Source organism: Neisseria macacae ATCC 33926 (assembly GCF_022749495.1).
GTDB lineage: Bacteria > Pseudomonadota > Gammaproteobacteria > Burkholderiales > Neisseriaceae > Neisseria > Neisseria macacae.
In genome coordinates, this window is the sequence record NZ_CP094241.1 from 634,138 (window position 1) to 691,808 (window position 57,671).

Here is a 57,671-nt window from a genome sequence, read left to right on the forward strand (position 1 = left end):
TTAGTTTAAAAGTTTGATGAGTTTGGTCTGGTAGATTTTCACAAATGACGCATATCACGATTTAAATCAAATTTCTTACATTTAGCAGATTATTTTGTAACTAAATTACAATTTTTATATTATAATAGCCTACATCTAAATATAGTGGATTAACTTTAAATCAGGACAAGGCGACGAAGCCGCAGACAGTACAGATAGTACGGCAAGGCGAGGCAACGCTGTAATGGTTTAAAGTTAATCCACTATAGTGAGGCTTTCAGACGACCCCTTGTAAGGTTTGAAAGGTCGTCTGAAACGCTGAACGCCCCACACCCAATACAATAAATCAGAAACGCGCAAACAAAAATCCCATACCACCCCTTCCGACAGGAGACCGAACATGAATCCCACTCCTATCCACCCCAAGCTCGCCGAAATCACCGAGCGCATCATCGAACGCAGCCGTCCGACCCGCGAAAAATATCTGGCGAAAATCCGCAGCGCCAAACAAATGGGACGGCTGGAACGCAACCAGCTCGGTTGCAGCAACTTGGCGCACGGCTACGCCTCCATGCCCAAAAGCATCAAAATCGAAATGCTTCAGGACACCGTCCCCAACTTAGGCATCATCACCGCCTACAACGACATGGTTTCCGCACACCAGCCGTTTAAAGACTTCCCCGACCAAATTAAAGACGAAGCGCAGAAAAACGGCGCAACCGCCCAAGTTGCCGGTGGTACGCCCGCCATGTGTGACGGCATCACGCAGGGCTACGCCGGTATGGAATTGTCGCTGTTCTCCCGCGACGTGATTGCCATGAGTACCGCCATCGGCCTGTCGCACCAAATGTTCGACGGCAGCCTGTTTATGGGCGTGTGCGACAAAATCGTACCGGGTTTGATGATTGGCGCTTTGTCTTTCGGCCATATTCCTGGCATCTTCGTTCCGGCAGGCCCGATGTCCAGCGGTATCGGTAATAAAGAAAAAGCCCGTACCCGCCAGCTTTTCGCCGAAGGCAAAGTCGGCCGCGACGCATTGCTCGAAAGCGAAATGGGTTCCTACCACAGCCCCGGCACCTGCACTTTCTACGGCACGGCAAACTCCAACCAAATGATGATGGAAATGATGGGCGTACACCTGCCTGCCGCCGCCTTCGTCCATCCCTATACCGACCTGCGCGAAGCCCTGACCCGCTACGCCGCCGGACACCTCGCGCGCGGCATCAAAAACGGCACCATCAAACCCTTGGGCGAAATGTTGACCGAAAAATCCTTCATCAACGCCCTGATCGGTTTGATGGCGACCGGCGGCTCGACCAACCACACCATGCACCTCGTTGCCATGGCACGTGCCGCCGGCGTGATTTTGAACTGGGACGACTTTGACGAAATTTCCTCCATCATCCCGCTGCTCATCCGCGTGTACCCCAACGGTAAAGCCGACGTGAACCACTTTACCGCAGCAGGCGGCCTGCCTTTCGTCATTCGCGAATTGCTGGACGCAGGTTTGTTGCACGACGATGTCGATACCGTCGTCGGACACGGCATGCGCCACTACACCAAAGAACCTTTCCTCATCGACGGCAAACTCGAATGGCGCGAAGCCCCCGAAACCAGCGGCAACGACGACATCCTACGCAAAGCCGACAACCCGTTCTCCCCAGACGGCGGTCTGCGCCTGATGAAAGGCAATATCGGACGCGGCGTAATTAAAGTGTCCGCCGTGCGCGAAGGCTGCCGCATCATCGAAGCGCCCGCCATCGTGTTCAACGACCAACGCGAAGTGTTGGCTGCGTTTGAACGCGGCGAGTTGGAACGCGATTTTGTGTGTGTTGTCCGCTACCAAGGCCCGCGCGCCAACGGTATGCCCGAGTTGCACAAACTGACCCCGCCTTTGGGCATCCTGCAAGACCGCGGCTTCAAAGTGGCGCTACTGACCGACGGCCGTATGTCCGGCGCATCCGGCAAAGTGCCCGCGTCCATCCACATGACGCCCGAAGCCCTGATGGGCGGCAACATCGCCAAAATCCGTACCGGCGACCTGATCCGCTTCGACTCCGTTACCGGCGAACTCAACGTCCTGATTAACGAGGCCGAATGGAACGCCCGCGAAGTCGAACACATCGATTTGAGCGCGAACCAACAAGGCTGCGGCCGCGAACTCTTCGCCAACTTCCGCAGCATGACCAGCAGCGCAGAAACCGGCGCCATGAGCTTCGGCGGCGAATTTGCCTGATGCACGTTTCAGACGACCTTTGTGAACGGAAGGTCGTCTGAAAAATTATTGAAGCCGTTTAAATAGACGTAGGTCGGATTCTTGAAATCCGACACAGCCGCCCAAGATGTCGGATTCAAGAATCCGACCTACAGCCCCAAAGGTCGTCTGAAAACTTAAACCCCCATCCCGTTTGACCTCAACAAAAACGACAACCCCATCCCACCTGGAGAATCGAAATGTCCAAACTGACCCCACGCGAAATCCTGACTGCCGGCGCAGTCGTGCCTGTGATGGCGATTGACGACTTGAGCACCGCTGTCGATTTGTCCCACGCCCTTGTCGAAGGCGGCATCCCCACCCTCGAAATCACCCTACGCACCCCCGTCGGCCTCGACGCCATCCGCCTGATTGCCAAAGAAGTGCCCAACGCCATCGTCGGCGCGGGTACGGTTACCAACCCCGAGCAGCTTAAAGCCGTTGAAGACGCAGGCGCGGTTTTCGCCATCAGCCCGGGTTTGCACGAATCCCTCGCCAAAGCCAGCCACAACAGCGGCATCCCCCTGATTCCGGGCGTAGCCACTCCGGGCGAAGTCCAACTGGCTTTGGAACACGGCATCGATACCCTCAAACTCTTCCCTGCCGAAGTCGTCGGCGGCAAAGCCATGCTCAAAGCACTCTACGGTCCTTATGCCGACGTGCGTTTCTGCCCGACCGGCGGCATCAGCCTCGCCACCGCGCCCGATTACTTGGCACTGCCCAACGTCTTGTGCGTCGGCGGCTCATGGCTGACACCGAAAGAAGCCGTTAAAAACAAAGACTGGGATACTATCACCCGCCTCGCCAAAGAAGCGGCGGCATTGAAACCCAAAGCCTGATTTTCTAAAAGGTAAGCCATACCTAGAATCCATCTTGTCCGCCTGCTAAGGTGGTTCAAGTAAGGCAAAGGTCGTCTGAAAATCCGATTTTGGGTTTTCAGACGACCTTTTCCATGCATCCAAATAAAAAATGCCATGCCGCAATTTTGTTATGTATAGTGGATTAAATTTAAATCAGGACAAGGCAACGCCGCAGGGCTTAAAACCGATCTGCCACATTCCCTGCCTTAATCTGCCAAACTGAAGAGGTCGTCTGAAAATCCTTGTTTCGGTTTTTCAGACGACCTCTTCAATTCAAGATGCCCTTGTTTCAAATTTCAAAACTGTCCGCTTGGTCAGCCTTGCGTATCATGCCTGCTGCGACGGTGTGGTTGGTGGCTTCGTCTATCAGGATGAACGCGCCGAGGGCGTGGTTTTCTTCGTAGGGCGCGGCGGCAATCGGCTGCTGGGTTTTGAGGCTGACGCTGCCGATGTCGTTGAGTTTGAGCGTGTCGGCGGATTCGACGCGGCTGAGGGTGTTCACGTCCCAAACGTAGGAAATCGCGCTGATTTTGACGGGGGTGGTTTGGGTGGTGTGTTTCAGCAGGTATTTGCGGCGCAGGTTGAGCGGGATGTCGTCGAACCAGCACAGCGCGGCTTGGAACTGCTGTTCGGGCGCGACGGGGCTGTCGGCGGCGGCGATGCTGTTGCCGCGCGAGATGTCGAGGTCGGTGTCGAGCGCGACGGTCAGCACTTCGCCCGCTTCGGCGGATTCGGTTTTGCCGTTTGGATTGTAGATTTCGGCGATTTTGGCGGTATGTCCGCTAGGCAGGACTTTGATTTCGTCGCCGGTTTTCAGACGGCCTGCCTCCAGTCTGCCTTGATAGCCGCGGAAGTCGTCACTGCTGCTGCCGTCTTGCCGTGCGACGCGCTGTACGGGGAAATGGGCGGCTTGGTCGGCGGCGTTTTGGCGGTTGACGGGCAGGCTTTCGAGCAGGGGTAACAGCGGTAAACCTTGATACCACGGGGTTTGGCTGCTGGCGTTGACGATGTTGTCGCCTTTTAACGCGCTGATGGGCAGGAAGTGGATTTGGGCTTGGAGGCCGATTTGTTCCGCCAGCTTGCGGTAGGCTGCGGTAATGGCCTGATATTTGGTTTCGTCGAAGTCGAGCAGGTCGAGTTTGTTGACGGCGACGATGATGTTAGGGCAGCCCAAGAGTTTCAGAATCGCGCTGTGGCGTTTGGTCTGCGGCAGGAGGACGGGTTCGCCGCCGGAAAAATCGACGCGCGTTGCGTCTATCAAGACGATGGCGGCATCGGCGGTTGATGCGCCCGTTACCATGTTGCGGGTGTATTGTTCGTGTCCGGGCGTGTCGGCGATGATGAATTTGCGCTTGGGCGTGGCGAAATAGCGGTAAGCGACATCGATGGTGATGCCTTGTTCGCGTTCGGCGGCAAGGCCGTCGGTGAGGCTGGCGAAGTCGGGCGTTTCGCCGTTTTCGGCGGCGCGGTTGAGTTTGTCGAGCTGGTCGGTCAGCAGGGTTTTGCTGTCGTAGAGCAGGCGGCCGATGAGGGTGGATTTGCCGTCGTCGACGCTGCCGGCAGTGATGAAGCGCAAAAGCGGGGCGGTGGTTGCGGTCATGGTTCTTTCCTTAATTCTCGGATTGCACGTTACTTTAATGAGGTCGTCTGAAAATGGGAAAGAATGCTTGGTTTTAAAAAAAGATGATTTCGTTATATTCGGGCAGTTTCTTTCGGACGGGGTCGGCTTCCCGCGTTTGCCAGAAAACCCGCTTAAAGGTAAAATCCCGTATTCCAACATGGGTACTGCATCATGACTAAATTTATTTTCGTAACCGGCGGCGTCGTATCTTCACTCGGAAAAGGTATCGCCGCCGCTTCTATTGCCACTATCCTCGAATCGCGCGGTTTGAACGTGACCATGCTCAAGCTCGACCCTTATATCAACGTCGACCCCGGCACCATGAGCCCGTTCCAGCACGGCGAAGTGTTCGTCACCGACGACGGCGCGGAAACCGACCTCGACTTGGGACACTACGAACGTTTCATCAACGCCACCATGACCCGCCGCAACAGCTTCAGCACGGGGCAGGTGTACGAAAACGTCATCGCCAAAGAACGCCGCGGCGACTACCTCGGCGGTACGGTTCAAGTCATCCCGCACATTACCGACGAAATCAAACGCCGCATCCACGAAGGCGCGGCGGGTTACGATGTCGCCATCGTCGAAATCGGCGGTACGGTCGGCGACATCGAATCGCTGCCGTTTTTGGAAGCCATCCGTCAGATGCGCAGCCAGTTGGGACGCAACAACACCTTGTTCGCCCACCTGAGCTACGTTCCCTACATTGCCGCCGCCGGAGAAATCAAAACCAAGCCGACCCAGCATACCGTTAAAGAAATGTTGAGCATCGGTTTGCAGCCCGACATCCTGATTTGCCGCATGGACAGAACCATGCCCGCGGACGAACGCCGCAAAATCGCCCTGTTCTGCAACGTGGAAGAACGAGCGATTGTCGGCAGCTATGACGTGGACAGCATCTACGAATGCCCCGAAATGCTGCACGATCAAGGCATCGACAACATCATTACCGAGCAGTTGCAGCTGAACGTACAGCAGGCGGATTTGACCGCGTGGAAAAAAATCGTCCATGCCATCAAAAACCCGAAACACACCGTCAAAATCGCCATGGTCGGCAAATACGTCGATTTGACCGAATCCTACAAATCGCTGATCGAAGCCTTGAAACACGCGGGTATCCACACCGAAACCGACGTGCAAATCACCTTCGTTGACAGCGAAAACATCGAGAAAAACAACGGCGACGTTTCCATGCTCAAAGACATGGACGCCATCCTCGTCCCCGGCGGCTTCGGTTCGCGCGGCGTGGAAGGCAAAATCGCCGCCGTGCGCTACGCCCGTGAAAACAACGTGCCATACTTGGGCATCTGCCTCGGTATGCAGATTGCGCTGATCGAATACGCCCGCGACGTCGCAGGCTTGAAAGGCGCAAACTCCACCGAGTTCGACCTCAAATGCGCCGCGCCCGTCGTTGCTCTGATTGACGAATGGCAAACCGCCGACGGCAGCGTCGAAACCCGTGACGAATCCGCCGATTTGGGCGGCACCATGCGTTTGGGAGCGCAAGAGGTTGAATTGAAAGCAGGCAGCCTCGCCGCCAAAATCTACGGCAGCGAACACATCCGCGAGCGCCACCGCCACCGCTACGAAGTCAACAACAACTACGTTCCTACGCTGGAACAGGCAGGCTTGGTCATCGGCGGCGTATCCGCAGGACGTGAACGCTTGGTCGAAACCATCGAACTGCCGAACCATCCTTGGTTCTTCGCCTGCCAGTTCCACCCTGAGTTCACGTCCAACCCGCGCAGAGGCCATCCTTTGTTTACCGCGTTTGTCAAAGCCGCGTTGAACAATAAAAAAGGCTGATGCCCGGCAAAAGGTCGTCTGAAAAGAGAAAAAGCACCTCGATTGGGGTGCTTTTTTGTGTTGGTATGGCGATGTTTTGAGAAACCGGGCATCAGCCGCCTTTTCAGACGACCCGCAAGGAATGTTCAATCCTGTACGTCTTCAGGTTTCCAGCCGGGTTCCGGTTTCCAGTCGGGCGAGAGCGGTGCGCCTGCGGGCTGTTTGTAGCGGTTGTACATAAACAGATACTGGGTCGGGAAGCGGCGTATCCAGTATTCGGTGTTTTCATTGATAATCTGCGCGTCGTGCTGTTTGTCGCCGTTCAGTTCGCCGCGCATAGGCTCGATGTGCAGCACAAATCCTTTGCCGTTCGGCAAACGCTCGCCGCAGAAAAACAGCGCCTTCACGCCCTTGACTTGCGCCAGTTTGCCCACCAGCGTCATGGTGTAGGCGTATTTCCCGAAAAACGGCACCCAGACGCCGTCGCCGCCTTCTTCGGGGGAGGGGGCATGGTCGGGCAAGACAATCGTGGCTTCGCCGGAACGCAAAGCCTTAATGACTTGTTTGACCCCTTGAATATTGGTGGGGGCGGTTTTTCCTTTGCCGCGAACGCGCCCCGCCTGCATGACGGAATCCAAGGCTTTGATTTTGGGTGGTTTGTACATGGCAGTCAGCGGGAACGGAAGCTGTTGGCTGATATAGCGTCCGGCGAGGTCGTAGCTGCCGATGTGCGGGGTAATAAACAACAGTCCTTCTCCGGCGTCCAAAGCTGATTGGACATGCTCCCAACCATGCACTTCTTTAAACAGCGTTTCAATGCTTTCAGGTCGTCTGAAAAAGGCTACGGGCAATTCCAGCCCGCCTTTCGCCGTTTCACGGAAAACGGCTTTGACCGACGAAGGCGCGGGATTCAATCCGGCAAGCCTCATATTGTCGAACACACGCTGCCGGTCGCTTTTGAGCAGATAATAGCCCAAGCCGCCTGCCGCATTCCCCAGCGCGTGTAGAAGCGGCAAAGGCAGCGCCGCAAAGCATTTAAACAAAAAAGTGAGCAGGATTTGCATAATAGATTGATGAGATGGAACGGGGGGATTGTAAATGAAAACGGCAGGTCTGGATATTGAGTTTCATCTGGATGTAACGGATTGCCGCAATGTTTAAAATATCGGATGCGTTCATTCGGTTCGCCAAACGGCATAACGTAAAAAGGTCGTCTGAAAACGGTTTCCATTTTTTGAAACGGTATTTTCAGACGACCTTTGCGTTTGGCTAAACGGATAGCGTGTTACGCCAGCCCGTTTTGTTGCGCGTCTTGCAGGCGGGCTTCGAAGTTGCTCAGATTGACGCCTGCTTGTTGTGCGGCAGCGACGACTTCGGCGACGCTTGCAACGTTTTGCACCTGATGATAGCCCCAGAGCAGGGAACAGCGGGTGCCGGTGCGGCAGTAGGCGAGGACGGGTTGGGGAACGCTTTTGAGCAGGTTTTGGAAGGCGGCGACATCGGCGGCGTTGATGGCGGGCGCGACGACGGGCTGATGATGGTGTTCGCGGATGCCTGCGGCTTCAAGCCAGCTTTTGACTTGTTTGAACGTAACTTGGTTTTCTTCTTCGCCGTCGGGACGGTTGCAGATGACGGTTTGGATGCCGAGTTTGGCGGCTTCTTGAACGTCGGCTTCGGTCAGTTGCGGGGCGATATAGAGGTTGTCGGCAAGTTTTTGGATAGACATGGGTTTTCCTTTTCTAGGTTTGATGATGGATTTTAGTTGCCTTGAGGGGCCAACAGGGCTTGTTCCAATCGTTTTTTATTGGCTTCGGATTGTTTTTGTATGTATTTGCGGACAATCTCGTCAATCGCTGTATCTTGTTGCATATTGGATCGGATTGACCAAATGGCAGCGGAAAGTGTGAGGTCTACATGGTTAGGGCGTTGGGCTGCAGCCGTTTGGGCTTTGATGATGTAGTCAACGATACGTTCGACCGCTTTCGGATTGCCGGTGGCAAAATAAGTTACCCAATGAAAATCCAGTGATGCAGGGGAGATGATGGGTTCTTGAAGCGGATGGAAGCTTTTGTTTTCCTTGAGATTGTTTTTAAGCTCGGTATTTAATGTCAGGCTGTCGAGACAGGTTTGGGCTTGAGACGTGCCTGTCAGGGCGAGGGTGTAGGCGGAAAAGGTTAAGGCGTCGCCTTGGTAAGTTCGGATATTGTCACACCAAATAGTGCTGCCTTGGGGGTATTTTTGCAGAGCTTGCGTGCCCCATACAAGGGTGGTATTGCGCATGAGATTGGCTTTGACAATCTGGTCCATTAGAGAAGCAGCACGTTCGGCAGAGGGATTTTTGTAGAAGACGGCGATATCCTTTCCTACTTTATATGCCGAATCTGATTGGGGGGCGGCTGTGGCGTGCAAACTGAGTAACAGGACGGTGATGCTGACAAGGATTTTTTTCATGGTTGTTTCTTTCAGAGTTGATGTTTCAGACGACCTCGATCCAGCACTTGAGGTCGTCTGAAAATTAGGCTCGGTCATTATAAAGCCAGTTTTCAAATAATTCGCGGTCGGTGATGTAGAGGACGGCGGTGTCGGCTTCGGCGGCTTGGACGGTGATGTCGGCGACGTACAGGATGCCGGTGCGAAAGTAGTGGAGGCGGGCGGTGGCGCCGATGGGGAGTTGCGCCCACTGTGCGGCAAGGTCGGTGCAGGCGTAGCCGTCGATGGCGATGATTTTATCCTGCGGGCAGAGGGCGGCGTTTTCTGCGCTGCCGCCGTTGAAGACGTGGGTCAGGGTGGCGTGGTCGCTGTTTTGTTTGAACCTTGCGCCGAAATCGGGCGCGGGGGCGGGCGTTTCGGTTGGAGGTTCGGGCAGGAATGCGCCGCCGTGGCTGCGCGGCTGTGCCTGCCATTGCAGTCCGATGCCTATGGTGGCGAGGAGTTCGGCGAGGGGCAGGTCGGCGGTGGTGTAGAGGGTCGTCTGAAAAAAGTCTTCGAGGTCTAGGCCGGTAAACGTTTGGCAACGGGCTTGCCATTGTTTTTCGGGGATGCCTTGCCGGGTCTCCAGCCAATCGCGGTAGTGTTGCTGCATGACGCTGTCGAGGGTGTGTCGCCCACTGCTTTTGCTGCGGATGGCGAGGTCGAGGCAGAGGGCGGCGAGTGCGCCTTTTTGGTAGTAGCTGACGATGGCGTTGGGGCTGTTTTCGTCTTGTTTGTAGAATTTGTTCCAAGCGGTGAAGCTGGATTCGGCAAGGCTTTGTTTCAGACGACCTTTGGTTTGCTGCACGCGGGTGATGCTTTGGGCGAGCAGGCGCAGGTAGGCTTCGGGGGCGATGGTGCGGCTTCGGGCGAGGAAGAGGTCATCGTAGTATGAGGTGATGCCTTCAAATGCCCAGAGCTGCTCGGTGTAGTTTTCGCGGTCGAGGTCATAGGGGGCGAAGGCGGCGGGTTTGATGGATTTGACGTTCCAGGCGTGGAAGTATTCGTGTGAGAACAGTCCGAGCAGTTGGGTGTAGGCATCGTTGGCGTCGATCATGCCGTGCGGCGGCAGGCTGTGGCGGTCGGCGAGCAGGGCGGTGCTGCTGATGTGTTCCAGTCCGCCGTAGATGTTGTCGCCGACGTGGAGCAGGAAGAGGTAATGGGTGAACGGGGCAGGGGAGGGGAACATGGCCAGTTCGGTTTCGCAGATTGTGCGGATGTCTGACACGAGGCGGTCGCGGTCGAAATCGGGGTAGTGGCCGCTCAAGGCGATGCGGTGCGGGATGCCGCCGGCTTCGAAATCGAGAAATTCGATGTTGCCCAGTTCGACAGGGTGGTCGATTAAATCGTGGTAGGAGGTCGTCTGAAAGCTGTGGACGTCGGTTTGGGGCAGGGTGGTGGCAATCCGCCATGTTTTCGGCAGGATGGGAAATTCGATTTGGTGCGCGCTGTTTTCTTGTCCGTTTACCTGCAAAAACAGGCACGCGCCGTCAAAAAACCCGCGTTCGGCAGTCAGAAACGAGCCGCGGACGGACAGGTCGTAGGCGTAAACGGTGTAGTAAATTTCCCACTCGCCGGACTGCGGGGCGGTGCGCCATCGGTTTTTTTTGACTTGGGTCAGATGGGCATATTCTCCGTTGCAAAAGGCGCGGATGGTGGTGATGTGGCGGGAGAAGTCGCGTATCAGATAGCTGCCGGGAACCCAGTTCGGCAGGCTGATTTCTGTTTCCAAATCATGTTCTTGTCGGAAGGTTAGGCGGATGTGCCACTCGTGGGCGAGCGGGTTGGGGGTGATTTTGTAATTAATCATGACTATTAATGTATTTGTTAAATTTTATGAATAAAAAGGTCGAATTATGCAGTTTGATTTATATCGATAAAGTCCCCTTCAAAAGGGAGGCTTGAAAAAATAAAGTGGCGCTGCCAGGGAGGTTGTTAAATAATAATATGATTATAAAGTAAAAAATATAAAAAATCGATAAAGCCGCCAGATGGAGTGAAATGTAATTCCGCTTGGCTAGGCTTGTCTTATATGTTAAATTTAGAAAAATTTAAACCTAGCCCTTATTGCGTTTGTTCAAAACGCATACGGCAAAGTGAGATAAAAAATTTTTATTCCCATAATTCATGGAGACTCTCATGGACACACAAACTTATAACTACAAAGTGGTGCGCCAGTTCGCCATCATGACCGTAGTTTGGGGTATTGTGGGCATGTTGGTCGGTGTCATCGTTGCCGCCCAATTGTTTGCCCCGTCCCTTGATTTATCAGATGTCGGCCCTTGGTTCCACTTCGGCCGCCTGCGTCCGTTGCACACCAATGCGGTGATTTTTGCGTTCGGCGGTTGCGGTCTGATGGGTACATCATACTACGTTGTTCAACGTACCTGTAATGCACGCCTGTTCGGCGGTTGGCTGCCGGCATTTACCTTCTGGGGCTGGCAGGCAGTTATCGTTGCGGCAATCGTCAGCCTGCCTTTGGGTTATACCCAAGCTAAAGAGTATGCTGAATTGGAATGGCCTATCGACATCCTGATCGCTTTGGTTTGGATTGCTTACGCCATCGTATTCTTCGGTACGATTGCCAAACGTAAAATCAAACATATCTACGTTGCCAACTGGTTCTACGGCGGTTTCATTTTGGCCGTCGCTCTGTTGCACATCGTCAATAACCTGAGCATTCCTGCGGGCTTCATGAAATCCTATCCGGTTTATGCGGGCGCAATCGATGCCATGGTTCAATGGTGGTATGGCCACAATGCCGTAGGTTTCTTCCTGACCGCAGGCTTCTTGGGCATGATGTACTACTTCGTGCCGAAACAGGCAGGTCGTCCGGTTTACTCTTACCGCCTGTCCGTCGTCCACTTCTGGGCTTTGATTTTTACTTACATGTGGGCAGGTTCCCACCACTTGCACTATACCGCGCTGCCTGACTGGACTCAGTCCTTGGGTATGGTGTTGTCCCTGATTCTGTTCGCACCTTCTTGGGGTGGTATGATTAACGGTATCATGACCTTGTCCGGCGCATGGGACAAACTGCGTACCGACCCTATCTTGAAATTCTTGATCGTCTCCCTCTCCTTCTACGGTATGTCCACCTTCGAAGGTCCGATGATGTCCATCAAATCCGTCAACGCTTTGAGCCACTACACCGACTGGACCGTTGCACACGTTCATGCCGGCGCATTGGGCTGGGTGGGCTTCGTGACCATTGGTTCCGTGTACTACATGATTCCCCGCCTGTTCGGTAAAAATGAAATGTACAGCACCAAATTGGTGGAAGCGCATTTCTGGATTGCGACCATCGGCGTGGTTCTGTATATCGCCTCCATGTGGATTGCAGGGGTATTGCAAGGTATGATGTGGGGTTCTCTGAATGCGGACGGTACTTTGACCTACTCGTTTGTAGAGTCAGTTAAACGCACCATGCCTTTCTACATGATTCGTTTCACCGGCGGCCTGCTGTACCTGAGCGGTATGTGTATCATGGCATACAACGTTTACCGTACGGCCATCAGTGGCAAAGCGGTTGATGCCGAGATTCCCGCGGTGTCTCAAACCCAGCACCACTAAAAACATAAGAAAAGGCTACCAAAATGAAATTACAACAATTAGCTGAAGAAAAAGTCGGCGTCCTGATTGTATTTACCCTGCTTGTGGTCAGCGTAGGCCTGTTGATTGAAGCCGTGCCGCTGTTCTTTACTAAAGCTGTCACCAAGCCTATAGAAGGTGTGAAACCTTATAATGCTTTGCAAGTGGCTGGTCGCGACATCTATATCCGTGAGGGTTGTTACAACTGTCACTCTCAAATGATCCGTCCGTTCCGTGCGGAAACCGAACGTTACGGCCACTACTCCGTTGCCGGCGAGTCTGTTTATGACCATCCGTTCCAATGGGGTTCCAAACGTACCGGTCCGGACTTGGCACGTGTCGGCGGCCGCTATTCCGACGAATGGCACCGCATCCACCTGCTGAATCCGCGCGACGTTGTGCCGGAGTCCAATATGCCCGCTTTCCCATGGCTTGCCCGCAACAAAGTCGATGCCGAAGCAACCGTGGCGCATATGAAAGCCCTGCGTAAAGTCGGTACGCCTTACAGCGACGAAGAGATTGCCAAAGCGCCTGAAGCCTTGGAAAACAAATCGGAGCTGGATGCGGTGATTGCATACCTGCAAGGCTTAGGCTTGGCATTGAAAAACGTAAGGTAACATCATGGACGTAAACTGGGCCCGCTCGCTCTTTACTGTTTGGGTTTTTATCAGCTTTATCTTAGTGCTTTATATCGTTTTCAATCGACGAAATAAAAAGAACTATGATGACGCCGCCAACAGTATTTTCGAAAATGATGAGGATAAAGAGTCGTCTGAAAAAGACGGGCGATAACAGTTTAGTCCGTGATCACGGAGCAAAATAATGAACACAGCACCCCAATTTACCAGTAATTTCTGGAATATATACATTGCAGTCATCGTCGTGCTCAGCTTTATCGGCTTGGCATGGCTGCTGCTTTCCCAAAACGTTGTGAAGCGTCCTAAAAAGGGCGAAGAGGTCAAAACGACAGGCCATCAATGGGACGGTATCGAAGAATACAACAACCCGTTGCCACGCTGGTGGTTTTGGCTGTATGTCTTTGTCTGGCTGTTCGGTATCGGTTATCTGGTCATGTACCCGGGTTTGGGCGATTATGAAGGCCAGTGGAAATGGAGCAGCCATGGACAATATGATCAAGAAATGGCTAAAGCAGATCAGAAGTACGGCAAAGTTTATGCCAAGTTTGCCAATATGCCGATTGAGCAAGTGGCAAAAAATCCTGAAGCACGCGCCATCGGTCAAAACCTCTTCAATACCTACTGTATCCAATGTCACGGTTCTGATGCCAAAGGTTCCAAAGGCTTCCCGAATTTGACCGACAACGATTGGTTGTGGGGCGGCGAACCTGAGAAAATCCATGAGACCATTGAAAAAGGCCGTACGGCGACGATGGCAGCATGGGGTCCTGCGTTGGGTGAAGAGCGGGTAAAAGATGTGGCAAACTATGTCATGTCCTTATCCAAATCCAAAGACCAATACGATGAAGAACGTGCCGCACGCGGTAAAGTATTGTTCAGTGGTCCACCGGCAAACTGCTTTACCTGTCACGGCGACAAAGGTCAAGGTATCCAAGGACTGGGTCCGAACCTGACCGATAACGTATGGTTGTGGGGCGGTACTCAAAAATCGATTATCGAAACCATCACCAACGGCCGACACAGTCAAATGCCGGCTTGGGGTCGTTTCTTGGATAAAGACAAACTCCACATCATGACTGCGTATGTATGGGGTCTGTCCAACAAAGACGGCAAAGCGCCCGTGAAAAAAGCCGAACCTGCTCCCGCACCGGCACCTGCTTCTGCTGCCGCATCATCCGCTGACGCTTCATCTGCGTCCGCACCTGCACAAGCTGAAAAAGCAGCTTCAGCAGCTGATGCAAAAGTGGCCGCTCCTGCCGAAGCCAAGCCGGTAGAAAAAGCAGATGCTTCTTCTGCCAAAGTGGACGGTAAAGCCGTTTTTGAAGCCAACTGTAAAATGTGTCACGGCGGTACCATCCCCGGTGCTCCAGGCATAGGTAAGAAAGACGAGTGGGCCCCGCGTATCAAACAAGGTAAAGATACCCTGCACAAACACGCGCTCGAAGGCTTTAACTCCATGCCTGCCAAAGGCGGTAACACAAGCCTGAGTGATGACGAAGTCAAAGCAGCGGTTGACTATATGGCCAACCAATCCGGCGCTAAATTCTAAACCGTAGAAATTAAAACGCACCTTTTCATAAGGTGCGTTTTTTTATGGGGTCGTCTGAAGTTGCTTTTGAAGTTGCTTTCAGACGACCTGAAGTTCATCCCGCACTTTCATTAGTGCGAAACCAAGTAGGTTCAAACCCCGCCATTGCAATGGATTTTGGGCGCGTGGATCATCTTGGGCAAGTCCGATTCCCCAGATTGCGTCAACCGGGCTGGCTTCTACTAAGATACGGCTGCCGGTGCCAAGCAAAAAGCGTTTCAAATCGGGGTGTTGGATGAATTTGGCACGGTTGCCTTCGCAAACGATATCGAAGCGGCGGGCATTCCAAATATCGTTTTTAAAACCGATGACTTGTTTTCCCAAATCCTTAGCCTGTTTGGGGTGGGCAGAAGCGATGATTTGGCGGCGGATATCGTCTGCGCCGAACAGCCTCGCCTTTTCTGCCATCATATAGTGTTCGGCAGTCGCATAGCGGATGCCGTCGATTTCAAAGGGCGCAGGATACCATTGGCTGAAGACGGCTTTATCTATCTCATTTTTATAGTGGATTAACTTTAAGAGACCTTTGCAAAATTCCCCAAAATCCCCTAAATTCCCATCAAGACATTTAGGGGATTTTCCATGAGCACCTTCTTCCAGCAAACCGCACAAGCCATGATTGCCAAACACATCGACCGCTTCCCATTATTGAAGTTGGATCAGGTGATTGATTGGCAGCCTATCGAACAATACCTGAACCGTCAAAGAACCCGTTACCTTAGAGACCACCGCGGCCGTCCCGCCTATCCCCTGTTGTCCATGTTCAAAGCCGTCCTGCTCGGACAATGGCACAGCCTCTCCGATCCCGAACTCGAACACAGCCTCATCACCCGCATCGATTTCAACCTGTTTTGCCGTTTTGACGAACTGAGCATCCCCGATTACAGCACCTTATGCCGCTACCGCAACTGGCTGGCGCAAGACGACACCCTGTCCGAATTTCTGGAACTGATTAACCGACAACTGGCCGAAAAAAACCTAAAAGTAGAGAAAGCATCCGCCGCCGTCGTTGACGCCACCATTATTCAGACCGCCGGCAGCAAACAGCGTCAGGCCATAGAAGTCGATGAGGAAGGACAAATCAGCGGTCAAACCACACCGAGCAAAGACAAAGATGCCCGCTGGACAAAGAAAAACGGCCTCTACAAACTCGGTTACAAACAACATACCCGTACCGATGAGGAAGGCTATATCGAGAAACTGCACATCACCCCTGCCAATACCCATGAGTGCAACCACCTGTCCCCTTTGTTGGAGGGTATTGCCGAAGGCACGACTGTCTATGCCGACAAAGGCTACGACAGTGCGGAAAACCGGCAACATCTGAAAGAACACCAGTTGCTGGACGGCATTATGCGCAAAGCCTGCCGCAACCGTCCGCTGACGGAAGCGCAAACCAAACAAAGCGTAACCGATATTTGTCGAAGACCCGTTATGTGGTCGAACAAAGCTTTGGTACGCTGCACCGTAAATTTCGCTATGCCCGGGCAGCCTATTTCGGACTGATTAAAGTGAGTGCGCAAAGCCATCTGAAGGCGATGTGTTTGAACCTGTTGAAAGCGGCTAACAGGCTAAGTGTGCCTGTTGCCGCCTAAAAGGCGGCCCGGATACCTGATTATCGGGTATCCGGGGAGGATTAAGGGGGCGTTTGGGTAGAATTAAGGAGTGATTAGGGGAGGAAACAGCCGAAAAACTGTGTTGGGGTTTCGGTTGTCGGGAGGAGGGCTTTTTTGCAAAGGTCTCTTTAAACCAGTACGGCGTTGCCTCGCCTTGCCATACTATCTGTACTGTCTGCAGCTTCGTCGCCTTGTCCTGATTTAAATTTAATCCACTATATGTTTTGGCGTGTGTCCCCAGAAGTATAGATATTTCAGTTTTTCTTTGCGCTGGTAGGCGGTCTTCAGGTCGGCAAGAGTGTAGGGGGCAGTCATGGTGTTTCTTTCTTATTGTGTATTGGATTCAAACGGATAGGGTGTTACCGGATTTAAGATTTATGATGCGCGCAGGTGTGGCAGATTGACTGTGAATCAGGGCAAGACGAAGCCTCAGACGGTATGAATGGGAAATACCGTGCCGATCTGTAGTTAATCCACTATAGATGGGAATATATTCGCTATCATACTGTTGACGGTAGAAAAAAGGTCGTCTGAAAAAAGTTTTCAGACGACCTCTGTCATTTAAGGCTTATTTCCAAACCAAGAGCGCATGGTTGCGTTTGCCGCGTCGTACGATGGTGTATTTGCCGAAGCGTTTGTGCGCGTCGGTCAGCAGATAGGCATCGTCGGGGCGTTCGGCGGCGTGGTTCGGGTTGTTCGATTCGGCGGCTTGGCCGTTGAGCAATACCGCTTTGCTGTTCACAAAACCGCGCGCTTCTTTGTTGGAAGAAGCCAAGCCGGTTTTAACCAAGGCTTCGACGACATTGAGGCCGTCTGAAACTTCAAATGCGGGCAGGCCGTCGAGTGCGAGCTGTTCGAAGTCGCTTTCGGTCAGGCTGCTTTGGTCTTCGGCAAACAGGCTTTCGGAAATACGCTGTGCGGCTTGCAGGGCGGCTTCGCCGTGAATCAGGCGGGTCATTTCCTCGGCGAGGATGCGTTGCGCTTCGGGTTTGGTGCCGCTGGCTTTGTCTTTCGCCTCGATGGCGTCGATTTCTTCGATAGACAGGAAGGTGAAGTATTTCAGGAATTTATACACATCGGCATCGGCAACTTTCAGCCAGAACTGGTAGAACTGATACGGCGAGGTTTTCTTCGCGTTCAGCCATACCGCGCCACCTTCGGTTTTGCCGAATTTGGTACCGTCGGATTTGGTGACCAGCGGCAGGGTCAGGCCGAATACTTGTTTTTGGTTCAGACGGCGGGTCAGGTCGATACCGGCGGTGATGTTGCCCCATTGGTCGGAGCCGCCGATTTCCAAAACCGCGCCATGACGTTTGTTCAATTCGGCGAAGTCGTAGCCTTGCAGCAGGGAGTAGGCGAACTCGGTGAAGGAAATGCCCACATCGTCGCGCTCGATACGCTGTTTGACGGATTCTTTGTTCAGCATAGCGTTGACGGAGAAATGCTTGCCGATGTCGCGCAGGAAGTCGAGGCAGTTCATGCTGCCGAACCAGTCGGCGTTGTTCGCCATAATGGCGGCGTTTTCGCCTTCAAAGTTCAAAAACGGTTTCAGTTGGTTGCGGATGCTTTCTACCCAGCCGGCAACGGTTTCGGCGGAATTCAAGCTGCGCTCCACCGCTTTGAAGCTGGGATCGCCAATCATACCGGTCGCGCCGCCCACCAAAGCAATCGGCGTATGCCCCGCCTGCTGGAAACGGCGCAATGCCAATACGGGCAACAAGTGACCGATATGCAGGCTGTCGGCGGTCGGGTCGAAACCGCAGTAGAGGGCGATTTTTTGTTCGTTTAACAAAGCGTCTAAGGCTTCGATGTCGGTAGTTTGCGCGATTAAGCCGCGCGATTGTAGGTCTTGGATAACTGATTTCACTGAAATTCCTTTTATATAGTCGGTGTTTCAGACGACCTTTTCTATACCTTAAAATATCTGAGGTCGTCTGAAAAATTAAAAATCTTTATCTGCCAGTGGATAGTCTTTTGGGGTGCTGTAATATTCTTTGGCAGAGTTATAGGTGGCAATAAAGACTTTATTGGTGTATTTTTTCGAGCCGTCAAAACCAGATACCGTCAATTGAAGCGGGTAGAAACCGGCACTTGTTTTACCGTCTTTTAGTATTTTGATTTTAGAAGAAAGGTTGTACAGTTCGCTCAAGCATTTACGTCGTTCGGCAGCGGTGTTTTTACGACCTTTATAAAAATTTTCCGAGCAGTCGCCTAATGCCCCCGTATTTTCTGCTTCTGCCGTGATACTGCTTTTTGTGATTTTTTTCGCGCCGTCATGAACAAACAATTGATAGGCAGAACCCGCATAACCATTATGAACATCGCCATGAAGGGTCAGAAATCCCCATTTGTCTTTGCCGAATTCGTGGAACGACCAAGACTTTGCTTCAGGCGCATTACCGAATGAGCCCGCCCAGCCATGTGGTTGCGCAGCGAGAAGTTTCCAGTCGTTGCCAGTCTGTTTCAAAACAAATACGCCCGCCAGACCGGATTGAACGTGCGCACCGTCTGCTACGCCTTTTTCAAAATTAAATGCGTTGCCTGTAAACAGCAGGTACATCAGTTTGCCTTGAGCAGTTTGGCGCGTTTCGCTTTTGGTTTGACGTACACAGTATTGACCATTGTCTTTCACATTGACTTGGTAACATTGGTATTTTTGCGAATATTTCGGATAAAACTTCTGTACGATTTGTTGCGGTGTTTGTGCTTGGGCAGTTGAGGCAGCGAAAAATAATGCCATATAGAGAATAGATTTTTTCATGGATAACTTCCTAAGTCCGAAACAACAGAATGATGGTTTTCAGACGACCTCGGTTAGGAAGGTCGTCTGAAAACTTATTGCATTTGGTTTATACGTTAAACAAGAAATGCATCACATCCCCGTCCTGCACGACATATTCCTTGCCTTCCACGCGCATTTTGCCGGCTTCTTTGGCTTTGGCTTCGCCGCCGAGCGAGACAAAGTCGTCGTAGGAAATGACTTGGGCGCGGATGAAGCCGCGTTCGAAGTCGGTGTGGATGACGCCGGCGGCTTGCGGGGCGGTGTCGCCTTTGTGGATGGTCCAGGCGCGGACTTCTTTGACGCCGGCGGTGAAGTAGGTTTGCAGGCCTAAGAGGTCGTAGCCCGCGCGAATCAGGCGGTTCAGACCGGGTTCTTCTAAGCCCATTTCGGCGAGGAATTCGGCTTTTTCGTCGTCTTCCAACTCGGCGATTTCGCTCTCCATCGCGGCGCATACGGCAACGACGGGGGCGTTTTCTTTTTCCGCCAATTCTTTCAGGCGGTCGAGGTGCGGATTGTTTTCAAAACCGTCTTCGGCAACGTTGCCGACATACATAGCGGGTTTGGCGGTCAGCAGGAACAGCGGTTTGAGCATGGCGAGTTCTTCCGCGTCCAAACCGAAGGAGCGGACGGGTTTGCCTTCGTCCAGATGCGGCAGCAGTTTTTTGCACAGCTCGACCAGTTTTTGCGCGTCTTTGTCGCCTGAGCGGGCGCGTTTTTCTTCGCGGACGATGGCTTTTTCGACGCTGGCGAGGTCGGCAAGTGCTAGTTCGGTGCCGATGGTTTCGATGTCGGCAATCGGATCGACTTTGCCGGAAACGTGGACGATGTTGTCGTCGTCAAAGCAGCGCACGACGTTGACGATGGCGTCGGTTTCGCGGATGTTGGCGAGGAACTGGTTGCCCAAGCCTTCGCCTTTGCTCGCGCCTGCAACCAAACCGGCAATGTCGACGAACTCGACGATGGCAGGCTGCATTTTTTGCGGATTGACGATTTTTGCCAACTCCGCCATGCGCGGGTCGGGCACTTCGACGATGCCGACGTTGGGTTCGATGGTGCAGAAAGGATAGTTCGCCGCTTCGATGCCCGATTGGGTCAGCGCGTTAAAGAGGGTGGATTTGCCTACGTTGGGCAGGCCGACGATGCCGCATTTCAAGCTCATGGTTTTTCCTGAAAAGATAAAAGTTTAACGGCGGATTATAGCATATCGGGGAATGACTCAAAAACTGTAAAGGTCGTCTGAAAAGCGTGGTTTTATACGGTGAGAACGGTTTGGCGTTTTCAGACGACCTTGGTAACGAGTAGAAAAGTAGCGTGGACTTTGCCCGCGAGAAATATATCGGTCTATTCTGTTTTTTGGCGATGGGCAAAATATCCTGATTTTCGTGGGCGGAGCCCACGCTACGGCTACGGCGGGTATTTTATTCAAACTCGCAATAGAAGGTCGTCTGAAAACGGTCATAGCGGGCTTGCCTGGCTGCAATCCGTGATTTCAGACGACCTTGGTAACGAGTGGAAAAGTAGTGTGGGCTTTGCCCGCGAGAAATATATCGGTCTATTTTGTTTGGGACGAGGGGCAAAATATCCTGATTTTCGTGGGCGGAGCCCACGCTACGGCTGCGGCGGGTATTTTATTCAAACTCGCAATAGAAGGTCGTCTGAAAACGGTCATAACGGGTTTGCCTGGCTGCAATCCGTGATTTCAGACGACCTTGGTAACGAGTGGAAAAGTAGCGTGGGCTTTGCCCGCGAGAAATTATGTTGGTCAATTTTGTTTGGGACGAGGGGCAAAATATCCAATTTTCGTGGGCGGAGCCCACGCTACGGTTGAGGTGTGCGTTTTATTCAAATTCATAATAAAAGGTCGTCTGAAAATGCGGATAGCGAGTTTTTCTAAAACCACTATTTCGTTTTCAGACGACCTTTTGTGCATATGGATTTTTAATCAAACAGCAAAATCAGCAGCAACACAATCGCAATCACGCCCAGCCACATGCTTTGCCGCTGCTGCACTTTGACCAAATGGATATAGGCATCGCGCATTTCCTGCTGGCGGTTTTCGTCAACCAGCGCGCTGATTTTGCGGGGCAGGGAAGGGATGATTTGCGCCCAGTCGGGGGCTTCGTTTTTGAGGTTGCGCAAAAAGGCTTTGGGGCCGACCTGTTCGTTCATCCATTTCACCAAAAACGGTTTGGCGGTTTTCCACAGGTCCAAATCGGGATCAAGCTGCCGTCCCAAGCCTTCGATGTTGAGCAGCGTTTTTTGCAGCAATACAAGCTGCGGCTGGATTTCGACATTGAAGCGGCGGCTGACTTCAAACAGGCGCATCAGCACCAAACCGAAGGAAATTTGTGAAATCGGTTTGTTGAACACCGGTTCGCACACGGCGCGGACGGCGGCTTCCAATTCTTCCGCGCGCGTGTCGGCGGGCACCCAGCCCGATTCGATGTGGGCGGTGGCGACGCGGTGGTAATCGCGGTTGAAAAAAGCGAGGAAGTTGATGGCGAGATAGCGTTTGTCGTAGTCGGTCAGCGTGCCGACGATGCCGAAATCGAGGGCGATGTAGCGGTTGTCGGCGGCGACCAGAATGTTGCCGGGGTGCATGTCTGCATGGAAAAAGCCGTCTCGGAAGACTTGCGTGAAGAAGATTTCCACGCCGTAATCGGCAAGTTTGTGCAAATCGATGCCGTCGGCTTTGAGTTTGGCGATGTCTGATACGGGCGTGCCGTCCATCCATTCGATGGTCAGTACGTCGCTGGTGCAGTAGTCGTAAAACACCTTGGGCACAATCAGCATATTGCTGTTTTGGAAGTTGCGGCCGAGCTGGCTGGCATTGGCAGCTTCGCGCATCAAGTCCAGCTCGTCATGCAGGTATTTGTCGAATTCCGCCACTACTTCGCGCGGTTTCAAACGCTTGCCGTCGGCAAACAGACGCTCGACCCAAGCAGCGCCGAAGCGCATCAGCGACAAATCCTGTTCGATCACGGGCAGAAGGTTGGGACGCAAGACTTTGACCGCCACTTGTTCTCCCGAATGCAGGCGGGCTTTGTGTACTTGGGCGATGGATGCGCTGGCGACGGGTTCGGTTTCAAATTCCGCGTACAGCGTTTCGATGGATTGCCCCAGTGATTTTTCGATTTGCGAGCGTGAAAGCTGCGCATCAAACGGCGGGACTTTGTCTTGCAGCTTTGCCAGTTCGACCGCGTAATCATGCGGAATCAAATCGGGGCGTGTGGACAGAACCTGCCCGAATTTGATGAAAATCGGCCCTAAGCTTTCTAAGGCAAGGCGCAGGCGCACGGCAGGCGGTTCGTTTTCAAATTCAGACGACTGCGGCAGCATTTTCAACAGCGTCCGCGCCCAGCCCGGACGGACAAGCGCGGCAAACAGCTCGGCGAGGCGGTAGAGATAAAGCGTGCGGAGGATGGTTTTGATGCGTTTGAGCCGTTTCATGATTAAGCGCGGAAAATGCTGAAAGTCGAAATTATATAGTAAATAGGCCTTGCCCACACGGAATGGGATGGGGCTAGGACATGGATGTGAGCGGGAATTGGCTTTGCGGGCGAGCGGATGGCGTTATAGTGGATTAACTTTAAACCAGTACGGCGTTGCCTCGCCTTAGCTCAAAGAGAACGATTCTCTAAGGTGCTGAAGCACCAAGTGAATCGGTTCCGTACTATCTGTACTGTCTGCGGCTTCGTCGCCTTGTCCTGATTTAAATTTAATCCACTATAGATTCATAGAATCAAAAAGGTCGTCTGAAAACGTTGGGCAAAGCTGCTTGTCCGTTTTCAGACGACCTTTGTTTACGGCTATATATTATTCGCTCAAGAGCGCAATATCCGCTACCGCGTTCATCTGCTCTGCCAAGCGGTTCAGCAGGTTCAGGCGGTTTTGTTTTACGGCGGGGTCTTCCGCCATCACCATTACGCCGTCGAAGAAGGCATCGACTTGCGGTTTGACGGAAGCCAGTTCTGATAAGGCCGTCTGAAAATTGCCTTCGGCAACGGCAGCGGCGATTTTCGGCTGCAAGCCTTGTGCGGCGGCGTACAGGGCTTTTTCTTCGTCTTGTTGCAGCAGGCTTTCATTGACTTCGCCCAACTCGGCATCGGCTTTTTTCAGCAGGTTTTGCACGCGTTTGTTGGCAGCGGCGAGCGCGGCGGCTTCGGGCAGTTGTTTGAACGCAGTGACGGCTTGCAGTTTGGCGGTCAAATCGTCCAAACGGCGCGGCTGTTTGGCGAGTACGGCGGCGACGATGTCTTGCGGATAGTCGTTTTGCAGCAACACGGCAAGGCGCGCCTGCATGAAATCGGCGGTTTCAGACGGTGTTTTCTCGTTGAGCAAACCTTTGGGGAAGCTGTCGAAGGTCGTCTGAATCAGCTCGTTTACGTCCAAACCATACTGCATCAGCATCCGCAAAATACCCAAGGCGGCGCGGCGCAGGGCGTAGGGGTCTTTGTCGCCGGTCGGAATCAGACCGATGCCCCAAATGCCGACCAAGGTTTCCAGCTTGTCGGCCAGCGCAACGGCAGTGGCGACTTTGCCGTTCGGCAGGTTGTCGCCGGCAAAACGCGGCTGGTAGTGCTGCTCGACGGCTTCGGCGATTTCTTCTGTTTCGCCGTCCAAGCGGGCGTAGTATTTGCCCATCGTGCCTTGCAGTTCGGGGAACTCGCCGACCATTTCGGTCACCAAGTCGGCTTTTGCCAGACGCGCGGCGCGTTCGGCTGCGGCGGCATCCGCACCCAAAGCTTTGGCGATGTGGGCGGCGATGCTTTGCAGGCGTTCGATGCGTTCGGCCTGCGAACCGATTTTGTTGTGATAAACCACGTTCGCCAGCTTGGGCAGGCGGCTTTCCAAAGTCGCTTTTTGGTCTTGCTTGTAGAAGAACTCGGCATCAGACAGGCGCGCGCGCAAGACGCGTTCGTTGCCTTGGATGATGTGCGACGGGTCTTCGGTTTGCAGGTTGGAGACCAGCAGGAAGCGGTTCATCAGTTTGCCGTTTTGGTCGAGCAGCGGGAAGTATTTTTGGTTTTGCTGCATGGTCAGAATCAGGCATTCCTGCGGCACGGCGAGGAAATGCTCTTCAAAACCGGCTTCCAAAACGACAGGCCATTCGACCAGCGCGGTGACTTCGTCCAACAGGGCTTCATTGGCGGCGACGGTGGCTTTCAGACGACCTGCCTGCTCGTTCAATGCCGTCTGAATCGCAGCTTTGCGCTCGGCAAACGAAGCAACGACTTTGCCTTGCTCGCGCATTTGTGCGGCGTAGCTGTCGGCGTTAGTAATAGTGATTTCGCCGTTGGACAGGAAGCGGTGTCCTAAGGTTTGATTACCGCTTTGCAAACCTAAAACGCTGACGTTCACGATGTCGCCGCCATGCAGCACAATCAGCCCATGAACGGGGCGCACGAAGGTAAACGTGCTGCTGCCCCAACGCATCACTTTCGGAATCGGCAGTTTCTTAACGGCTTGATTGATAATGTCTTCCAAAAGTTCGCCCAACGGTTTGCCGGTTTGGACGTATTCGTAGGCGTACACATCCTGCTTGCCGTCGTGGACGATGGTCAAGTCTTCGATTTTCGCCCCCGCACCGCGTGCAAAACCTTCCAAGGCCTTGGTCGGCGCACCATCTTTCATAGCATTCGCCACGGCAGGGCCTTTTTTCACGATTTTCTGATCGGCTTGAACGGCTTTCACGTTTTTGACTTGAACGGCCAAACGGCGCGGCGAGGCGTAGGCAGTAAATTCGGCTGCGCCGTCAATCAGTTGCGCTTTTTCCAAGCCTTCGGCAACAGAAGCGGCGAAGTGGTTGCCTAAATTATTCAGGGCTTTGGGGGGGAGTTCTTCGGTAAGGAGTTCGATTAAAAGGGTTTGGGTTGTCATGTGAGACTTTCTGCTCTTTACATTTGTCGGTTTTAATTTCGTTGAAGCGGATACTTTCAGACGACCTCTGGCCGGAAACCCTGTCTTGGTTTGATTCGTCTGAAAGTTTAGTGATAAAGCCATCGGATTCACGCGCCGGTATGGTGTGCATTGCCGATGTCTGTTTGATTTGGTGCAGATTATGCCACAATTGCGCCTTTTCTGCGGCGTGATTATTAGAGAAGTTGGTAATAGAAGCGGGCAGAGGGTGATGAAGATAGGGGATAAAGCTGCCGGATAAGGATAACTTCCTTGTTTTGCCCTGATTTCAAATCAATCTGTCGCTGCATTAGGTGATCATGTTATGCGCTTTCATATTGGTGCGGGTATGTTTGGCAGGTTAAAAGAAAAAGGTCGTCTGAAACTGCAAACAGTCTTTCAGACGACCTTTTTAAAGGAGACAGTCATTAGGATTATTGACGTTTCGCGCCGTAACCGCCGATGAGGTGTTCGCTGCCGTCTTGGTTTTTCAAGCCGTAAGTACCGCCGATTTCAGCAGCTTTTGCACCGTAGAATTTACCGCTCAAATTACCTTTCAGACCTGCTGCGGCTGCTTCAACCGAACCCAGGAAGAGGTTGCCGTTTTCCCATTTCGCCGTACCTTTCATGTCGTACTTCGCATCGGCTTCGCTTACGCGGCGGCCGTTGGCGTCGAGGGAGTGGAATTGGGAATTGGCAGTTTCAAAGCGTACGCCTTTTAAACCAAAATCGACGATGGCTTTAACATCCGCCGTCAGCTGACGGCTTTGGTCACCTTTCACAACATAGGCAGTAGTCAAGCCGTTGTAAGTTGCCGTACCTTTTTCAGGCAGGTCGGTGAACTTGGTTTCATCGCCTAAGCTTTGATAGCCGAATGCGACATCGTTTTTGGGATCAAAATAGTATGCAAAGGTTTGATAAGCCCAACCGGCTGCAGCGGGGTCGTGCATGACGATTTGTGTGCCATCAGTAAATTGGATGATGTATACACCGTCGAAGCGTTTGTCAAACACGAGATGTTTACCATCCCCGGCAACCAAGTTACCTTTTCTAAAGTATGCCAATTTGTCTGCCAAGCTTTTGGCTTCGGCAGCTATAGCAGGACGCGCATCACGAAGACGACCATATAAATCGTTCAATTCGTCAAGTTTTGCCTGAGCTTTTGCGATAGCATCAGCATCGCCTTTCTCTTTAGCTTGTTTTAAAGTCTCTTTGGCTGTTTCGATTTGAGTGTACAGTTCGGTAATCTTCTCATCGATTGAGGCACGACCATTAATAAAGTTTTTACTGTCGCCACTTATCTTGCCGTTTTGTGGGCCCCCATCACTTTTTGTATTACCGCCTGAAAATACTTTCATAATCAGAGAATATGGTGTGGTCCAATTGACTTGAGCGGCATTTTGGTTGGCAATTACTACGCCGTCCAATTTTACTTCGTCATTGTTTTTGAAATCCAATGAACTAATTAAACCGTTTTGATTGTTTTCTTTGCTGTCAGTAAGGTAGAAATCACCTGTATATTCTTTTCCGTCTGCTGTTCTGGTAAGACGTAACTGGGCATTTGGATTGCCTTGTTGTGCAGTGGCAGAGGAAATAAAGCTGGTGTGCAGTGGTGTAGCGCCATTTACTGCTTCAAGCGGTGCTTCATCAATCAAGTCCGCGAGATTGTCAGCGCGGTTATGACTAGGGGTAGCTGCTGCTACGGTATTGCCATTATTGTTATTGGTAGCGCTGGGGGTGGCATTGCTTGGGCTGCTGTTTTTAGCAGGGCTGCCGTTGCCACTTGTGCTGGTTGATCCGGTGGAAAGAGTGGATGCGCCACCGCTGCCACCGCCGCCTCCACAGGCAGACAGGATTGCCGCGCTGATGGCGGTTAAGATGATGGTTTTGATTTTAGTGTTGATTGCAGACATATTGTCCCCTTTTTTGTTGATTGGAATGGTGCTTTTTATCAAATGGCATAAAGTATTATCATAGATATAATTATGACAAAAATAAACTGTTTTTTACATTTGTTGGGATAATTGTCCATCGATATGCGGTTTGTGTTTGATTTGTACGACATAAAGGTCGTCTGAAAATGCTTGAAGCTGCCGGTTGCGGTTGTCTGCTTTAATCGGGCTTCGTTTTCAGACGACCTGCCATTACAATCACGTTTTATTTTAGAGAAGAATTTATGCGTCATTTTGTGTCTGTAATTTTGTGTTCATGTTTCCTCGCTGCGTGCTCCACTCCTATGGCTCCTCAAGATATTTCTACTGCTTCCGCCCGTTGGGCGACTTTGGTAAAGCAAGATGCTAATTTGTACCGTATTGACGATAAGCTTTACCGCAGTGAGCAGCCGGTTGCGGAAGATGGGGAACTGATTGAGCAACTCGGTATTCGTAGCGTGATTAATTTGCGATTTTTTGATCGGAACGACAACGAAACACATTTAAAAGGCCGCAATTTGATGCTGCTGAACCGTCCTTTGTTGACGTGGAAAATTAAGCCTAAAGATGTCGCGCAAACTCTTTTCTTAATTGAAAAGCAACAGAAATACGGCCCTGTATTGGTTCATTGCTATCATGGGGCTGACCGTACAGGTTTGATTTCCGGAATGTACCGTATTATTTATCAGGGTTGGTCGGTGGAAGAGGCCAGGTTGGAAATGCAACACGGTCCTTATGGTTACCATAGTATCTGGAAAAATATTGAGAAATTGTTTACTGAAGAAAAGGTACAGGAAGTACGCGAACATTTGGAACGTCTGAGAAAAGAGGGATGATGTTGAATGTAAGGTGAGGTCTGGATTAGGCGTCTTGGAATGATAACGGTGTTGGTTTTAACTTATCTTTATCATTTTCTTGCGCTTACGGTATTGTGTTTGGCGTACACTTTGCCGGTCTCTTCAAACTAAGAACGATTCTTATGTATCACGGTGAACGCTTTAATGCGTATACTCATTTGATCGGCGCCATGTTGGCTGTTGCGGCATTGGTGCTGATGATTATTAAGGCGGATGATTCATATCGGCTTGCCAGTGCGATTACTTATGGTGTTTGCCTGTCTTTGCTGTATCTGGGCTCAACGTTGTATCACAGTATTCCTCAACCTAAAATTAAGGCTGTCTTGCAAAAAGTGGATCATTGCATGATTTATCTGTTGATTGCAGGTAGCTATACCCCGTTTACCTTGATTCCTCTTAAGGGAGAATGGGGTTGGTCGCTTTTCGGTGTGTCATGGGGCTTGGCATTTTTAGGGATTATTCAAGAGCTTACGATAGGGAGAAAGAGTGAAAAACGGCTGTTGTCCATGATCATTTATGTGGTGATGGGATGGTTGATTTTGGTTGCTTTATTTCCATTGGTTCAATCGCTTTCATCTGCCGGGCTGCTTTGGCTTGCGTTGGGCGGTATATTGTATAGCGTCGGTATCTATTGGTTTGTGAATGATAAAAAGATTAAACATGGTCATGGTATTTGGCATTTGTTTGTTCTTGGTGGAAGCTTGGCTCAATTTGTCTGCATCTATTTTTATGTACTTTAAGAGGCTGACGGTTTGTAGAAGTTGTATCAAGGTTTTTTTGTAGGCCGGTAACCGAAATCTTATCTGTAATTGAATTTACTGCCGAATGATAGAAAGATGATGTAAAAAATCCCCACTGAAAAGTGGGGATTTTGCTTTGCAATTCTTTTGCTTAACCTTTACGGGCAGGCAATTTTTCTTTAATACGGGCAGCTTTACCGGTCAGGCCACGCAGGTAGTACAGTTTGGCGCGACGGACGTCACCGCGGCGTTTTACTTCGATTTTTTCTACGGTAGGGGAGTAGAGTTGGAAAGTACGCTCAACGCCTTCGCCGCTGGAAATTTTGCGGACGATGAAGTTGCTGTTCAAGCCGCGGTTACGACGGGCGATAACAACGCCTTCGTAAGCTTGCAGACGGCTGCGTGAACCCTCTACTACGCGTACGGAAACGACTACGGTGTCGCCCGGTGCGAATTCGGGGATTTCTTTGTTCAGGCGAGCGATTTCTTCTTGCTCTAATTGTTGAATCAGGTTCATTGTTTTTCCTAAATTATGATTGGATTTCCTGTTGCTCTTGCAAGATTTCTTTTAAGAGGCGGGATTCCTTTGGGATTAAACTGCGCTTTTCCAGCAGGTCTGGTCTGCGCTCCAGGGTGCGCCGCAGCGATTGTTTCAACCGCCATTCGGCTATCAAGCCATGATTGCCCGAACGCAATACGTCAGGGACGGTCATGTCTTGGAATTCTAAAGGTTTGGTGTAATGGGGGCAGTCTAATAGGTCGTCTGAAAACGAATCCTGTTCGGCTGACTGTATGTCGCCCAATACGCCGGGTATCAGTCTGAGTACGGCATCCATCAGCATCATGGCGGGTAGCTCTCCGCCGGAAACGACAAAGTCGCCTATGCTGATTTCTTCATCTACGCTGCTTTGCAGCAGGCGTTCGTCAATTCCTTCATATCGTCCGCAAAGCAGTATGAGATGCGGAGATTTTGCAAGTTCTACGGCTTTTTTATGGGTCAGCGGTTGACCTTGCGGACTAAGGTAGATGACTTTTGCAGGCGCTGAAGATGTTTGTTTGGCTTCTTCTATCGCTGCTTGCAGCGGCGGCGCCATCATAATCATTCCCGGACCTCCGCCAAAGGGGCGGTCGTCAATATAGCCGAGTTTGTTGTCGGCGAATTTGCGGGGATTAATGGCTTGGAATTGCCAAAGGTTTTGTTTTTTTGCGCGACCGGTTACGCCGTATTCGGTAATGCTGTCGAACATTTCGGGGAAGATGGTGATGGCTTGTATCAACATCAGTAGTCTAAGCCCCAGTCGGCGGTAATGGTTTTGCCTTCGGTATCGACGGCCTCGATGTAGTTGGATACGAACGGGATCAGGATTTGGCCATGTTCCCCATTAATCATCAAAACATCGTTGGCGCCGGTTTCCATCAGGTTTGTGACTTTGCCGAGCACGATATTGTCTTTGTTGACAACGGTCATGCCGACTAAATCTGCCCAATAATATTCGTCTTCCTCGGTAGGAGCGAATTCTTCTCGGGGAATTTCGATGGTATAGCCACGCAGGGCAAAAGCCTGATCGCGATCATCTATGCCTTCGAATTTAACCTGAAGCTCTCCGCTGACGATTTTGCTGGCTTCGAGTGTAACGTTCAGGGTTTTACCGTCTTTGCTTAACTGCCACTCAGGGTAGTCCAGGAGGCTGTCGGCGTATTCTGTATTGGCGGCTATTTTGAGCCAGCCTTTGATGCCGAATACGCCTTTGATGTAGCCCATGGCTACCCGTTGTCGAGTGTCGGTCATAGCAAGATTAGCCGGTGATTAAGCAGCAGCTTTTTGTTCTTTGATCAGTTTTGCAACTGCGTCGCTGACTTGTGCGCCTTGGGCGATCCAGTGGTTCAGGCGGTCGGCTTGGAGGCGTACGCGCTCTTGTTTTTCATTGGCAACAGGGTTGTAGAAGCCAACGCGCTCGATGAAGCGGCCGTCGCGGCGGTTGTGGGAGTCGGCAACGACTATGTGGAAGAAGGGACGGTGTTTAGAACCACCGCGAGCCAAACGGATAACTACCATTTTGAGTCCTTTTGAGAAAATCGGATAGATAAGAAACCGCTAATTTTAGGATATTTTGCGTTGTTCATGCAAGTTTTTATTTGTTTTTGTTGCTGTTTTGCGGAGTGGTCAGGTTGAGGCGTGCTTGGCACAAAGTGTTGTCTTCTTCTGAAGGGGTGATGGTAAAGCCTGATTTTTCAGCAAGTTTAAGCATAGGGGTGTTGGATTTGAGTATTTGGGCACTCATGACGCGGTAGCCTTGTTGTGTTGCCGATTGGATAATCAGCTTCATCATTTCCGCTGCCAACCCTTTGCCGCGCACGTTTTCGGCAAGTGTGATGCCGAATTCGCATTCGTTGCGGTTGATACGGCTGAAGCGGCTGACGGCGACGATGAGGTCGTCTGAATTACGCGCCGTCCATGCGGCTTCGCTGTGGTAGTCGAGTTTGCTGAAGCGCGCGAGGGTGGGGATGGGCAATTCGTTGGTGTGGGTCATGAAGCGGGTGTAGCGCGCTTGCGGAGAAAGGTTGCGGACGAATTGCTGCTTGGCTTCCGCGTCTTCGGGGGTGAAAGGGCGGATGGTTACGGTTTCGCCGTTTTTCAGGGTAAGCGTGGCAGGATGCTCGGTCGGGTAGGGGGCGAGCACGTTTTGGATGGGGGCTTCGATTTCGGTTTTTGCGCCCAAAAGTTCGGCGGCAGCTTCGCCGGTATTGCGGAGGAACTCGGCGGCAGCAGGATTTTTGCTGCGCAGGTATTCTGCCGCGGTCTGTACTTTGGCCGCAGCTTGTTCGAGCTTGAGGGTGGCGATATTGGTTGGTTTGTTTTTCGGGGAGGGACGTTCGTCAGCCTGCAAGATAAAGTCGCTGCTGTATTGGTCGCCGTTGAGGTTGAGCAGGATTTCGCCGATGTATTGTTGCCGTTGGCTGAGTGTGTTTAGGGTGTGCAGGAGCTGGTTGAGGGTGTGTGTATTGTCGAGTTGGGCGAAACGGGCGATGTGTTCGCTGTCCAGCGTAGAGAACGGCGGGAGCGCGGCGGTGGTTCTGCCTTGATGGCATACGGTCAGGATGTCACCATAGGCGGTATGGCGTTGGAAACGGAATTGCACGGCGTTATGCACGGTGTGCTGATAAGCCGGCAGACACAGGGCTTCGGCAAGCAGGGGTAGGTCTTTTGAAGTGAGGGCTTTGGTAATGTTTCTTGCCTGCGGGGTTTTCAGACGACCTTTTTTTGGCGTGGCGAGGCGTAGCTGTTCTTTTTGCAGTTGGTCGGCAATGTTGCGGAACGATACGGCTTGCAGGGCTTGTTCGGGACGGTCGAAATGCAGGAGGTCGTCTGAAAAGCGGCTGCTGACAAGCAAGGGTTTGGCAGTGTGTTTCGCCAGCATGCTCAGGGTGCGGGTCAGATTTTTTTCGTCGGGACTGTCGGTCGGGGCAACGATGGCGAGCAGGGCTTCGGTATGGGTATTTTGAAGTTGTTGGCTGGCGATGCTGTGGTAATGGGCGGGCGTGGGTGTGCTGCCGATGTAGCCTTGGCGGATGTGCGGCTGCTTGGTGGGGAATTGGAGTTTTAGGTTTTGGGGGGTACAGGTTTCCAGCCACTCGGCAGGGGTGTCGGACAGGATGTCGATGCTGTTCAGAGGGGGGAGGTCGGACAAACGCGCGTGCAGGGCGGCTTCGAGTTCGCTGCTGCTGAATGTGGCGAGGAAGTTGCAATGGCGCGCGAGGCAGCGTAACACGGCTTTTTCGGTGTCGTCCGAACGGTGGGTAACGTGGAGGATGAGCGGGGTGTGGCGGGTGAAATGGCGGATGGCGCTGAACAGGTTGCGCTGGTTTTCGGCTGGGTTGTGTTCGATAACGGCAACTTTGGTGTGGCGGTTGTGGCCGAAACGGTTGAGCCAGTCGGCAGAGGTGGTGGGGCTGAGCGGATAGTTGAGGCTGATGTGGCGTGAAATGCCCTGTCCCATTTTTTGCAGCATGAGGTTGATTTCGCTGCTGACGGAGGCGTGTCCGGTCAAAAGGGCGGTGTAGCCTGCCGGATGGTCGGGTTGAGAACTGATGTTGAGGCTTTGCGATGGAAGCTGCACGCCCGCGGGGCTGCACACGCTGATGTTGAGTTCGTTGCCGTGGTGTTTTTTGATGGCGGCTTCGGCGGTGTGCCATTCGTCGTCGGACAGGCTTTCCCAGTCTTGGATGAGGATGATGTGGCCGAACTGTTTTTTGCGGCAGGATTTGAACAGGGCGTCGTAGCTGTCGGGCGGCGTTACGGCGATGACGAGGTCGGCGCTGCCGGGGATTTTGTTGAGGTTGGTGTAGGAGGTGAGTCCGGCAACCGTGCGGTGGCGGAGGTTGACGGGTGTGATTTGACCTTGAAACGGTGCGCTCAGGAGGTTGCTCAGGATGCGTTCGCCCAAGCTGTATGGGCGTTCGCTCGCGCCCACGAGAATGATGTGGTTGGGCATGAAGAAGTAGCCGGACATGGATTGGGCGGACATGGTGCCTCCTTTTCGGTGTATGGACGCTGCGTTTCAGACGACCTTTCGGGCAGTTTGGGTTGGAAGGGGTGTGTGATGAGTGAACGGGATTGGGCGTTCGTTGTTGGTTTTGTTATCAATGGATAGTCTGTTTCGCTGCTCTTTATGGCGGAACATGCGGACTTTAAATGATTTAATTATTCACTTGCATTATATATGACAAATGGCATAAAAGGTCGTCTGAAAGGCGGGAACGTAAGGGTTTGTTCTTTTCAGACGACCTTTTGTAGGCTTGGGGTGTGGCAATTTGTTTATAGTGGATTAACTTTAAACCAGTACGGCGTTGCCTCGCCTTAGCTCAAAGAGAACGATTCTCTAAGGTGCTGAAGCACCAAGTGAATCGGTTCCGTACTATCTGTACTGTCTGCGGCTTCGTCGCCTTGTCCTGATTTAAAGTTAATCCACTATACAAACCCCGATGGGCAACATTCATGGTCAAGAGTTTTTAGGATGCGGCTTTTCCGTTTTGCCGTTCACTTTCTTTTTGGGCAGGATAAAGTGCATTTTCAAACCATTCGGCTTGATGTTTTCAGCCATGATTTTGCCGTTGTGCTGCTCCATGATGTGTTGGGTCAGGGCAAGGCCTAAGCCGGTACCGGGTTTGCTGGCGCTGGAGTCGGCACGGTAAAAGGCGGTGAAAATGTGCGGCAGTTGCATTTCGTCCACGCCGGGACCGTTGTCGGTAACGTCCACAATCCAATGCTTGCTGTCTTGTCCGATATTGACGCGGATGGTGCTGCCTTCGGGGCTGTAATTGATGGCGTTGCGGATAACGTTATCAAACGCGCGGTACAAATAGCCTTCGTTGGCGCAGACCGTGGCATTTTCGGGGATTCTGGGTTCGACCGAGAGGGTAACGGTTTGTTTGTTCTGCTGGGCGATGCTTTGGTTGTCTTCCACGATGTTTTTCAGGAAGGGGACGAGCTTCAGGCTTTCTTTTTCCAGCGGGATATTGGATGTTTCCAAACGGGACAGCGTCAGCAACTCGCCAACCAAGGTATCCATGCGGGTCAATTCGCCTTCCAGCCTTTTCAGATATTGTTCCTGCTTTTGCGGCTGCGCCTGAATCAGTCCGACAATCGCCTGCATACGCGCCAAGGGCGAGCGCATTTCGTGGGAGACGTGGTGCAGCAGGTGGCGTTCTTTGGCCACGAGTTTTTCCAGTTTTTCCGCCATTTTGTCGAACTGGATGGCAAGGTGGGACAATTCGTCGTCACGGTCGTCCACTTGCTGCGAAATACGTGTTTCAAGTTCGCCGTTTGCCACCCTGTCCATGCCGCTGCCCAAGATTTTGATGGGCTTGGTAATGTTGCTGGCGAGGATGTACGCCATCAGCAGGCCGACGACGATGATGAAGGAGAGGATGATGAATTCGTGCCAAATTGGGGCGAGCGGCAGGCCAGGGATAAAGAGCGGGCTGGGCAGGCGTTGCGCCTGATGGCTGTCCCAGCCTTTGATAAAGAAGAGGTATTCTTCGCCGAAACGGTCGTATTCGATGTGCGCCAAATCGGAATTGGGATTATTGATGGCAAACACGCGGGCGCGTTCGATGGTGTGGTTGTCGATGTTGCGGTCGAGGATGTCTTTTTTCTCGTCGCCCAAAATGACGTAAACGGAATTGGAAACGGGGCTGTCTTCCCATTCCGCCAATATTTCGCGCGCACCGCTGTCCCCGCGCGCCCTAAAGGCGGAGAGGATGCTGTTCATCAAAGTGGTTTCGATGGTGCGGCGTTGGTTGAATTGGTTTTCGGCAAGGGTGTTTTGCACCAGCCAAAAAGAAAAACTCGCCACAAAGATTGCGCAGACGATGACTGCGCAAAATGTGGCGAAGATGCGTTGAAACAGTTTCATTGATCTGTTTTATCTTTAGTTTTTAACAAACAGGTAGCCCAAGCCCCGTACGGTCTGAATCAGCGAGGCATCGCCCAGTTTGTGGCGGATGCTGGAGATATGGACGTCGATGCTGCGGTCGAATTTTGCCAGTTTGCGGTCAAGCGCTTCGATGGACAAAGTTTCTTTGCTGACAACTTGTCCGGCGTGGCGCATCAGGACTTCGAGCAGGTTGAACTCGGTACTGGTCAGTTCGAGCGGAGTGTCTTTGATGGTCGCCTGACGTTTGGCGGGGTACAGGACGACGTCGCTGACGGAAATGCTGTTTGGCGCGTTGTTCGGCTCGCCGCTTTGTTGCGCACGGCGCAGGATGGCGTTGATGCGTGCCAACAGTTCGCGCGGGGTGCAAGGTTTCGGAACATAGTCGTCCGCACCCATTTCCAATCCGATGATGCGGTCGATGTCGTCGCCTTTAGCGGTCAGCATGATGATGGGAACGGTGCTTTGGGAGCGGACGTTTTTCAATACGTCCAAACCGTTCATTTTCGGCATCATGGAGTCTAATACGACGACATCGTACTGGCCGGTCAGGATTTCGTGTACACCGGCTTCGCCGTCCGGAACGCTGTGGACGTTCAATCCTTCGGCGGTAAGGTATTCGGTGAGCAATTCAGTCAGCAAAGCGTCGTCATCTACGAGTAATACGCGACTCATGGGATTTCCTTTTCGTGATTGTATGCGCTGCGCAAACCCGAAATAAACGGGTGCGGCGGATAGTGATGGCTAATCTTAACACGCATTTTGAGTTTTTTGATAGCTTGTTTTCCTATGCTTTTGCGCTTTTTTGCATTGCAGGGACGCTGTCTTTACATTTTCAGACGACCCCTGTACCAAATCCCCAAAATATACGCCGGATACGCGCCAAACGGACGGCAAAATAATGCCGGTAAAGGCTGTGTTCGAGAAAGGACGGAGGGATTCTATAGTGGATTAAATTTAAATCAGGACAAGGCGACGAAGCCGCAGACAGTACAGATAGTACGGAACCGATTCACTTGGTGCTTCAGCACCTTAGAGAATCGTTCTCTTTGAGCTAAGGCGAGGCAACGCCGTACTGGTTTAAAGTTAATCCACTATAAAACAGGTCGTCTGAAAACGTATTCAGCTTTCAGACGACCTGTTTGATGTTAGAATGATTGTTTATATTGATGAATGAATCACAAGGGGCTTGTCGATATGTCCTTATCCATTGACGAACAGCTTTTGCCGCACCGCAATGCCATCGATGAAATCGATGCCGAGATTTTGCGCCTGTTGAACGAGCGCGCAGGCCATGCGCACGCCATCGGCGAATTGAAAGGAACGGGCGCGGTGTACCGTCCCGAGCGCGAAGTCGCGGTATTGAGGCGGATTCAGAGTTTGAACAAAGGCCCGTTGCCTGACGAATCCATCGCAAGGCTGTTTCGCGAAGTGATGAGCGAATGCTTGGCGGTGGAGCGTCCGCTGACGATTGCCTACCTCGGTCCGCAGGGAACGTTTACCCAGCAGGCAGCTATCAAACATTTCGGCCATGCCGCCCATACCGCCGCATTTCAAACCATAGACCAGTGTTTCCGACAAGTCGAAACGCGGCAGGCAGATTATTTGGTCGCACCGGTTGAAAACTCGACCGAAGGTTCGGTCGGACGCACCTTAGATTTATTGGCGGTAACCGCATTGAAAGCCTGCGGCGAAGTCATTGTCCGTATCCATCACAACCTCTTGCGTAAAGGCACGCACGAATTGGGCGGCATCACAAAAGTCATCGCACATGCTCAAGCGCTGGCGCAATGCAACGACTGGCTCGGACGCAACCTGCCCAACGCCGAACGCATCGCCGTTTCCAGCAACGGAGAGGCGGCAAGGCTGGTGGCAGAATCAGACGACCCCAGTATCGCCGCCATCGCAGGGCGTACCGCGGCCGATATTTATCATTTGAACTATGTCGCCGAATGCATCGAAGACGAGCCGAACAACACCACGCGCTTCTTGGTCATGGGGCATCAAGATACAGGCAGCAGCGGCAAAGACAAAACCTCGCTGGCAGTCTCCGCGCCCAACCGAGCCGGCGCCGTCGCCGCGCTGTTGCAGCCGTTTACCGAATCAGGCATTTCAATGACCAAGTTCGAAAGCCGCCCGAGCAAATCCGCGCTGTGGGAATACCTGTTCTTCATCGACATCGAAGGACATCAAAACGACGAAAAAGTCCAAAACGCACTGCGGCTCTTGAGCGAACGCGCATCGTTTGTCAAAGTCATCGGTTCCTATCCGGCAGCCGTTTTGTGATGTAACGGAAATAAAGAAGGTCGTCTGAACATTCAGACGACCTGTTTTTTCGCTAAACAAGGGTCGTCTGAAATATTGAACGCGTTTTTTCAGAACCAATCAGACTTCGGTATGAATGCCGCGCTTTTTAAAGGATGCTTTTACACGCTCATGCCAGTCTTTGATAAACAGCGGCACAGTTCTTTTGAACAGCAGGCATAAGATAAAGACGGGTATAAAGCCGATTTTTTATAAAATGCCGTCTGAAATTTCAGACGGCATTTGGTCTATTAGAATTTCGGCATTGAGCAGCCTTCTGAGACAACAATCTTACATCCAGAAACACCGGCTGCACGACATTTCCTTAAGGCTTCAGTTTCTGCAAGTCCGGGTTCTTTCATTCCGTAAAATGTCTTTAATATTTTTCCTTTATTACCTTGGGCAACGGCAATGCAGCCATTCCTGACTGAAGCAGCTATTACGCAAGGTTTATTGCTTCCTTCCCGTTCACAGGTTCTGATGGCTTCTCTCTCTGCAGCAGCTCGGGAATCCATATCGAGTGCGCCGCCCGAAATGCCCGTTTTAAGGTTAACTGCCAGTGCACCATATTTTGATGGAACATTGATATTAACAATTTCCGTAGGCTGTTTTCGTTGGTGCTGACGAGACGACGCACAGTTGGGATTGTAGCCATACTGACATAATGCCGAATTGTTTTGCAATGCGCCTCTGGTTGCATCATAAGTGGGATCAGCTGCATAAACGTTAAGGCTAGTCAGTCCCAACAATACAAAAAACAATTTTTTCATTACAATTCCAATCTTTTGTTTTTTAAAAATTTTAATATTTAAATGTAGAAATACTAGGATGGCTTACTTCCTTTGCCGGGTTGTTTCATGGTGTCTGTGATCACTGTCTGACTGCTACCTGTTGTCCATGAAGTATTATATTACTTATTCAATTTGCTGCGTTTTTTCAACATGACCATTCCATCGGGCAGCCCACTCTTTTAATAAACAGTGGCGTTTTTCAAATGTCCGACGCAAAGTCGGTAGTCCGATTAGCCGGTCAATCGTTTTTCCCAGCCCGAAAGTAAATTCCACCGTATCCGTCACACAGGTACGCCCTCCGGAAAATCTGAATTCATGCGTATGGCGGAAGGAGCGGTAAATCCCTTTCAGCATCAGGTCGGTAAACGATTGGTTCGGCTCAAGCGAAATGATTTCGGCACGATGCCGCAACCAAATCCCGCAAACTCTGTATCTGAAATCCAAAATATCTCCACGCGCCCAGTATTCCTTTTCCGACAGCCATTGCACGTCAAACGGAAATTGACAGGCAAACCCGTGTCGGGAAGTGCAGTAGCGGAATATCGGTTCGAGCGGCGCATCCAGCCGGACGCTGCGGGTGTAAGTCAGCATGATATCGACCGTTGTGGGTAAAAATGGGGATGTTGATAAGAGTGGTGCGGTCGGTATCAGTTCATAAATTGCATTGAACGGCGTGATTTGGTGTTGATAATAGAATAAAGGTCGTCTGAAAATTTTCAGACGACCTTTATGATAAATCGCGGCAGCGGGTTCAAATTATTCTTGGCTGATGGGTTCGAAGCCCGGGCAGTCTTCATTATTTTTGGAATTGCTTGCCCAGAAGATGCCGTCGCTGTTGAGGTAAACGGAGCAGGTCTCGGTGGACTTGTATTCGTCTGTGGGTTTGGCTTCGAGGATGTATCTTGAGGAGGCGGAGTTTACGATTTTTTTATCGTTGTCGTCCGGGCCTTCGAAGTTGAAGATGGAGATATTGAAATATTGGTTTTGAACCAAGGGGGGCAAGGCGGGATTGCCTGCTTCGGCTTTTACGGTCGCATGCTGGGCGTAGTAACGCTCGAGGTTTTGGGCGTTGATCAGCAGCTCGGAGCGGACGCTTTCCAAGCGTGTTTTGCGGACGTAGCGTTGGTAAGAGGGATAGCCGATCGTCGCTAAAATCGCGATGATCAGGACGACAACGAGTAGCTCGGGGAGAGTAAAACCTTGTGATTTGTTTTTCATAGTAAGTGTCATTGTGTTGTTATATTTATCATGCCGGGTCGTCTGAAAGGTTCGGGGAGGCGGCCGTTGTTGGGTTTGATAGATGTTGAATTATAGTTCTTTTCTCTTGTTTTGAATGTTTGGATAAATATTGAGATTGGGAAAATATGTAAATACGTTGAAATATTCTGGAAAAGGGTTTTGATTATTTCTATTTAAAACAATAAGTTAAATTTTAGTTTAGTCGGTTATTGTCTTGGCTGGGGTGGATGTTTACAGTAAAATCTGCCCGTTTTCAGCGTTTTCGGCGGATAAGTGTTGGGATTATGCGACATGAATCGGGTGCCGGATTGAACAGATGAAATGGATGAATCAGAAAGTCAGTTATGGCAAAAATTATTAATAAATGGACGGTTGGAATAACGGTTGCTGCGGTGCTTGGGTTTGCTGCGTGGTCTTATTTCCAGCCCGAACCGCAAACTTCTTACATCACGGAAACGGTCAAACGCGGCGACATTAGTCAGACGGTATCCGCCACGGGCGAGATTTCGCCGTCGAATCTGGTGTCGGTGGGCGCGCAGGCTTCTGGGCAGATTAAGAAGCTGTACGTCAAGCTCGGACAGCAGGTCAAAAAGGGCGATTTGATTGCGGAAATCAATTCGACCACTCAGGTGAACACGCTGAATACGGAAAAATCCAAGCTGGAAACGTATCAGGCGAAGTTGGTTTCTGCCGAAATTGCGCTGAACAGCGCGGAGAAGAAATACAAGCGCGAGGCGGCTTTGTGGAAGGAAAACGCGACGTCCAAAGAGGATTTGGAAAGCGCGAAGGATGCGCTGGCTGCGGCTAAGGCAAACGTTGCCGAGCTGAAGGCTTCCATCAAGCAAACCAAAATTTCCATTAATACCGCCGAATCGGAATTGGGCTATACCCGCATTACCGCGACGATGGACGGTACGGTGGTGGCGATTCCGGTGGAAGAAGGGCAGACCGTGAACGCGGTGCAGTCCACGCCGACGATTATCCAGTTGGCGAATCTGGATACGATGTTGAACAAAATGCAGATTGCCGAAGGCGATATTACCAAGGTCAAAGCGGGGCAGGATATTTCGTTTACGATTCTGTCCGAACCGGATACGCCGATTAAGGCGAAGCTCGACAGCGTCGACCCGGGCTTGACCACGATGTCGCTGGGCAGCTATACCACCAGTACGGACACGACTTCCAATGCGATTTACTACTACGCCCGCGCTTTGGTGCCTAATCCCGACGGCAAACTTTCCATCGGTATGACGACGCAGAACACGATTGAAATCAACGGCGTGAAAAACGTTTTGCTCGTGCCGACGCTGACGATTAAAAAACACGACGGCAAATCGTTTGTCAGCGTTTTGGGCGCGGACGGTAAAGCTTCGGAACGCGAGATTACGGTCGGTCTGAAAGACAGTATGAACACCGAAGTGAAAAGCGGTTTGAAAGAAGGCGACAAGGTGGTGATGTCGGAAATGAGCGCGGCGGAGCAGGCTGAAGCGGCGCAACGCGCCATGCAGGGCGGTCCGCCGAGATAAATAGGCAATAGGTCGTCTGAAAGTTTTGTTTCTGAGCAAAATCCCCCTTTCAGACGACCTTTCCATTCCATACATCATTATCGGTCGGACACACTTATGAGCTTAATCGAATGTAAAAACATCAACCGCTACTTCGGCAGCGGCGCGAACCGCGTTCATGTTTTGAAAGATGTCAGCCTGTCGATAGAGAAAGGCGATTTCGTCGCCATCATCGGGCAGTCCGGTTCGGGCAAATCCACGCTGATGAACATCCTCGGCTGCTTGGATAGCGCGACTTCGGGTTCGTATCAAATCGACGGCATCGAAACCGCCAAAATGGAGCCGGACGAATTGGCGGCATTGCGGCGCGAACGCTTCGGCTTTATTTTCCAACGCTACAACCTTTTGGGTTCGCTGACGGCGCGGGACAACGTCGCCCTGCCTGCCGTGTATATGGGCATGGGCGGCAAAGAGCGTTCGACGCGTGCGGAGAAACTGTTGCAAGATTTGGGTTTGGAAGGCAAAGAAGGCAACAAACCCAGCGAACTTTCCGGCGGTCAGCAGCAGCGCGTCTCCATCGCCCGCGCCCTGATGAACGGCGGCGAAATCATCTTCGCCGACGAACCGACCGGCGCGCTCGATACCGCCAGCGGCAAAAACGTAATCGAAATCATCCAAAAGCTGCATAAAGAAGGGCATACCGTGATTATGGTTACGCACGATCCCGGTATCGCCGCCATCGCCAATCGCATCATCGAAATCCGCGACGGCGAAATCATCTCCGACAGTTCAAAAAATCCCGAAATCCCCGAAAGCAAAATAGAACGCATCAAAGAAAAATCTTCGTGGCTGTTTTATTACGACCAATTCGTCGAAGCCTTCAAAATGTCGGTGCAGGCGATTATGGCGCACAAAATGCGCTCGCTTCTGACCATGCTCGGCATCATCATCGGCATCGCCTCGGTCGTGTCCGTCGTCGCTTTGGGCAACGGTTCTGAGAAAAAAATCCTCGCAGACATCAGCGCGATGGGGACGAACACCATCAGTATTTTCCCCGGACGCGGTTTCGGCGACAGGCGCAGCGGCAGGATTAAAACCCTCACCATTGACGACGCAAAAGTTATCGCCAAACAAAGCTACGTCGCTTCCGCCACGCCGCAGACCACCTCCGGCGGCACGCTGACCTACCGCAATACTGACTTGTCCGCCTCGCTTTACGGCGTGGGCGAACAATATTTCGACGTGCTCGGGCTGAAGCTGGAATCAGGCCGTCTGTTTGACGAGACCGATGTGAAAGAAGACGCGCAAGTCGTGGTGATCGACCAAAACACCAAAGAAAAACTCTTCGGCGCGGACGTCAATCCGTTGGGTAAAACCGTCCTCTTCAACAAACGCCCGCTGACCGTCATCGGCGTGATGAAAAAAGAGGAAAACTCCTTTGGCAACGCCGACGTATTGATGCTCTGGTCGCCCTATACGACCGTGATGCACCAAATTACCGGCGAGAGCCACACCAACTCGATTACCGTCAAAATCAAAGACGATGCCAACACCCAAGTCGCCGAAAAAGGGCTGACCGAGCTGCTCAAAACGCGGCACGGCACGGAAGATTTTTTCATGAACAACAGCGACAGCATCAAGCAGATGGTTGAAACCACCACCGGTACGATGAAGCTGCTGATTTCCTCCATCGCCTTGATTTCATTAGTGGTCGGCGGTATCGGCGTGATGAACATCATGCTGGTGTCCGTAACCGAGCGCACCAAAGAAATCGGCGTGCGCATGGCGATTGGCGCGCGGCGAAACAACATCCTGCAACAATTCCTGATTGAAGCGGTCTTAATCTGTATCATCGGCGGCTTGGTCGGAGTAGGGCTGTCCACAGCCATCAGCCTCGTGTTCAACCAATTCGTCACCGAATTTCCGATGGAAATTTCCATAGGCTCCGTCATCGGCGCGGTTGTCTGCTCGACAGCCATCGGCGTGGCGTTCGGTTTTATGCCCGCCAACAAAGCCTCCAAGCTCAATCCGATTGATGCCTTGTCTAAGGATTAAGTTTTCAGACGACCTCCAAACCTAAGGGGTCGTCTGAAAAAGCAAAAGTCGGGTCAGAACCCGACGCAACACCGAATACACGATTCACACAATACATTGCGAAAACAGCCCGAGCGTCGTCTGAATCCGCAACATATAGTAGATTAACTAAATCAGGACAAGGCGAGGCAACGCCGTACTGGTTTAAAGTTAATCCACTATATTTCAGACGACCCCTCCCGAAACAGGCATCTTCAGCCTTCAATACAAGGAAACCTATGGACGTTTACGCAACATACACAGCCTATCCGCAAAGCGGCATCGAACAAATCAAAGCCTCCTCCGGCACGCCTGCCGCCGTATCCGAATGCAGCGCAGGCAAACTATGGGACGCGCTGCATTTCGTCCTGACCGGCAAAGGCTCGGACGATGCCGACGCGGCAAACCCGTTGAGCAAAGCCATTATCGGCAACATCCTGCGGCAGGATGAAGAAGCGGGCGAACACACCGGCTGGATCGACGATACCGAAACCGCCGAAGTGGCCCAAGCCCTGAACCAAGCCGATTTCGCCGCGCTGCTCGACGGTAAAGCTGCAGCAGATTTTCAAAACAACCAAATCTACCCCGATATTTGGGGCGATGAAAAAGCCTTTGCCGAAACCCGCGCGGAATTGGCGCAGCGGTTTAAAGAACTCGCCGCGTTCTACCAAGCCGCCGCCGAACAGCATTGCGGCGTCGTGGTCAGGATTTCATGATTTCAGACGACCTTTTTGAATGGGAAAAGGTCGTCTGAAAAACGGATTCAACGGCGAAAGGTACATGAATAATTGATTTAATTGAATTTTATTGAAATGAGTAATACGAATTACGTTTGTTTTTCCTGCCGCACCGCCGTGCGCCGTCCGAAACGCTATTTCCGCCCCCAAGACAGCAGTTCGCCCCGTTGTTCGCAGTGTTCCAAACCATGTGTGGAGCTGTCCGATAGAATTCCGCTTCCGTCGAAACATAAAACCAAAGAATGGCAGAAATTGCAGCAGGATTTGTGGCGGCAACAGTTGCAAATATTGGAGAGACAGCAACGCTCCAGAGTCAGGTATAAGCATGAACTCGAACACGAAGCCGATCGGTTGGAGCGTAAACTGCAAGAGCCGATGCATCCGCAAACTGCCAAACAATTAAAACGTCTTCTGAAAAATTGTTTGAAGAACTTAGAACAAGTCAAATGACCGAGCAAGAACTGGTGCGCCGTTTCCATCAGGCTTTAACCGATATTTCCGCCCTTGCGGAAGCCATTGGCGAACTGCATTGGAAAAGGGCTTTTTTCGACAAGGCGGCGCGGACGCTTGAAAACGAATCCCTGCCTTTTGAAGAACGTTTGGAGCTTGCCTGCGAACAAAGCCACGTTTTCGGCGGCATGGGTTCTTGGAATGATTCCCCGCCGTTCTCCGCCCACGAACACGGATTGTCTGATGAGTTTGAGAAGACCACTTCGACTTTGTATGAAATACGTTCGACGGCAATGGTGCATTTAAGGTGGAAGAGCGGAAAGTAGCGTGGGCTTTGCCCGCGAAAACAAGTTGATCCATCCGATTGCTGGTTTTCAGACGACCTCCAAATCAAAGGCTGAAACATGAACCCCGACAAAGTACAACGAAGCAAGCTGAATACATTGACCGACCTGCCCAATGTCGGCAAAACCGTGGCGGAGGATTTGGCTTTGCTCGGCATCACGCAGCCGCAGGATTTGGCGGGGCAGGACGCTTATGAAATGTACGACCGCCTGTGCAGCCTGACCGCAACCCGACACGATCCCTGCATGATCGATATTTTCCTGTCGCTGGTTGATTTTATGCAGGGGAACGAACCGAAGCCGTGGTGGCATTTTACGGAACAGCGAAAAGCGTTTTTAGCCGATAAATAAACGCAGCCGATGAGATTGTTCAGACGACCTCCAAACTTTTCAGGTCGTCTGAAACCTTAAACCGAAAGACACAACATGCAGACAAAACCTTTTTTTCAGACGGCCTTATCCCTGTCGCTCGCCCTTGCCTTAAGCGCGTGCGCCGTCCACAGCACCGACAAAAACCTCACGCTCGAATCGACGGGGCAGGTCATGAGCGCGGCGGAAACCGCCGAACGCTACGACGTGAACGGCAACTGGTGGGAAATCTATCAAAGCCCGCAGCTCAACGCCCTGATGTCGCAGGCTTTGGAAAACAATATCGATTTGAAACAGGCGGCCATCAGCGTCAATAAAGCCCTGTATCAGGCGAATATTTTGGGGGCGGATTTGGTGCCGTCGTTCAGCGGCTCGTTGAGTGCGTCCACATCCAAAAACCTGAAAACCGGCAGCCACGGCAACACCTTCAGCAGCCAGCTCGGCTTGAGCTACGAATTGGATTTGTGGCGCAAACTCAGTGCCACCGCCGACGCGCAAGTATGGGAATACCAAGCTACGCAGCAGGATATGGCGAACACGCGCCTGACTTTGATCAACAATGTCGCCGATGCCTATTTCAATATTGCCTACCTCAACGAAGCCATTGAATTGGCGCAGAAATCCCTCAAGCAATATCAGGAAATCAACCGCATTGCCGAAGCCAAGTTCCGCTACGGCAGAGCCGATTCCAGCCAGCCGACGCAGGCGAAACAATCGCTCTTGAGTGCGCAAAACAACCTGATTTCCCTGAAAAACAGCCTCGACACGCAAAAACAGGTTTTACGCAACCTGCTCAACCTCAAACCGAACGAAGCCATCGCCGCCGACCCCGCTCAATACCGCCTGCTGCCCGTCAAAGGCGTGAACCTCGACGTACCGATTACCGTGTTGGCGAATCGCCCCGACCTGCGTGCCGCCGAATACCGCCTGCAATCCTCGCTCCAGTCCGTCGAGGCGCAAAAACGCAGTTGGTATCCCTCGATTACATTGGGCGCGAGCTTGAGCACGTCGTCTGAAAAAGCCAAAAGCGCGTTCAATATCCCGCTACTGGGCGGCTCCGCCACCATCAACCTGCCGTTCCTCAACTGGCAGACCATGAAGTGGAAAGACAAAACCGCCCAAGCCAATTTCGACAGCGCCAAACTCGACTTTGAAAAAGCCCTGACCACCGCGCTGAACGAAGTCAACACCAACTACCTCGCCTACCAAAACGCCCAAGCCGCACTTAACAACCAAGAGCAGCGTTACGCCTTAGACAAGAAAAACAGCCGCTACTACCAAGTGCGCTACCAACACGGCAAAAACGAGCTGAAAGACTGGCTCGAAGCGCTGAACAGCGAATACAGCTCCGCCCAAAACGTGCTGAACCAGCGGTACGAGACGCTGAAATACGAAAACATGGTGTATAAAGCGATGGCGGGCCGTTATACGCCGAAGTAGGGCGGTCGGCTCGAGAGGTCGTCTGAAAACTGAAAAAAACGGTTTTCAGACGACCTTTTTGGCGGCTTGTCGGAAACAAGCCGGTGTGCAGTAAAAACGTCGGTAATGTCCCGCCGCGGTTTAAATTTGCTGTAAAAATCGAAACGCCTCGGAAAAGCAAAGAATTTGAGTTTGGATATCGTTTTTTAGAAATTCGAATTTTATTGAAAATAGCTTGATAAACAAAAGGATATGTGCTTTTTGTGGAATTGTTGGATGCAATCGCGTATAATTTTGCGATTGTTTTATTCTGCAATTTCAGGCAGTAGATTGTCTGGGATGCTTATAGGAGCCCAATACCATGATGATATTATATTCAGGCATTACATGCCCGTTCAGCCAACGCTGTCGCTTCGTCCTGTACGAAAAAGGCATGGATTTTGAAATCAAAGACGTTGATATTTTCAATAAGCCCGAAGATCTTGCCGTAATGAATCCGTATAACCAAGTCCCCGTTTTGGTTGAACGTGATTTGATCCTCTATGAATCCAATATCATCAATGAATACATAGACGAACGCTTTCCCCATCCGCAACTGATGCCCGGCGACCCCGTGATGCGCGGCCGCGGACGATTGGTTTTGTTCCGCATGGAAAAAGAGCTGTTCAGCCTGGTGCATGTATTGGAAAACCCGAATTCCACCAATAAAGAAATGGCGAAAGCGCGCGAAGCCATCGGCAACGGTCTGACCATGCTTGCGCCTGCGTTCACCAAAAACAAATACATTCTCGGCGATGATTTCTCAATGATTGACGTGGCGTTGTCCCCATTGCTGTGGCGCCTCGACCATTACGACATCAAACTCGGCAAATCCGCCGCACCATTGCTGAAATACGCCGAACGTATCTTCCAACGCGAAGCCTTTATCGAAGCCATGACCCCCGCTGAGAAGGCAATGCGCCGTTAAAGGCCGAAAGGATTCATCATGACGACATCTACCAAGCCTTATCTGATTCGCGCTTTGTACGAATGGTGTACGGACAACAATCAAACGCCGCACATTGTCGCATGGGTAAACGAACATACCCGCGTCCCCATGCAGTATGTTCGCGAAAACGAGATTGTCCTCAATATCGGACCGACTGCCAGCCATAATCTGAATATCGACAACGATTGGATCAGCTTTTCGGCCCGCTTTGGCGGCGTAGCGCACGATATTTGGATTCCGGTCGGACACGTTGTCAGCCTGTTTGCCCGAGAAAGCGGCGAAGGCATGGGATTTGAAGTCGAACCCTATGAGCCTTCCGATAAAGAACAACCGGAACAGGAAACTGAAAACAAACAAGAAACCGATGCGCCGGCAAAATCCGGTAAGGTGTTGAAGTTTGTGAAATAGGTTGGAAATGTAAAAGGTCGTCTGAAATTAAGTTTTCAGACGACCTTTTTAGTATGTCAAACCGCCGTTAGGAAACAACTTCGCCTTGGGCGCGTTGTTTGTCGATGCTACGGTTGATGTGCCATTGTTGGGCGATGGTCAGGAGGTTGTTGACTACCCAGTACAATACCAGACCGGCAGGGAAGAAGAAGAACATGGCTGAGAAAATCAGCGGCATGACTTTCATCATTTTTGCCTGCATCGGGTCGGTCGGCGGCGGGTTGAGGAATGTTTGGGCAAACATGGTTACCGCCATAATTACGGGCAGGATGTAGTAGGGGTCGGAGCGGCTAAGGTCGGTAATCCAACCCAGCCAAGGTGCCTGACGCAATTCTACGGAGGCGAACAATGCCCAGTACAAGCCGATGAAGACGGGGATTTGCAACAGCATGGGCAGGCAGCCGCCCAGCGGGTTGATTTTCTCGTCTTTGTAAAGCTGCATCATGGCTTGCTGTTGTGCCATACGGTCGTCACCGTATTTTTCTTTGATGGCTTGCAGTTTGGGCGCGGCGGCGCGCATTTTAGCCATCGAGCGGTAAGAGGCGTTGGTCAGCGGGTAGAGTACGGCTTTGACGATAATGGTCAAAACGATGATTGCCCAGCCCCAGTTGCCGATAATGTTGTGCAGTTGGTTCAGGAGCCAGAAGAGGGGGGAGGCGAACCAGTGTACTTTGCCGTAGTCTTTTGCCAGTTGCAGGTTGTCGGCGATGTTTGCGATGACGGATGTGGTCTGCGGGCCGGCGTAGAGGTTGATGGAGGCTTCGGATTTCGCGCCGTTTTGGATGGCGGCAAGGGGAACGCTGACGCTGGTGCTGTACAGGTTGTCGTTGCGACGTTTGATGTCGATACGGCAGTCGCCTGCGGCGCAAACGCTTTGTCCGCCTTTGGGTTGGAGAATCCAGGTGGACATGAAGTGGTGTTCAATCATGCCGAGCCAGCCGGTTTGGGTTTTGCGGGCGTATTCGGCTTCGTTTTTGCCTGATTTGGCATCGTCGTCCAAGTCGGAGAAGTTGACTTTTTGGAATTTGCCTTCAGGGGTGTAAACCACCGGGCCGACGAAAGAGCGGGTAAAGTAGCCTTGGCCTTCCGGTTCGCTGCGGTCGCGTACGATGCGGTAGTCCGCGCTCAGGTTGGCAGGCTTGCCGCTGGTGTTGGTGATGTCGAAACGGACGTTGACGAGGTAGCTGTCTTTGGTAAAGGTATAGACTTTGTCGATTTTCAGTCCGTTTGTTTCCGGCGCGCTCAGGCGGACTTCGACTTTGTCGCCGTTGAGGCTGTATTGTTTTTGCGCTGCGGTAAAGTTGACGCCTTTCAGGATGTTGTTGCCTTGTGCGTCCAAAAGCTCGGACTGGGCAACGTAGGTGTATTCTTTGCTGTCGTTAAACAGGGTGAAGGGTTTGTTTTCGTCGCCATTTGCTTTGTATTTGAGCAGGGTCATTTGACGCAGGTCGCCGCTTTTTTCGTCGATGATGGCTTTGACCGTGTCGGTTGTTACGGTAATCGGCGTTGCGGGGGCGAGTGCGGCTTCAGTGGCAGCGGTTGCGGCGGTTTGCTGCTGCTGTTGCTGCGCGGCTTGTTGTGCCGGATTGGGTTTGGGGCTGGGGAAGAAATGTTCCCAGCCGGCATAGATTGCCAGCGAAATGGCAAAAAATGCTATAAATCTTTTAAAATCCATAAGAGATTCCTGGAATTGACGGGTATGTAATGGAGATGAAAACTGCTTCAGACGGCATTATATAGAAACCGACGGGAAATTAAAGGAAATCAAGTTATCCGAATGATTCGGATTACGGGACGGGGTCGTGTCCGTGTCCGCCGAAGGGGTGGCAGCGGGCGATGCGTTTGAGGGCGAGCCAGCCACCTTTGAATGCGCCGTATTTTTTGACTGCCTCGACCGCATATTGCGAACAGGTCGGGGTATAGCGGCAGCGCGGCGGTATCAGCGGGCTGACGGCGTATTGGTAAAAACGGATCAGCGCGAGGATGAATTTGGACAACAGGGTATTCATCAGCGTTTGCGCATAAGTTGCACCAATTGGTTTCGGGCTTCGGCGGCATTTTGCCGGTTGAATGCCAGGCGGACGCGTACGACGAAATCATGCGGCGGCAGGCTGTTTTTGTTCAGTCTGAACCAATCTCGGATGACGCGCTTCATGTAGTTGCGTTCATGCGCGCGTTTCGCTGTTTTTTTGCTGACGACCAAGCCGAGCCGCGGATGGTTCAATCCGTTGTCGGCAGATTGGGAAACTTGCAGCAAATCGCGGCTGCGCCGGTTTTTGAACGCAAAAACGGATGAAAAATCATCCGTTTTTAATAAGCGGTACTGCTTTCCGAAGCGGTAGTCCAAAATTACACTGCCAAGCGTTTGCGGCCTTTGGCGCGACGGGCTGCCAATACTGCGCGGCCACCGCGGGTTTTGGAGCGGACCAGGAAGCCGTGGGTACGTTTGCGTTTGGTAACGGAAGGTTGATAAGTGCGTTTCATGATGTTTCCTAAAAAATCGGTAGATAAATAAACTGTGAATTACACTCTAATTTTCATCTTTTGTCAATCTCGGTTGAGTAAATGGATATGGCGCGCGGGGTGATTCGGTTTGCGGATTCGCGTGGTGCTTTGTGGATAAAATTTCCGGCGGGTTGTGGATAAAGTTTGGCGGAGTGGGTATAATCGGCATTTCCTGTCCCTTTGTCGGGCGATAGGTCGTCTGAAAATGTTGATGCGGATTTATCGTGATGATTTTCCAAAAATAATTTAATTGTATTTTCAGACGGCGTCCGGTTTGGCGGATAAGGTTTGTGCGGTATTTGCGACACTTTTTCCGTCGGGCTGAAACCGCATTTTCAAAGGCTGCAATTTCCGACGGTTTCTCTCCGTTTCTTTCCAACGATTTCCACGACTCGAGCTTATTCATGACGCTAGCAGAATTTTGGCCGCAGTGCCTCCGCCGACTTCACGATATTTTGCCTGCCGGGCAGTTCGCGCAATGGATTGCGCCCTTGACCGTGGGCGAGGAAAACGGCGTGTGGGTGGTTTACGGTAAAAACCAGTTTGCCTGCAATATGCTCAAAAGCCAGTTTGCCGCCAAAATTGAAGTGGTGCGTGCGGAATTGGCTCCGCAACAGGCGGCTTTTGCGTTTAAGACGGGCGCGGGGCAGCATTATGAAATGTCGGAAAATGCGGGGGCGGTTGCGCCTGAACATGCTGCGTTGACGGAAGAAATGCCGAAAGCGGACGCGCAAGAATCTTTTTCGGACGGGACGTCGTCTGAAAACTCAGACAGACCCTCCGTTGCGAAAACGGCGGCGGATATTTTGGCGCAGCGCATGAAAAACCTGCCGCACGAAAGCAAACAGCCTGCCGCCGCGCCCGCAGAATCCAAAGCCGTTGCCAAAGCCAAAACGGAAGCGCAACGCGATGCGGAAGAAGCGCGTTACGAGCAGACCAATCTGTCGCGCGACTACACATTCGATACCTTGGTAGAAGGTAAGGGCAACCGCCTTGCCGCCGCCGCCGCCCAAGCCATTGCAGAGAACCCGGGGCAGGGCTACAACCCGTTTTTCCTGTACGGCAGCACGGGTTTGGGTAAAACCCACTTGGTGCAGGCCATCGGCAACGAACTGCTGAAAAACCGTCCTGATGCCAAAGTGCGCTATATGCATTCAGACGACTATATCCGCAGCTTTATGAAGGCGGTGCGCAACAACACTTACGATGTGTTCAAGCAGCAATACAAACAATACGATCTGCTGATTATCGACGACATCCAGTTCATCAAAGGCAAAGACCGTACGATGGAAGAATTCTTCTATTTGTACAACCATTTCCATAACGAGAAAAAACAGCTCATCCTCACTTGCGACGTGTTGCCTGCCAAAATCGAAGGCATGGACGACCGCCTCAAATCGCGTTTTTCATGGGGTTTGACTTTGGAACTCGAGCCGCCCGAGCTGGAAATGCGCGTGGCGATTTTGCAGAAAAAGGCAGAAGCGGCAGGCATCAGCATTGAAGACGAAGCCGCATTGTTTGTTGCCAACCTGATTCGTTCCAACGTGCGCGAACTGGAAGGCGCGTTCAACCGCGTCAGCGCCAGCAGCCGCTTTATGAACCGCCCCATTATCGACATGGATTTGGCGCGTACGGCTTTGCAGGACATCATTGCCGAAAAACACAAAATCATTACTGCCGACACCATTATCGACGCGACTGCCAAATATTACCGTATTAAAATCAGCGATATACTCGGCAAAAAGCGCACGCGCAACATTGCCCGTCCGCGTCAAGTCGCCATGAGCCTGACCAAAGAGCTGACCACCCTCAGCCTGCCGTCCATCGGCGACGCTTTCGGTGGACGCGACCACACGACCGTCATGCACGGCGTGAAAGCCGTAGCAAAACTGCGCGAAGAAGATCCCGAGTTGGCGCAAGATTACGAAAAACTCCTGATTCTGATTCAAAATTGAGCCAGAACCGGTTTTCAGACGACCCCTATCTTAAAAGGTCGTCTGAAAACGCAAATACACTTTGATTTTAACGGCGGCGCATTATTCATCCCGCACGCCGAACCCGATTCAAAAACACCCGAAATAACCGATTCAAAAGGAATTGACCATGCTGATTTTACAAGCCGACCGCGACAGTCTGCTCAAGCCGCTGCAAGCCGTTACCGGTATCGTCGAACGCCGCCATACCCTGCCCATCCTCTCCAACGTCCTGCTCGAAAGCAAAGACGGTCAAACCAAGCTCTTGGCGACCGACTTGGAAATCCAAATCAACACAGCTGGTCCGGAAAGTCAGGCAGGCGATTTCCGCATCACCACCAACGCCAAAAAATTCCAAGACATCCTGCGCGCCTTGCCCGACAGCGCCATCGTTTCGCTCGACTGGGCGGACAACCGTCTGACCCTGCGTGCAGGCAAATCACGTTTCGCCCTGCAAACCCTGCCTGCCGAAGACTTCCCGCTGATGAGCGTCGGCGAAGACATCAGCGCAGCGTTTTCCCTGTCGCAGGAGACTTTCAAAACCATGCTGTCTCAAGTCCAATACAGCATGGCAGTACAAGACATCCGCTACTACCTCAACGGCTTGCTGATGCAGGTTGAAGGCAACCAACTGCGCCTCGTCGCCACCGACGGCCACCGCCTTGCCTACGCCGCCAGCCAAATCGAAGCCGAATTGCCCAAAACCGAAGTCATCCTGCCACGCAAAACCGTTTTAGAACTCTTTAAACTACTGAACAACCCGTCCGAACCCATCAGCGTCGAGCTGCTCAACAACCAAGTGCGCTTCCAATGCAACGGTACGACCATCGTCAGCAAAGTCATCGACGGCAAATTCCCCGATTTCAACCGCGTCATCCCGCTGGACAACGACAAAATCTTCCTCGTTTCCCGTACCCAACTTTTGGGCGCACTTGAACGCGCCGCCATCCTTGCCAACGAAAAATTCCGCGGCGCGCGCCTGTTCCTGCAACCCGGCCTCTTGAGCGTCGTGTGCAGCAACAACGAGCAGGAAGAAGCACGCGAAGAACTCGAAATCGCCTATCAAGGCGGCGAACTCGAAGTCGGCTTCAACATCGGCTATCTGATGGACGTATTGCGCAACATCCATTCCGACGATATGCAGCTTGCCTTCGGCGATGCCAACCGCTCGACCTTGTTTACCGTGCCGAACAACCCGAACTTCAAATACATCGTTATGCCGATGCGCATCTGATACAGCGGTTGTTTTGAAACTCATAAGAGGTCGTCTGAATAATTGGAAAGTTTAAGGTTATGAATTTTTTTAGAAAAACTATCTTTTTTCTGGTTGTCTTATCGATCTTGGCTGCCTGCGGTTCGTTCGTCTCACAATATGTTTTAGGAATGGACCCTTGCGTTTTGTGTATTTTGCAGCGCTTGTCGGTTTTGGCGGTCGGATTGGTGGCTTTGGCGGCAGCATTTTTCCGTCAGGCTTCTAAGATTGGCAGACTGTTCAGCGCCTTGTTGGTCAGTGTGCCTGCGGTTTATGGTGCGGGTGTTGCGGCCTATCAATTGTGGCTGCAAAGCCTGCCGCCGGGCAGTGCGCCGTCCTGCGGTGCGCCGTGGACTTTCCGTTTGAAGGATTGGCCGCTGTTTGACTGGTTTGAACCGATTGTGCGTGGCTTTGGCGATTGTGCCGTACCGGACTATCTGCTGGGTATTGCACTGCCGTACTGGAGCATCGCCTATTTTGGCTTTGTGATTGTATTGGTGTGGTTTGCCTGGTTTAAAACCAAATAGCTGCAAAGATGAAAAGGTCGTCTGAAAACCGAAAATATGGTTTTCAGACGACCTTTGATGTATTTGGTAACTATATGTTCCCGTTGTATAATCGCGGGTTTTCAATTCAATATAGTGGATTAAATTTAAATCAGGACAAGGCGACGAAGCCGCAGACAGTACAGATAGTACGGCAAGGCGAGGCAACGCCGTACTGGTTTAAAGTTAATCCACTATAATAAACATACAGGAACCGCCATGACAGAATCCATCACCCGCGACAGTATGCAGTACGATGTCGTGATTGTCGGCGCAGGCCCGTCGGGTTTGTCCGCCGCCATCAAACTCAAGCAGCTTGCCGAAAAAAACGGGCGCGAAATCAGCGTTTGCGTGGTGGAGAAGGGGTCTGAGGCGGGCGCGCATTCGCTGGCGGGTGCGGTCATCGATCCGATTGCGCTGAATGAGCTGATTCCCGACTGGAAAGAAAAAGGCGCGCCGCTGACGCGTGCGGTAACGCAGGACAAAGTGTTGTTCCTGACTGAGAAAAAGGCGTTCAATCTGCCGGTTACTCCTAATTTCGACAATCACGGCAACTACATCGTCAGCTTGGGCGAAGTCGTGCGCTGGTTGGCGGAGCAGGCGGAAAATATGGGTGTGGAAATCTATCCGGGCTTTGCCGCCGCCGAAGTGCTGTATCACGAAGACGGTTCGGTCAAAGGCATTGCGACCGGTAATATGGGCGTAGGCAAAGACGGCGAGCCGACCGACAGTTTCCAGCCAGGCATGGAGCTTTGGGCGCAGCAAACCCTGTTTGCCGAAGGCTGCCGCGGTTCGCTTTCCAAACAAGTCATCGAACGCTTCAAACTCGACCAAAACAGCCAGCCGCAAACTTACGGCTTGGGCATCAAAGAGATTTGGGAAGTGTCGTCTGAAAAACATCAGCCCGGCTTGGTGATACACAGCGCGGGCTGGCCGCTGGACAGTCAAACCTACGGCGGCGCGTTTGTTTACCATTTCGACGACAACAAAGTCGCCGTCGGTTTCGTGGTCGGTTTGGACTATCAAAACCCTTATCTGTCGCCGTTTGAAGAGTTCCAACGTTTCAAAACCCATCCCGAAATCCGCAAAACCTTCGAAGGCGGCCGCCGCATTGCTTACGGCGCGCGTTCGCTGATTGAAGGTGGTCTGCAAAGCCTGCCGAAGCTCTCATTCAAGGGTGGCGTTTTAATCGGCGATGCGGCGGGTTTCCTCAATATGCCGCGCATCAAAGGCATTCATACCGCGATGAAATCCGCCATGCTCGCCGCAGAAGCCGTGTTCCCCTTGTTGGAAAACCTTGAAGAAGCGGAGGGTTTCGACAGCGGCAAAGAAGCGGCGGATTATCAGCAACGTTTCGAACAAAGCTGGCTGTATCAAGAGCTTTACGCCGCGCGTAATGTGCGTCCGTCATTCAAATGGGGCGTTTACCTCGGTTCAATCTATACCGGCATCGACCAGATGATTTTCAGAGGCAAGGCCCCGTGGACCTTGAAACATCACGGCAAAGACAACGAGCAGCTCAAAAAAGCCGCCGCGTGCAAGCCGATTGATTACCCGAAACCCGACGGTGTGTTGACCTTCGACCGCTTAAGCAGTGTCTTCCTCGCCAATCTCGCGCACGAAGAAAATCAGCCCGACCATTTGGTGCTGAAAAATCCGCAAACGATGATAGACGTGAACTACAAAGAATACGCCTCGCCCGAAACGCGCTATTGTCCGGCTGGTGTGTACGAAATCGTCGAAGAAAACGGCAGCCCGCGCCTGCAAATCAACGCCGCCAACTGCGTCCACTGTAAAACCTGCGACATCAAAGATCCGACGCAAAACATCACTTGGATTTGCCCCGAAGGCGCAAGCGGACCGAATTACGGCGGGATGTAGGTTTCGGCGGTAGCTTGGACTAAGTTGGGCAAACATTTGCCGCGCCGGATAAAGAAAGGTCGTCTGAAAATCCTGATTTAAGGTTTTCAGACGACCTTTTGGGTTTTTCAGGGAGCGGGCATTAACAGAATATCGTTGATTTATAGTGGATTAACTTTAAACCAGTACGGCGTTGCCTCGCCTTAGTTCAAAGAGAACGATTCTCTAAGGTGCTGAAGCACCAAGTGAATCGGTTCCGTACTATCTGTACTGTCTGCGGCTTCGTTGCCTTGTCCTGATTTAAATTTAATCCACTATACCTGATTACGGTACGCATTCATCCGCGCTTGAGATTTGTGTTGAATCGGCTGTGCTTTTAAAGGCGCATTTTGTCTTAGCCGTAACGCCGTTGGAAATCGCTCATAAAGTCCGCCAATGCCTGTACGCCTTCGAGCGGCATGGCGTTGTAGATGCTGGCGCGCATGCCGCCGACGGTTTTGTAGCCTTTAAGCAGGCACAGGCCTTGCAGTTCGGCTTCGAGGACGAAGCGGCGGTCGAGTTCGGCGGAGGCGGTTTGGAAGACGACGTTCATTTTGGAGCGGGCATCGGGGCGGATTCGGTTGATGTAGAAGCCGCCGCTGTTGTCGATGGCGTCGTAAAGCGTTTGGGCTTTGATGTTGTTGACGGCTTCGATTTTCTTCACGCCGCCTTGTGTCAGCAGCCAGCGGAACACTAAACCTGACATATAAATGGCGTAGGTTGACGGGGTGTTGTACATGCCGTCGCGGTTGATGTGGGAACGGTAGTTGAAAACGTCGGGAATGCTGTCGGGGCAGCGGTCGAGCAGGTCTTCTCGGGTGATGACGACGGTTGTGCCGGCAGGACCGATATTTTTTTGTGCGCCCGCGTAAATCAGCCCGTAGTCGGAAACGTCAAATTCGCGCGAGAGGATTTCGCTGGACATATCGCAAACGAGCGGCGGCAGGTCGTCTGAAAGTTTGGGAACGGTTTGGTATTGCAGACCGTTGACGGTTTCGTTGATGGCGAAGTGGACGAAGGCGGAGTTTTTGTCTATGTCCCAAGTTTCGACGGGCGGCAGGGCGGTGTAGTCGAATTGTTCGCCGCCGTGTGCCGCCAGTCGGATTTCGGCATCGGTCAGGCGGCTCATTTGTTCGTAAGCAATGCGGCTCCAGTTGCCCGTTACCACTGCGTCGGCAGACGGAAAGCCATGCGCCAGGTTCATGGCGACCATGTTGAATTGCGTGGTCGCGCCGCCTTGCAGGAACAGGATTTTGTAGTTGGAAGGAATGTTCAGCAGCGTGCGCAGGTCTTGTTCGGCATGATGGAGGATGCTGAGAAACATTTCCGAGCGGTGGCTCATCGCCATGACGGGGAAGCCTGTGCCGTTGTAGTCGAGCATTTCTTGTTGTGCGGTACGCAATACGGCTTCGGGCAGGACGGCGGGACCTGCGGAAAAGTTGTAGATGGGGCGGGCGGACATGGCGAGGCCTTTTTGTTTCGATGATAACAGCTTTGGATTTTAGAATGACGGCGTGCTTCGTGCAAGCCGTATGGCAGGAAAATGGGGTCGTCTGAAAAAGAAAGATTGGAAATAAAATGATTATTATCAATGGGTAAGGTTTAATGGCGATTTTTCAGACGACCGTTTTTGTCAACAATTTTAAGCTTGGTTTTATGCTGCCAGGCGTATCCATTCTATGAGGTCGTCTGAAAAAAGCCGCGATAAATCAACGCTTTTCTTTTGAGTGGAAAGCGGTTATAATAAGCCAATTTTTCAATTTTGACGAAAAATGGCCACGGGGCCAT

At 51.9% G+C, this 57,671-nt stretch carries 52 protein-coding genes and 3 pseudogenes; 26 read left to right on the top strand and 29 right to left on the bottom strand.

Annotated elements, in window-relative coordinates; all coding sequences use genetic code 11:
- Positions 1-379 precede the first annotated feature (379 nt).
- Together edd and MON40_RS03015 are read left to right on the top strand one after the other, a co-directional pair.
- The gene (gene edd, locus MON40_RS03010; RefSeq protein WP_003757974.1) at positions 380-2,215 is read left to right on the top strand and encodes a phosphogluconate dehydratase; all 1,836 of its coding nucleotides are present in this window, start codon (positions 380-382) and stop codon (positions 2,213-2,215) included.
- A 218-nt stretch (positions 2,216-2,433) separates the two neighbouring features.
- On the top strand, positions 2,434-3,072 hold the full coding sequence (locus MON40_RS03015) for a bifunctional 4-hydroxy-2-oxoglutarate aldolase/2-dehydro-3-deoxy-phosphogluconate aldolase (protein WP_003757978.1): 639 nt from the start codon (positions 2,434-2,436) through the stop codon (positions 3,070-3,072).
- A 310-nt stretch (positions 3,073-3,382) separates the two neighbouring features.
- On the opposite strand, the gene MON40_RS03020 is transcribed toward MON40_RS03015, so the two are convergent.
- Complete coding sequence (locus MON40_RS03020) at positions 3,383-4,693, bottom strand: sulfate adenylyltransferase subunit 1 (protein WP_003776995.1); 1,311 nt, start codon at positions 4,691-4,693, stop codon at positions 3,383-3,385.
- 192 nt (positions 4,694-4,885) lie between these two features.
- Here MON40_RS03020 and MON40_RS03025 point away from each other — a divergent pair, with 192 nt between their 5' ends.
- The gene (locus MON40_RS03025) at positions 4,886-6,520 is read left to right on the top strand and encodes a CTP synthase (protein ID WP_003777000.1); all 1,635 of its coding nucleotides are present in this window, start codon (positions 4,886-4,888) and stop codon (positions 6,518-6,520) included.
- Positions 6,521-6,645: 125 nt separating this feature from the next.
- Here MON40_RS03025 and MON40_RS03030 read toward each other — a convergent pair whose 3' ends face one another.
- The 4 genes from MON40_RS03030 to MON40_RS03045 all read right to left on the bottom strand — a co-directional run bounded on the left by MON40_RS03030 (position 6,646) and on the right by MON40_RS03045 (position 10,778).
- Positions 6,646-7,563, bottom strand: coding sequence for a lysophospholipid acyltransferase family protein (locus tag MON40_RS03030; protein ID WP_003777002.1), 918 nt, complete (start codon positions 7,561-7,563; stop codon positions 6,646-6,648).
- Positions 7,564-7,784: 221 nt separating this feature from the next.
- Complete coding sequence (locus MON40_RS03035) at positions 7,785-8,225, bottom strand: TIGR01244 family sulfur transferase (RefSeq protein WP_003777004.1); 441 nt, start codon at positions 8,223-8,225, stop codon at positions 7,785-7,787.
- Positions 8,226-8,257: 32 nt separating this feature from the next.
- Complete coding sequence (locus MON40_RS03040) at positions 8,258-8,950, bottom strand: hypothetical protein (RefSeq protein ID WP_003777007.1); 693 nt, start codon at positions 8,948-8,950, stop codon at positions 8,258-8,260.
- Between the two features lie 64 nt (positions 8,951-9,014).
- A complete protein-coding gene (locus MON40_RS03045; RefSeq protein WP_003777009.1) occupies positions 9,015-10,778 on the bottom strand; it encodes a M61 family metallopeptidase in 1,764 nt (587 codons plus the stop codon).
- 329 nt (positions 10,779-11,107) lie between these two features.
- Between MON40_RS03045 and ccoN the strand changes: the two genes are divergently transcribed.
- Genes ccoN through ccoP form a run of 4 tightly spaced genes read left to right on the top strand, consistent with a single transcriptional unit; the run spans position 11,108 to position 14,746 of the window.
- Entirely contained in the window at positions 11,108-12,541 is a 1,434-nt protein-coding gene (gene ccoN, locus MON40_RS03050; RefSeq protein ID WP_174263541.1) for a cytochrome-c oxidase, cbb3-type subunit I, read from the top strand.
- Positions 12,542-12,564: 23 nt separating this feature from the next.
- Positions 12,565-13,176, top strand: coding sequence for a cytochrome-c oxidase, cbb3-type subunit II (gene ccoO, locus MON40_RS03055; protein ID WP_003757996.1), 612 nt, complete (start codon positions 12,565-12,567; stop codon positions 13,174-13,176).
- A 4-nt stretch (positions 13,177-13,180) separates the two neighbouring features.
- Entirely contained in the window at positions 13,181-13,351 is a 171-nt protein-coding gene (locus tag MON40_RS03060) for a cbb3-type cytochrome oxidase subunit 3 (protein WP_003757997.1), read from the top strand.
- Between the two features lie 30 nt (positions 13,352-13,381).
- Positions 13,382-14,746 (top strand): cytochrome-c oxidase, cbb3-type subunit III, encoded by a 1,365-nt coding sequence (gene ccoP / locus MON40_RS03065; RefSeq protein ID WP_003777011.1) that lies wholly within the window; start codon positions 13,382-13,384, stop codon positions 14,744-14,746.
- 78 nt (positions 14,747-14,824) lie between these two features.
- Here the strand turns inward: ccoP and MON40_RS03070 are convergent, their stop codons facing one another.
- On the bottom strand, positions 14,825-15,415 hold the full coding sequence (locus MON40_RS03070) for an NADAR family protein (protein ID WP_242925992.1): 591 nt from the start codon (positions 15,413-15,415) through the stop codon (positions 14,825-14,827).
- Between MON40_RS03070 and MON40_RS03075 the strand changes: the two are divergent.
- A pseudogene (locus tag MON40_RS03075) lies at positions 15,401-16,129 on the top strand (IS5 family transposase); the annotation flags it as partial. The gene MON40_RS03070 and the pseudogene MON40_RS03075 overlap by 15 nt on opposite strands.
- The gene (locus MON40_RS13485; protein WP_360720464.1) at positions 16,015-16,380 is read left to right on the top strand and encodes a transposase; all 366 of its coding nucleotides are present in this window, start codon (positions 16,015-16,017) and stop codon (positions 16,378-16,380) included. The pseudogene MON40_RS03075 and the gene MON40_RS13485, both read left to right, overlap by 115 nt.
- A 589-nt stretch (positions 16,381-16,969) precedes the next feature.
- On the opposite strand, the gene tyrS is transcribed toward MON40_RS13485, so the two are convergent.
- From tyrS to MON40_RS03105, 6 genes are all read right to left on the bottom strand, one after another.
- Positions 16,970-18,268 (bottom strand): tyrosine--tRNA ligase, encoded by a 1,299-nt coding sequence (tyrS, locus tag MON40_RS03080; protein WP_003777018.1) that lies wholly within the window; start codon positions 18,266-18,268, stop codon positions 16,970-16,972.
- Positions 18,269-18,343: 75 nt separating this feature from the next.
- Entirely contained in the window at positions 18,344-19,162 is an 819-nt protein-coding gene (locus tag MON40_RS03085; RefSeq protein ID WP_003777020.1) for a hypothetical protein, read from the bottom strand.
- Between the two features lie 88 nt (positions 19,163-19,250).
- Positions 19,251-20,342, bottom strand: coding sequence for a redox-regulated ATPase YchF (gene ychF, locus MON40_RS03090; protein WP_003777024.1), 1,092 nt, complete (start codon positions 20,340-20,342; stop codon positions 19,251-19,253).
- A 779-nt stretch (positions 20,343-21,121) separates the two neighbouring features.
- On the bottom strand, positions 21,122-22,633 hold the full coding sequence (gene ubiB / locus MON40_RS03095) for a ubiquinone biosynthesis regulatory protein kinase UbiB (RefSeq protein WP_039862789.1): 1,512 nt from the start codon (positions 22,631-22,633) through the stop codon (positions 21,122-21,124).
- A gap of 366 nt (positions 22,634-22,999) precedes the next feature.
- Complete coding sequence (glyS, locus tag MON40_RS03100; RefSeq protein WP_039862790.1) at positions 23,000-25,063, bottom strand: glycine--tRNA ligase subunit beta; 2,064 nt, start codon at positions 25,061-25,063, stop codon at positions 23,000-23,002.
- Between the two features lie 452 nt (positions 25,064-25,515).
- Positions 25,516-26,994, bottom strand: coding sequence for a transferrin-binding protein-like solute binding protein (locus MON40_RS03105; protein ID WP_039862791.1), 1,479 nt, complete (start codon positions 26,992-26,994; stop codon positions 25,516-25,518).
- Between the two features lie 323 nt (positions 26,995-27,317).
- Between MON40_RS03105 and MON40_RS03110 the strand changes: the two genes are divergently transcribed.
- Together MON40_RS03110 and trhA are read left to right on the top strand one after the other, a co-directional pair.
- The gene (locus MON40_RS03110; RefSeq protein ID WP_003777036.1) at positions 27,318-27,848 is read left to right on the top strand and encodes a tyrosine-protein phosphatase; all 531 of its coding nucleotides are present in this window, start codon (positions 27,318-27,320) and stop codon (positions 27,846-27,848) included.
- Positions 27,849-27,991: 143 nt separating this feature from the next.
- Positions 27,992-28,609, top strand: a complete 618-nt coding sequence (gene trhA / locus MON40_RS03115; RefSeq protein ID WP_039862793.1) for a PAQR family membrane homeostasis protein TrhA — start codon at positions 27,992-27,994, stop codon at positions 28,607-28,609.
- A gap of 151 nt (positions 28,610-28,760) precedes the next feature.
- Here the strand turns inward: trhA and rplS are convergent, their stop codons facing one another.
- The 7 genes from rplS to misR all read right to left on the bottom strand — a co-directional run bounded on the left by rplS (position 28,761) and on the right by misR (position 35,718).
- Entirely contained in the window at positions 28,761-29,126 is a 366-nt protein-coding gene (gene rplS, locus MON40_RS03120; RefSeq protein ID WP_003679470.1) for a 50S ribosomal protein L19, read from the bottom strand.
- A gap of 13 nt (positions 29,127-29,139) precedes the next feature.
- Positions 29,140-29,889 (bottom strand): tRNA (guanosine(37)-N1)-methyltransferase TrmD, encoded by a 750-nt coding sequence (trmD, locus tag MON40_RS03125; RefSeq protein WP_003777039.1) that lies wholly within the window; start codon positions 29,887-29,889, stop codon positions 29,140-29,142.
- The gene (gene rimM, locus MON40_RS03130; RefSeq protein WP_003777041.1) at positions 29,889-30,398 is read right to left on the bottom strand and encodes a ribosome maturation factor RimM; all 510 of its coding nucleotides are present in this window, start codon (positions 30,396-30,398) and stop codon (positions 29,889-29,891) included. The genes trmD and rimM overlap by 1 nt, the downstream gene beginning before the upstream one ends.
- An 18-nt stretch (positions 30,399-30,416) precedes the next feature.
- Positions 30,417-30,665 (bottom strand): 30S ribosomal protein S16, encoded by a 249-nt coding sequence (gene rpsP / locus MON40_RS03135; protein ID WP_003777044.1) that lies wholly within the window; start codon positions 30,663-30,665, stop codon positions 30,417-30,419.
- Positions 30,666-30,741: 76 nt separating this feature from the next.
- A complete protein-coding gene (locus MON40_RS03140) occupies positions 30,742-33,135 on the bottom strand; it encodes a bifunctional acetate--CoA ligase family protein/GNAT family N-acetyltransferase (protein WP_003777047.1) in 2,394 nt (797 codons plus the stop codon).
- 474 nt (positions 33,136-33,609) lie between these two features.
- On the bottom strand, positions 33,610-35,025 hold the full coding sequence (locus MON40_RS03145; protein ID WP_003758036.1) for a HAMP domain-containing sensor histidine kinase: 1,416 nt from the start codon (positions 35,023-35,025) through the stop codon (positions 33,610-33,612).
- Positions 35,026-35,040: 15 nt separating this feature from the next.
- On the bottom strand, positions 35,041-35,718 hold the full coding sequence (gene misR / locus MON40_RS03150; protein ID WP_003740839.1) for a two-component system response regulator MisR: 678 nt from the start codon (positions 35,716-35,718) through the stop codon (positions 35,041-35,043).
- A gap of 267 nt (positions 35,719-35,985) precedes the next feature.
- Here misR and MON40_RS13490 point away from each other — a divergent pair.
- Positions 35,986-36,048 (top strand): annotated as a pseudogene (locus MON40_RS13490) (transposase); the annotation flags it as partial.
- 192 nt (positions 36,049-36,240) lie between these two features.
- The gene (gene pheA / locus MON40_RS03155; RefSeq protein WP_039862795.1) at positions 36,241-37,329 is read left to right on the top strand and encodes a prephenate dehydratase; all 1,089 of its coding nucleotides are present in this window, start codon (positions 36,241-36,243) and stop codon (positions 37,327-37,329) included.
- A 269-nt stretch (positions 37,330-37,598) separates the two neighbouring features.
- Here the strand turns inward: pheA and MON40_RS03160 are convergent, their stop codons facing one another.
- The 3 genes from MON40_RS03160 to MON40_RS03170 all read right to left on the bottom strand — a co-directional run bounded on the left by MON40_RS03160 (position 37,599) and on the right by MON40_RS03170 (position 39,356).
- Positions 37,599-38,117: a DUF4189 domain-containing protein gene (locus tag MON40_RS03160; RefSeq protein ID WP_003777050.1), complete on the bottom strand. Its 519-nt coding sequence runs from the start codon at positions 38,115-38,117 to the stop codon at positions 37,599-37,601.
- Positions 38,118-38,261: 144 nt separating this feature from the next.
- Positions 38,262-38,729 (bottom strand): SRPBCC family protein, encoded by a 468-nt coding sequence (locus tag MON40_RS03165; protein WP_003758048.1) that lies wholly within the window; start codon positions 38,727-38,729, stop codon positions 38,262-38,264.
- Between the two features lie 165 nt (positions 38,730-38,894).
- Entirely contained in the window at positions 38,895-39,356 is a 462-nt protein-coding gene (locus MON40_RS03170; protein WP_009312346.1) for a type IV pilin protein, read from the bottom strand.
- A 365-nt stretch (positions 39,357-39,721) separates the two neighbouring features.
- Here MON40_RS03170 and MON40_RS03175 point away from each other — a divergent pair, with 365 nt between their 5' ends.
- From MON40_RS03175 to MON40_RS03215, 9 genes are all read left to right on the top strand, one after another.
- The gene (locus MON40_RS03175; RefSeq protein ID WP_003758056.1) at positions 39,722-40,903 is read left to right on the top strand and encodes an efflux RND transporter periplasmic adaptor subunit; all 1,182 of its coding nucleotides are present in this window, start codon (positions 39,722-39,724) and stop codon (positions 40,901-40,903) included.
- A 96-nt stretch (positions 40,904-40,999) separates the two neighbouring features.
- The gene (locus tag MON40_RS03180; protein ID WP_003777051.1) at positions 41,000-42,937 is read left to right on the top strand and encodes a MacB family efflux pump subunit; all 1,938 of its coding nucleotides are present in this window, start codon (positions 41,000-41,002) and stop codon (positions 42,935-42,937) included.
- 257 nt (positions 42,938-43,194) lie between these two features.
- A complete protein-coding gene (locus MON40_RS03185) occupies positions 43,195-43,671 on the top strand; it encodes a DUF1877 family protein (RefSeq protein WP_003777053.1) in 477 nt (158 codons plus the stop codon).
- A 96-nt stretch (positions 43,672-43,767) separates the two neighbouring features.
- A complete protein-coding gene (locus MON40_RS03190) occupies positions 43,768-44,142 on the top strand; it encodes a hypothetical protein (protein WP_241429721.1) in 375 nt (124 codons plus the stop codon).
- The gene (locus MON40_RS03195) at positions 44,139-44,468 is read left to right on the top strand and encodes a hypothetical protein (RefSeq protein ID WP_003777055.1); all 330 of its coding nucleotides are present in this window, start codon (positions 44,139-44,141) and stop codon (positions 44,466-44,468) included. The genes MON40_RS03190 and MON40_RS03195 overlap by 4 nt, the downstream gene beginning before the upstream one ends.
- 78 nt (positions 44,469-44,546) lie before the next feature.
- Positions 44,547-44,837: a helix-hairpin-helix domain-containing protein gene (locus tag MON40_RS03200; protein ID WP_003777056.1), complete on the top strand. Its 291-nt coding sequence runs from the start codon at positions 44,547-44,549 to the stop codon at positions 44,835-44,837.
- Between the two features lie 75 nt (positions 44,838-44,912).
- Positions 44,913-46,295 (top strand): TolC family protein, encoded by a 1,383-nt coding sequence (locus tag MON40_RS03205; RefSeq protein ID WP_003777057.1) that lies wholly within the window; start codon positions 44,913-44,915, stop codon positions 46,293-46,295.
- A gap of 340 nt (positions 46,296-46,635) precedes the next feature.
- Positions 46,636-47,241, top strand: coding sequence for a glutathione S-transferase N-terminal domain-containing protein (locus tag MON40_RS03210; RefSeq protein ID WP_003762636.1), 606 nt, complete (start codon positions 46,636-46,638; stop codon positions 47,239-47,241).
- 18 nt (positions 47,242-47,259) lie between these two features.
- Positions 47,260-47,670 (top strand): ClpXP protease specificity-enhancing factor, encoded by a 411-nt coding sequence (locus tag MON40_RS03215; protein WP_003758080.1) that lies wholly within the window; start codon positions 47,260-47,262, stop codon positions 47,668-47,670.
- A gap of 67 nt (positions 47,671-47,737) precedes the next feature.
- On the opposite strand, the gene yidC is transcribed toward MON40_RS03215, so the two are convergent.
- The 5 genes from yidC to MON40_RS03240 all read right to left on the bottom strand — a co-directional run bounded on the left by yidC (position 47,738) and on the right by MON40_RS03240 (position 50,620).
- Positions 47,738-49,384, bottom strand: a complete 1,647-nt coding sequence (yidC, locus tag MON40_RS03220) for a membrane protein insertase YidC (protein ID WP_003777059.1) — start codon at positions 49,382-49,384, stop codon at positions 47,738-47,740.
- A 112-nt stretch (positions 49,385-49,496) separates the two neighbouring features.
- Positions 49,497-49,718 (bottom strand): membrane protein insertion efficiency factor YidD, encoded by a 222-nt coding sequence (yidD, locus tag MON40_RS03225; protein WP_003758087.1) that lies wholly within the window; start codon positions 49,716-49,718, stop codon positions 49,497-49,499.
- A complete protein-coding gene (rnpA, locus tag MON40_RS03230) occupies positions 49,718-50,056 on the bottom strand; it encodes a ribonuclease P protein component (RefSeq protein WP_003777060.1) in 339 nt (112 codons plus the stop codon). The genes yidD and rnpA overlap by 1 nt, the downstream gene beginning before the upstream one ends.
- A gap of 2 nt (positions 50,057-50,058) precedes the next feature.
- Positions 50,059-50,193, bottom strand: a complete 135-nt coding sequence (gene rpmH / locus MON40_RS03235) for a 50S ribosomal protein L34 (RefSeq protein ID WP_002214728.1) — start codon at positions 50,191-50,193, stop codon at positions 50,059-50,061.
- Between the two features lie 46 nt (positions 50,194-50,239).
- Positions 50,240-50,620, bottom strand: coding sequence for a hypothetical protein (locus MON40_RS03240; protein ID WP_155814839.1), 381 nt, complete (start codon positions 50,618-50,620; stop codon positions 50,240-50,242).
- Between MON40_RS03240 and dnaA the strand changes: the two genes are divergently transcribed.
- The 4 genes from dnaA (at position 50,619) to MON40_RS03260 (ending at position 55,865) form a co-directional block, all read left to right on the top strand.
- Positions 50,619-52,169: a chromosomal replication initiator protein DnaA gene (dnaA, locus tag MON40_RS03245; RefSeq protein WP_039862798.1), complete on the top strand. Its 1,551-nt coding sequence runs from the start codon at positions 50,619-50,621 to the stop codon at positions 52,167-52,169. The two genes, MON40_RS03240 and dnaA, sit on opposite strands and share 2 nt — an antisense overlap.
- Positions 52,170-52,317: 148 nt before the next feature.
- Positions 52,318-53,421, top strand: a complete 1,104-nt coding sequence (dnaN, locus tag MON40_RS03250; RefSeq protein WP_003758101.1) for a DNA polymerase III subunit beta — start codon at positions 52,318-52,320, stop codon at positions 53,419-53,421.
- Positions 53,422-53,480: 59 nt separating this feature from the next.
- Positions 53,481-53,966, top strand: coding sequence for a disulfide bond formation protein B (locus MON40_RS03255; RefSeq protein WP_003762651.1), 486 nt, complete (start codon positions 53,481-53,483; stop codon positions 53,964-53,966).
- A 237-nt stretch (positions 53,967-54,203) separates the two neighbouring features.
- Entirely contained in the window at positions 54,204-55,865 is a 1,662-nt protein-coding gene (locus MON40_RS03260) for an electron transfer flavoprotein-ubiquinone oxidoreductase (RefSeq protein ID WP_003777062.1), read from the top strand.
- Between the two features lie 235 nt (positions 55,866-56,100).
- Here MON40_RS03260 and MON40_RS13495 read toward each other — a convergent pair.
- Positions 56,101-56,166, bottom strand: a pseudogene (locus MON40_RS13495) (transposase); the annotation flags it as partial.
- A gap of 72 nt (positions 56,167-56,238) precedes the next feature.
- Positions 56,239-57,345, bottom strand: a complete 1,107-nt coding sequence (gene serC, locus MON40_RS03265) for a phosphoserine transaminase (protein ID WP_003777063.1) — start codon at positions 57,343-57,345, stop codon at positions 56,239-56,241.
- Between the last annotated feature and the right edge of the window lie 326 nt (positions 57,346-57,671).

Bases quoted from the DNA above. Each gene is read 5' to 3' on its own strand.
- dnaA (WP_039862798.1), top strand. From the start codon at position 50,619: ATGACGCTAGCAGAATTTTGGCCGCAGTGCCTCCGCCGACTTCACGAT.
- MON40_RS03205 (WP_003777057.1), top strand. From the start codon at position 44,913: ATGCAGACAAAACCTTTTTTTCAGACGGCCTTATCCCTGTCGCTCGCC.
- MON40_RS03190 (WP_241429721.1), top strand. From the start codon at position 43,768: ATGAGTAATACGAATTACGTTTGTTTTTCCTGCCGCACCGCCGTGCGC.
- MON40_RS03255 (WP_003762651.1), top strand. From the start codon at position 53,481: ATGAATTTTTTTAGAAAAACTATCTTTTTTCTGGTTGTCTTATCGATC.
- ccoO (WP_003757996.1), top strand. From the start codon at position 12,565: ATGAAATTACAACAATTAGCTGAAGAAAAAGTCGGCGTCCTGATTGTA.
- MON40_RS03020 (WP_003776995.1), bottom strand. From the start codon at position 4,693: ATGACCGCAACCACCGCCCCGCTTTTGCGCTTCATCACTGCCGGCAGC.
- MON40_RS03105 (WP_039862791.1), bottom strand. From the start codon at position 26,994: ATGTCTGCAATCAACACTAAAATCAAAACCATCATCTTAACCGCCATC.
- MON40_RS03040 (WP_003777007.1), bottom strand. From the start codon at position 8,950: ATGAAAAAAATCCTTGTCAGCATCACCGTCCTGTTACTCAGTTTGCAC.
- MON40_RS03045 (WP_003777009.1), bottom strand. From the start codon at position 10,778: ATGATTAATTACAAAATCACCCCCAACCCGCTCGCCCACGAGTGGCAC.
- MON40_RS03240 (WP_155814839.1), bottom strand. From the start codon at position 50,620: ATGAATAAGCTCGAGTCGTGGAAATCGTTGGAAAGAAACGGAGAGAAA.
- glyS (WP_039862790.1), bottom strand. From the start codon at position 25,063: ATGACAACCCAAACCCTTTTAATCGAACTCCTTACCGAAGAACTCCCC.
- MON40_RS03030 (WP_003777002.1), bottom strand. From the start codon at position 7,563: ATGCAAATCCTGCTCACTTTTTTGTTTAAATGCTTTGCGGCGCTGCCT.
- yidD (WP_003758087.1), bottom strand. From the start codon at position 49,718: ATGAATACCCTGTTGTCCAAATTCATCCTCGCGCTGATCCGTTTTTAC.
- MON40_RS03260 (WP_003777062.1), top strand. From the start codon at position 54,204: ATGACAGAATCCATCACCCGCGACAGTATGCAGTACGATGTCGTGATT.
- rpsP (WP_003777044.1), bottom strand. From the start codon at position 30,665: ATGGTAGTTATCCGTTTGGCTCGCGGTGGTTCTAAACACCGTCCCTTC.
- trhA (WP_039862793.1), top strand. From the start codon at position 27,992: ATGTATCACGGTGAACGCTTTAATGCGTATACTCATTTGATCGGCGCC.
- MON40_RS03060 (WP_003757997.1), top strand. From the start codon at position 13,181: ATGGACGTAAACTGGGCCCGCTCGCTCTTTACTGTTTGGGTTTTTATC.
- yidC (WP_003777059.1), bottom strand. From the start codon at position 49,384: ATGGATTTTAAAAGATTTATAGCATTTTTTGCCATTTCGCTGGCAATC.
- MON40_RS03175 (WP_003758056.1), top strand. From the start codon at position 39,722: ATGGCAAAAATTATTAATAAATGGACGGTTGGAATAACGGTTGCTGCG.
- dnaN (WP_003758101.1), top strand. From the start codon at position 52,318: ATGCTGATTTTACAAGCCGACCGCGACAGTCTGCTCAAGCCGCTGCAA.
- pheA (WP_039862795.1), top strand. From the start codon at position 36,241: ATGTCCTTATCCATTGACGAACAGCTTTTGCCGCACCGCAATGCCATC.
- MON40_RS03185 (WP_003777053.1), top strand. From the start codon at position 43,195: ATGGACGTTTACGCAACATACACAGCCTATCCGCAAAGCGGCATCGAA.
- MON40_RS03170 (WP_009312346.1), bottom strand. From the start codon at position 39,356: ATGAAAAACAAATCACAAGGTTTTACTCTCCCCGAGCTACTCGTTGTC.
- rplS (WP_003679470.1), bottom strand. From the start codon at position 29,126: ATGAACCTGATTCAACAATTAGAGCAAGAAGAAATCGCTCGCCTGAAC.
- ubiB (WP_039862789.1), bottom strand. From the start codon at position 22,633: ATGAAACGGCTCAAACGCATCAAAACCATCCTCCGCACGCTTTATCTC.
- MON40_RS03085 (WP_003777020.1), bottom strand. From the start codon at position 19,162: ATGAAAAAATCTATTCTCTATATGGCATTATTTTTCGCTGCCTCAACT.
- MON40_RS03140 (WP_003777047.1), bottom strand. From the start codon at position 33,135: ATGTCCGCCCAATCCATGTCCGGCTACTTCTTCATGCCCAACCACATC.
- ccoP (WP_003777011.1), top strand. From the start codon at position 13,382: ATGAACACAGCACCCCAATTTACCAGTAATTTCTGGAATATATACATT.
- serC (WP_003777063.1), bottom strand. From the start codon at position 57,345: ATGTCCGCCCGCCCCATCTACAACTTTTCCGCAGGTCCCGCCGTCCTG.
- MON40_RS03200 (WP_003777056.1), top strand. From the start codon at position 44,547: ATGAACCCCGACAAAGTACAACGAAGCAAGCTGAATACATTGACCGAC.
- MON40_RS03015 (WP_003757978.1), top strand. From the start codon at position 2,434: ATGTCCAAACTGACCCCACGCGAAATCCTGACTGCCGGCGCAGTCGTG.
- trmD (WP_003777039.1), bottom strand. From the start codon at position 29,889: ATGTTGATACAAGCCATCACCATCTTCCCCGAAATGTTCGACAGCATT.
- MON40_RS03195 (WP_003777055.1), top strand. From the start codon at position 44,139: ATGACCGAGCAAGAACTGGTGCGCCGTTTCCATCAGGCTTTAACCGAT.
- MON40_RS03035 (WP_003777004.1), bottom strand. From the start codon at position 8,225: ATGTCTATCCAAAAACTTGCCGACAACCTCTATATCGCCCCGCAACTG.
- MON40_RS03215 (WP_003758080.1), top strand. From the start codon at position 47,260: ATGACGACATCTACCAAGCCTTATCTGATTCGCGCTTTGTACGAATGG.
- MON40_RS03145 (WP_003758036.1), bottom strand. From the start codon at position 35,025: ATGAAACTGTTTCAACGCATCTTCGCCACATTTTGCGCAGTCATCGTC.
- MON40_RS03165 (WP_003758048.1), bottom strand. From the start codon at position 38,729: ATGCTGACTTACACCCGCAGCGTCCGGCTGGATGCGCCGCTCGAACCG.
- rpmH (WP_002214728.1), bottom strand. From the start codon at position 50,193: ATGAAACGCACTTATCAACCTTCCGTTACCAAACGCAAACGTACCCAC.
- MON40_RS03210 (WP_003762636.1), top strand. From the start codon at position 46,636: ATGATGATATTATATTCAGGCATTACATGCCCGTTCAGCCAACGCTGT.
- MON40_RS03025 (WP_003777000.1), top strand. From the start codon at position 4,886: ATGACTAAATTTATTTTCGTAACCGGCGGCGTCGTATCTTCACTCGGA.
- MON40_RS03160 (WP_003777050.1), bottom strand. From the start codon at position 38,117: ATGAAAAAATTGTTTTTTGTATTGTTGGGACTGACTAGCCTTAACGTT.
- edd (WP_003757974.1), top strand. From the start codon at position 380: ATGAATCCCACTCCTATCCACCCCAAGCTCGCCGAAATCACCGAGCGC.
- MON40_RS03180 (WP_003777051.1), top strand. From the start codon at position 41,000: ATGAGCTTAATCGAATGTAAAAACATCAACCGCTACTTCGGCAGCGGC.
- ychF (WP_003777024.1), bottom strand. From the start codon at position 20,342: ATGAGCTTGAAATGCGGCATCGTCGGCCTGCCCAACGTAGGCAAATCC.
- misR (WP_003740839.1), bottom strand. From the start codon at position 35,718: ATGAGTCGCGTATTACTCGTAGATGACGACGCTTTGCTGACTGAATTG.
- rimM (WP_003777041.1), bottom strand. From the start codon at position 30,398: ATGACCGACACTCGACAACGGGTAGCCATGGGCTACATCAAAGGCGTA.
- MON40_RS03110 (WP_003777036.1), top strand. From the start codon at position 27,318: ATGGCTCCTCAAGATATTTCTACTGCTTCCGCCCGTTGGGCGACTTTG.
- ccoN (WP_174263541.1), top strand. From the start codon at position 11,108: ATGGACACACAAACTTATAACTACAAAGTGGTGCGCCAGTTCGCCATC.